Source organism: Bacteroides propionicigenes, assembly GCF_018390535.1.
GTDB classification, from domain to species: domain Bacteria; phylum Bacteroidota; class Bacteroidia; order Bacteroidales; family Bacteroidaceae; genus Bacteroides; species Bacteroides propionicigenes.
Window position 1 is genome coordinate 57,672 of record NZ_JAHBBW010000011.1, and the last position, 57,671, is coordinate 115,342.

The 57,671-nt window shown below is 45.4% G+C and carries 52 protein-coding genes, 2 pseudogenes and 1 CRISPR repeat array (2 of these 55 cut by a window edge); of the genes and pseudogenes, 30 read left to right on the forward strand and 24 right to left on the reverse strand.

The window, feature by feature from the left end:
- Both KG118_RS13285 and KG118_RS13290 read right to left on the reverse strand, forming a co-directional pair.
- On the reverse strand, window positions 1-587 hold the 5' end (the start) of the coding sequence (locus tag KG118_RS13285; RefSeq protein WP_117712430.1) for an ABC transporter permease. The gene continues 658 nt to the left of window position 1, outside the view; the window shows 587 of its 1,245 coding nt (coding positions 1-587); it begins with the start codon at window positions 585-587; the stop codon falls past the left edge of the window.
- A 9-nt stretch (window positions 588-596) separates the two neighbouring features.
- Window positions 597-1,796 carry a pyridoxal phosphate-dependent aminotransferase gene (locus tag KG118_RS13290; protein WP_117712427.1) on the reverse strand — a complete coding sequence of 400 codons (1,200 nt, stop codon included), beginning with the start codon at window positions 1,794-1,796 and terminating at the stop codon, window positions 597-599.
- Between the two features lie 209 nt (window positions 1,797-2,005).
- On the opposite strand from KG118_RS13290, the gene KG118_RS13295 reads away from it, so the two are divergent.
- On the forward strand, window positions 2,006-3,241 hold the full coding sequence (locus KG118_RS13295; protein ID WP_117712425.1) for a fucose isomerase: 1,236 nt from the start codon (window positions 2,006-2,008) through the stop codon (window positions 3,239-3,241).
- Between the two features lie 19 nt (window positions 3,242-3,260).
- Here the strand turns inward: KG118_RS13295 and KG118_RS13300 are convergent, their stop codons facing one another.
- The 12 genes from KG118_RS13300 to KG118_RS13355 all read right to left on the reverse strand — a co-directional run bounded on the left by KG118_RS13300 (window position 3,261) and on the right by KG118_RS13355 (window position 19,608).
- Window positions 3,261-5,864, reverse strand: coding sequence for a sensor histidine kinase (locus tag KG118_RS13300; protein ID WP_117712527.1), 2,604 nt, complete (start codon window positions 5,862-5,864; stop codon window positions 3,261-3,263).
- A gap of 94 nt (window positions 5,865-5,958) precedes the next feature.
- The gene (locus KG118_RS13305; protein ID WP_213388547.1) at window positions 5,959-7,227 is read right to left on the reverse strand and encodes an ABC transporter permease; all 1,269 of its coding nucleotides are present in this window, start codon (window positions 7,225-7,227) and stop codon (window positions 5,959-5,961) included.
- Window positions 7,228-7,235: 8 nt separating this feature from the next.
- Entirely contained in the window at window positions 7,236-8,516 is a 1,281-nt protein-coding gene (locus KG118_RS13310) for an ABC transporter permease (protein ID WP_117712423.1), read from the reverse strand.
- A gap of 15 nt (window positions 8,517-8,531) precedes the next feature.
- Window positions 8,532-9,770: an FtsX-like permease family protein gene (locus KG118_RS13315; protein WP_117712420.1), complete on the reverse strand. Its 1,239-nt coding sequence runs from the start codon at window positions 9,768-9,770 to the stop codon at window positions 8,532-8,534.
- Between the two features lie 33 nt (window positions 9,771-9,803).
- Window positions 9,804-11,096: an ABC transporter permease gene (locus tag KG118_RS13320; RefSeq protein ID WP_117712417.1), complete on the reverse strand. Its 1,293-nt coding sequence runs from the start codon at window positions 11,094-11,096 to the stop codon at window positions 9,804-9,806.
- A 30-nt stretch (window positions 11,097-11,126) separates the two neighbouring features.
- Entirely contained in the window at window positions 11,127-12,404 is a 1,278-nt protein-coding gene (locus KG118_RS13325) for an FtsX-like permease family protein (RefSeq protein WP_117712416.1), read from the reverse strand.
- 13 nt (window positions 12,405-12,417) lie between these two features.
- On the reverse strand, window positions 12,418-13,692 hold the full coding sequence (locus KG118_RS13330) for an ABC transporter permease (protein WP_117712413.1): 1,275 nt from the start codon (window positions 13,690-13,692) through the stop codon (window positions 12,418-12,420).
- Window positions 13,693-13,729: 37 nt separating this feature from the next.
- Complete coding sequence (locus KG118_RS13335) at window positions 13,730-14,395, reverse strand: ABC transporter ATP-binding protein (protein ID WP_117712411.1); 666 nt, start codon at window positions 14,393-14,395, stop codon at window positions 13,730-13,732.
- Window positions 14,396-14,428: 33 nt separating this feature from the next.
- Window positions 14,429-15,772 (reverse strand): ABC transporter permease, encoded by a 1,344-nt coding sequence (locus tag KG118_RS13340; protein ID WP_117712409.1) that lies wholly within the window; start codon window positions 15,770-15,772, stop codon window positions 14,429-14,431.
- A gap of 37 nt (window positions 15,773-15,809) precedes the next feature.
- The gene (locus tag KG118_RS13345; protein ID WP_118323927.1) at window positions 15,810-17,129 is read right to left on the reverse strand and encodes an ABC transporter permease; all 1,320 of its coding nucleotides are present in this window, start codon (window positions 17,127-17,129) and stop codon (window positions 15,810-15,812) included.
- Window positions 17,126-18,373, reverse strand: coding sequence for an efflux RND transporter periplasmic adaptor subunit (locus tag KG118_RS13350; RefSeq protein ID WP_117712405.1), 1,248 nt, complete (start codon window positions 18,371-18,373; stop codon window positions 17,126-17,128). The genes KG118_RS13345 and KG118_RS13350 overlap by 4 nt, the downstream gene beginning before the upstream one ends.
- Before the next feature lie 314 nt (window positions 18,374-18,687).
- A complete protein-coding gene (locus KG118_RS13355; RefSeq protein ID WP_117712404.1) occupies window positions 18,688-19,608 on the reverse strand; it encodes a glucosaminidase domain-containing protein in 921 nt (306 codons plus the stop codon).
- Window positions 19,609-19,707: 99 nt separating this feature from the next.
- On the opposite strand from KG118_RS13355, the gene KG118_RS13360 reads away from it, so the two are divergent.
- The 5 genes from KG118_RS13360 (at window position 19,708) to KG118_RS13380 (ending at window position 25,954) form a co-directional block, all read left to right on the forward strand.
- A complete protein-coding gene (locus KG118_RS13360; RefSeq protein ID WP_117712402.1) occupies window positions 19,708-20,190 on the forward strand; it encodes a cytidine deaminase in 483 nt (160 codons plus the stop codon).
- A 122-nt stretch (window positions 20,191-20,312) separates the two neighbouring features.
- Complete coding sequence (locus tag KG118_RS13365) at window positions 20,313-21,827, forward strand: 4Fe-4S binding protein (protein WP_117712400.1); 1,515 nt, start codon at window positions 20,313-20,315, stop codon at window positions 21,825-21,827.
- Window positions 21,828-22,012: 185 nt separating this feature from the next.
- Complete coding sequence (locus tag KG118_RS13370) at window positions 22,013-23,425, forward strand: aldo/keto reductase (protein ID WP_117712398.1); 1,413 nt, start codon at window positions 22,013-22,015, stop codon at window positions 23,423-23,425.
- Between the two features lie 5 nt (window positions 23,426-23,430).
- The gene (locus tag KG118_RS13375; protein WP_117712396.1) at window positions 23,431-25,323 is read left to right on the forward strand and encodes a TonB-dependent receptor; all 1,893 of its coding nucleotides are present in this window, start codon (window positions 23,431-23,433) and stop codon (window positions 25,321-25,323) included.
- A 118-nt stretch (window positions 25,324-25,441) separates the two neighbouring features.
- A complete protein-coding gene (locus KG118_RS13380) occupies window positions 25,442-25,954 on the forward strand; it encodes an ECF transporter S component (protein WP_117712394.1) in 513 nt (170 codons plus the stop codon).
- A 107-nt stretch (window positions 25,955-26,061) separates the two neighbouring features.
- Here the strand turns inward: KG118_RS13380 and KG118_RS13385 are convergent, their stop codons facing one another.
- The 5 genes from KG118_RS13385 to KG118_RS13405 form a co-directional block, all read right to left on the reverse strand.
- The gene (locus KG118_RS13385) at window positions 26,062-29,247 is read right to left on the reverse strand and encodes a glycosyl hydrolase (protein WP_117712392.1); all 3,186 of its coding nucleotides are present in this window, start codon (window positions 29,245-29,247) and stop codon (window positions 26,062-26,064) included.
- Window positions 29,248-29,353: 106 nt separating this feature from the next.
- The gene (locus tag KG118_RS13390; RefSeq protein ID WP_117712390.1) at window positions 29,354-30,883 is read right to left on the reverse strand and encodes a RagB/SusD family nutrient uptake outer membrane protein; all 1,530 of its coding nucleotides are present in this window, start codon (window positions 30,881-30,883) and stop codon (window positions 29,354-29,356) included.
- An 11-nt stretch (window positions 30,884-30,894) separates the two neighbouring features.
- Window positions 30,895-34,317 carry a SusC/RagA family TonB-linked outer membrane protein gene (locus tag KG118_RS13395; RefSeq protein WP_117712388.1) on the reverse strand — a complete coding sequence of 1,141 codons (3,423 nt, stop codon included), beginning with the start codon at window positions 34,315-34,317 and terminating at the stop codon, window positions 30,895-30,897.
- 167 nt (window positions 34,318-34,484) lie between these two features.
- Window positions 34,485-35,492 (reverse strand): FecR family protein, encoded by a 1,008-nt coding sequence (locus tag KG118_RS13400; RefSeq protein ID WP_117712385.1) that lies wholly within the window; start codon window positions 35,490-35,492, stop codon window positions 34,485-34,487.
- Window positions 35,493-35,558: 66 nt separating this feature from the next.
- A complete protein-coding gene (locus KG118_RS13405; protein ID WP_233514907.1) occupies window positions 35,559-36,155 on the reverse strand; it encodes an RNA polymerase sigma-70 factor in 597 nt (198 codons plus the stop codon).
- A 146-nt stretch (window positions 36,156-36,301) separates the two neighbouring features.
- On the opposite strand from KG118_RS13405, the gene KG118_RS13410 reads away from it, so the two are divergent.
- The 22 genes and pseudogenes from KG118_RS13410 (at window position 36,302) to KG118_RS13505 (ending at window position 53,564) form a co-directional block, all read left to right on the forward strand.
- The gene (locus KG118_RS13410; RefSeq protein WP_249671491.1) at window positions 36,302-36,658 is read left to right on the forward strand and encodes an ECF transporter S component; all 357 of its coding nucleotides are present in this window, start codon (window positions 36,302-36,304) and stop codon (window positions 36,656-36,658) included.
- 225 nt (window positions 36,659-36,883) lie between these two features.
- Window positions 36,884-37,377 (forward strand): annotated as a pseudogene (locus tag KG118_RS17510) (flavin reductase); the annotation flags it as partial.
- A gap of 8 nt (window positions 37,378-37,385) precedes the next feature.
- A complete protein-coding gene (locus KG118_RS13415; protein ID WP_117712521.1) occupies window positions 37,386-38,429 on the forward strand; it encodes a cyclophilin-like fold protein in 1,044 nt (347 codons plus the stop codon).
- 1 nt (window position 38,430) lies between these two features.
- Complete coding sequence (locus tag KG118_RS13420; RefSeq protein ID WP_117712520.1) at window positions 38,431-39,297, forward strand: DUF3737 family protein; 867 nt, start codon at window positions 38,431-38,433, stop codon at window positions 39,295-39,297.
- A 7-nt stretch (window positions 39,298-39,304) separates the two neighbouring features.
- A complete protein-coding gene (locus KG118_RS13425) occupies window positions 39,305-40,462 on the forward strand; it encodes a MalY/PatB family protein (RefSeq protein ID WP_117712381.1) in 1,158 nt (385 codons plus the stop codon).
- Between the two features lie 22 nt (window positions 40,463-40,484).
- On the forward strand, window positions 40,485-40,637 hold the full coding sequence (locus KG118_RS13430) for a hypothetical protein (RefSeq protein WP_158561002.1): 153 nt from the start codon (window positions 40,485-40,487) through the stop codon (window positions 40,635-40,637).
- Window positions 40,612-40,893, forward strand: a pseudogene (locus tag KG118_RS17515) (hypothetical protein); the annotation flags it as partial. The gene KG118_RS13430 and the pseudogene KG118_RS17515, both read left to right, overlap by 26 nt.
- Window positions 40,894-41,089: 196 nt before the next feature.
- Window positions 41,090-41,826: a CRISPR direct-repeat array (repeat unit 47 nt; unit sequence GTTGTGATTTGCTTTCATTTTAGTATCTTTGAACCATTGGAAACAGC).
- Between the two features lie 510 nt (window positions 41,827-42,336).
- Complete coding sequence (locus KG118_RS13435; protein ID WP_005647149.1) at window positions 42,337-43,164, forward strand: DUF4121 family protein; 828 nt, start codon at window positions 42,337-42,339, stop codon at window positions 43,162-43,164.
- A gap of 18 nt (window positions 43,165-43,182) precedes the next feature.
- Window positions 43,183-44,124 carry a hypothetical protein gene (locus KG118_RS13440; RefSeq protein WP_008777842.1) on the forward strand — a complete coding sequence of 314 codons (942 nt, stop codon included), beginning with the start codon at window positions 43,183-43,185 and terminating at the stop codon, window positions 44,122-44,124.
- A gap of 79 nt (window positions 44,125-44,203) precedes the next feature.
- Window positions 44,204-47,206 carry an N-6 DNA methylase gene (locus tag KG118_RS13445; protein WP_117616066.1) on the forward strand — a complete coding sequence of 1,001 codons (3,003 nt, stop codon included), beginning with the start codon at window positions 44,204-44,206 and terminating at the stop codon, window positions 47,204-47,206.
- Window positions 47,207-47,221: 15 nt separating this feature from the next.
- A complete protein-coding gene (locus KG118_RS13450) occupies window positions 47,222-47,422 on the forward strand; it encodes a hypothetical protein (RefSeq protein ID WP_034530148.1) in 201 nt (66 codons plus the stop codon).
- Between the two features lie 11 nt (window positions 47,423-47,433).
- Window positions 47,434-47,931, forward strand: a complete 498-nt coding sequence (locus KG118_RS13455; protein WP_005647144.1) for a hypothetical protein — start codon at window positions 47,434-47,436, stop codon at window positions 47,929-47,931.
- A gap of 20 nt (window positions 47,932-47,951) precedes the next feature.
- Window positions 47,952-48,266, forward strand: a complete 315-nt coding sequence (locus KG118_RS13460) for a hypothetical protein (RefSeq protein ID WP_005647143.1) — start codon at window positions 47,952-47,954, stop codon at window positions 48,264-48,266.
- Between the two features lie 12 nt (window positions 48,267-48,278).
- Window positions 48,279-48,647, forward strand: coding sequence for a hypothetical protein (locus tag KG118_RS13465; RefSeq protein WP_005647142.1), 369 nt, complete (start codon window positions 48,279-48,281; stop codon window positions 48,645-48,647).
- A 20-nt stretch (window positions 48,648-48,667) separates the two neighbouring features.
- Window positions 48,668-48,955, forward strand: coding sequence for a hypothetical protein (locus KG118_RS13470; protein ID WP_005647140.1), 288 nt, complete (start codon window positions 48,668-48,670; stop codon window positions 48,953-48,955).
- A 90-nt stretch (window positions 48,956-49,045) separates the two neighbouring features.
- Window positions 49,046-49,975: a hypothetical protein gene (locus KG118_RS13475; protein ID WP_005647139.1), complete on the forward strand. Its 930-nt coding sequence runs from the start codon at window positions 49,046-49,048 to the stop codon at window positions 49,973-49,975.
- Between the two features lie 37 nt (window positions 49,976-50,012).
- On the forward strand, window positions 50,013-50,600 hold the full coding sequence (locus KG118_RS13480) for a hypothetical protein (protein WP_005647137.1): 588 nt from the start codon (window positions 50,013-50,015) through the stop codon (window positions 50,598-50,600).
- A complete protein-coding gene (locus KG118_RS13485; protein WP_005647136.1) occupies window positions 50,597-51,229 on the forward strand; it encodes a hypothetical protein in 633 nt (210 codons plus the stop codon). The genes KG118_RS13480 and KG118_RS13485 overlap by 4 nt, the downstream gene beginning before the upstream one ends.
- A 1-nt stretch (window position 51,230) precedes the next feature.
- Window positions 51,231-51,440, forward strand: a complete 210-nt coding sequence (locus KG118_RS13490; protein ID WP_005647134.1) for a hypothetical protein — start codon at window positions 51,231-51,233, stop codon at window positions 51,438-51,440.
- A 12-nt stretch (window positions 51,441-51,452) separates the two neighbouring features.
- Entirely contained in the window at window positions 51,453-52,475 is a 1,023-nt protein-coding gene (locus KG118_RS13495; RefSeq protein WP_005647133.1) for an LPD29 domain-containing protein, read from the forward strand.
- A 10-nt stretch (window positions 52,476-52,485) separates the two neighbouring features.
- Window positions 52,486-52,851 (forward strand): hypothetical protein, encoded by a 366-nt coding sequence (locus tag KG118_RS13500; protein WP_005647131.1) that lies wholly within the window; start codon window positions 52,486-52,488, stop codon window positions 52,849-52,851.
- Window positions 52,852-52,853: 2 nt separating this feature from the next.
- Window positions 52,854-53,564, forward strand: coding sequence for a hypothetical protein (locus KG118_RS13505; protein WP_117689223.1), 711 nt, complete (start codon window positions 52,854-52,856; stop codon window positions 53,562-53,564).
- A 60-nt stretch (window positions 53,565-53,624) separates the two neighbouring features.
- Here KG118_RS13505 and KG118_RS13510 read toward each other — a convergent pair whose 3' ends face one another.
- Window positions 53,625-53,969: a hypothetical protein gene (locus KG118_RS13510; RefSeq protein WP_005647127.1), complete on the reverse strand. Its 345-nt coding sequence runs from the start codon at window positions 53,967-53,969 to the stop codon at window positions 53,625-53,627.
- A gap of 322 nt (window positions 53,970-54,291) precedes the next feature.
- Here KG118_RS13510 and KG118_RS13515 point away from each other — a divergent pair, with 322 nt between their 5' ends.
- Together KG118_RS13515 and KG118_RS13520 are read left to right on the forward strand one after the other, a co-directional pair.
- The gene (locus KG118_RS13515; RefSeq protein ID WP_005647125.1) at window positions 54,292-54,582 is read left to right on the forward strand and encodes a DUF4120 family protein; all 291 of its coding nucleotides are present in this window, start codon (window positions 54,292-54,294) and stop codon (window positions 54,580-54,582) included.
- A 44-nt stretch (window positions 54,583-54,626) separates the two neighbouring features.
- Complete coding sequence (locus tag KG118_RS13520; protein WP_008777839.1) at window positions 54,627-55,553, forward strand: hypothetical protein; 927 nt, start codon at window positions 54,627-54,629, stop codon at window positions 55,551-55,553.
- 76 nt (window positions 55,554-55,629) lie between these two features.
- Here the strand turns inward: KG118_RS13520 and KG118_RS13525 are convergent, their stop codons facing one another.
- The 4 genes in view from KG118_RS13525 to KG118_RS13540 are tightly spaced (at most 39 nt apart) and all read right to left on the reverse strand, a layout consistent with a single transcriptional unit that may run on beyond the window.
- A complete protein-coding gene (locus tag KG118_RS13525) occupies window positions 55,630-56,145 on the reverse strand; it encodes a glycoside hydrolase family protein (protein ID WP_008779475.1) in 516 nt (171 codons plus the stop codon).
- A gap of 13 nt (window positions 56,146-56,158) precedes the next feature.
- A complete protein-coding gene (locus tag KG118_RS13530) occupies window positions 56,159-56,665 on the reverse strand; it encodes a DUF3872 domain-containing protein (protein ID WP_005644341.1) in 507 nt (168 codons plus the stop codon).
- A 39-nt stretch (window positions 56,666-56,704) separates the two neighbouring features.
- On the reverse strand, window positions 56,705-57,571 hold the full coding sequence (locus KG118_RS13535; protein WP_117589877.1) for a toprim domain-containing protein: 867 nt from the start codon (window positions 57,569-57,571) through the stop codon (window positions 56,705-56,707).
- A gap of 12 nt (window positions 57,572-57,583) precedes the next feature.
- Window positions 57,584-57,671 carry the 3' portion of a conjugal transfer protein TraO gene (locus tag KG118_RS13540; protein ID WP_005644336.1) on the reverse strand. 485 nt of this gene lie beyond the right edge of the window, so 88 of the gene's 573 nt are visible here — the last part of the coding sequence; the start codon falls outside the window, past its right edge; the stop codon is at window positions 57,584-57,586.

Here is a 57,671-nt window from a genome sequence, read left to right on the forward strand (position 1 = left end):
AAGTTTGTCTGATAGATGCCGACAATCGTCAAACGACGGGCGCGTACATCATCCTGTATATAATAGGTATCTATTTTATCACCAAGTTTCAGCTTCATTTTATCGGCTATCACCTTCGAAATGACTACACGATTGGTGGAAGCCGAGTCGCTGAACTGAGGAAACTCTCCCTCTACCAAATGGCGGCGAAAGAAAGAGATGTCATATTCAGGTCCTATCCCTTTCAACACCATCCCCTGAAAAGCATCGGCTGTCTTTATCATACCCGGCTTTGTGGAATAGCGCTGCACTTGCTTCACCTCAGGATTATCTATGAGGGCAGCAATCATACTGTCCGTCACAGCTATAGGGCGGGTTTCAAAGGAACGCGCCGCATCCGCATTGCTAATCTGGATATGAGAGCCGAACCCTATTATCTTATCGCGCACCTCGCTCTTGAAACCGATTATCACCGACACGGCAATAATCATTACCGCCAACCCGATAGCAACACCGGCAGTTGCTATCAGTACGGCAGGACGGGAAACTTGTTTTCCGATATCACCTTCGCTGTAAATACGATGAGCGAGAAATAAGGATAAAGACATCTTTTTCTATTATTCCGTACGACCCGGATAGGCTTCAAGCGCTTTGGAAAGCACAAATAACGCACGGGTCAAATCTTCTTTCTTCAATACATAGGCTATGCGGACCTCATTACGACCGGAACCCGGTGTTGTATAGAAGCCGGAAGCCGGAGCCATGAAAACTGTCTGCCCTTCGTACTCAAATTCGGAAAGACACCATGCACAGAATTTGTCTGAATCATCTACGGGCAGTTTGGCTACGGTATAAAACGCTCCCATAGGAATAGGTGAATATACGCCGGGGATACGGTTCAGACCGTCAATCAGGCATTTACGACGTTCTACATATTCATCGTAAGTATCACGCAAATAGTCTTCTCCCGCATCCAAAGATGCTTCGGCTGCAATCTGACCTATCAACGGCGGACTTAAACGCGCCTGGCAGAACTTCATAACAGCATCTCGTATCTCCTTGTTTTTCGTTATCAGCGCACCGATACGAATACCGCATTCCGAGTAACGCTTGGATACGGAATCAATCAGCACTACGTTATTCTCAATACCTTCCAGGTGACAGGCTGAAATATAGGAAGAACCCGTATAGATAAACTCACGATACACTTCGTCGGAAAAGAGGAAAAGGTCATACTTCTTCACGAGGTCGCGTATCTGGTTCATTTCGCGACGGGTATACAGATAACCGGTAGGGTTATTGGGATTACAAATCAAAATAGCACGTGTGCGGTCATTTATCAGTTCCTCAAATTTTTCTACTTTAGGCAGTGAGAAGCCCTCTTCTATAGTCGTTGCAATCGTGCGGATTTTAGCGCCTGCAGAAATGGCAAACGCCATATAGTTGGCATAAGCCGGTTCCGGCACAATAATCTCATCACCCGGATTAAGGCATGCCATAAAGGAGAACAATACAGCCTCCGAACCGCCGGAAGTAATGATAATATCATCGGCAGTGAGCTTGATGTTATATTTATCGTAATATCCCACCAATTTCTCACGATAGCTACGATAGCCCGCACTGGGACTGTACTCCAATACCTTACGGTCAATATTGCGAATGGCATCAATTGCGACTTGCGGTGTGGGCAGGTCAGGTTGTCCGATATTGAGATGGAATACATGGACGCCCCTTTGTTTGGCTGCATCTGCCAAAGGAGCCAGCTTTCTGATAGGAGATGCAGGCATCTCCATTCCGCGAATAGAAATTGTTGGCATGAGTATTTTATATCATTTTATCATTTAAGTCGCAAATGTAGTGATTTATTTGATACTAAAGGGAAGCTAAGACATAAAAACTTTAAAAACCTTATCTATATTAAAAACACTATGCTATTTAAAAAGATTCTTGTACCTTTGAAATAGTAAACAAATAGACAACTACAGCTGTTTCATCATAAACCAACATTAAAATAGTAAGTAATACCATGGTCATCAACCTAATAACTTTTGCTTCACTGTTACATAAGCAAGCATCTGTTCGCAGTTCCCATGAAATAATATTGACTGAGTTGGAAAAATACTTCACCGTCAATTTTATAGATTATCAAGATATCAACAAACTGGCTCCCGATGATTTCAGTATCCTGTTCATCGCCACCGGTGGAGTGGAACGGTTGGTTATCCAACATTTCGAAGCCCTTCCCCGCCCCGCCATTATACTGGCAGACGGTATGCAGAACTCACTTGCCGCCGCCCTCGAAATATCATCATGGCTGCGCGGACGAGGAATGAAAAGCGAAATTCTTCATGGCGAATTGTCCGAAATCATTAAACGCATTTTTGTACTGCACAGTAATTTCATGGCACAACGCAGTCTCTTCGGAATGCGTATCGGTGTAATAGGTACTCCGTCAAGCTGGCTCATTGCCAGCAATGTAGATTATCTTCTTGCCAAACGCCGCTGGGGAGTGGAATATACGGATGTATCACTGGACCGCATTTATGAATACTACAATCAAATCACCGATGACGAAGTAGGCGAAGCGTGCGCCCGCCTTGCAGGAAAAGCACTTGCCTGCCGGGAAGCGTCACCCGAAGATATGATAAAAGCCATGCGCCTGTATCGCTCTATACGGAAAGTGGTGGATGAAGACCGTTTGAGCGCACTTACCTTAAGTTGTTTCCGTCTGATAGAGCAGACGGGCACCACCGGTTGCCTGGCACTCTCCATGTTGAATGATGAAGGCATCATTGCCGGATGTGAAGGTGACTTGCAGTCTGTATTCACCATGCTCGCCGCCAAAGTGCTTACCGGGAAATCTACTTTCATGGCCAACCCGTCCATGATTAATGCACGCACCAACGAAATTATACTGGCGCATTGTACAATTGGTGTAGCACAGACAGAACAATTCATTATTCGCAATCACTTTGAAACGGAAAGCGGCATTGGCATACAGGGAATATTGCCCACCGGAGACGTGACAATCGTAAAGTGTGGCGGCGAATGCCTTGATGAATATTACCTCGGTACGGGTACGTTGACCGAAAACACTAACTACATCAATATGTGCCGTACGCAGGTACGCATAAAGATGAATACTTCAGCGGAATATTTTCTAAGAAATCCTTTGGGGAATCATCACATCATGCTACATGGCAATTACGAACAAGTGATTGATGAATTCCTGCAGTCCAACGGATGCAAGAGAATAGAATAAGGCTTTAACCGGAGTGCGATTACATTACATTATCCTTCATTCTGACTTCAAAGCGGGTTCCTTCGCCCGGCTTTGAAGTTACTGTTATAGTACCGTCAAGACGTTCTACAATCGTCTGGCAGATACTCAACCCCAAACCGGCACCTTGCGTAAAGCTATCCGCCTTATAGAAGCGCTCGAAGATATGTTTCTGATCCTCATCGGATATACCCGCTCCGGTGTCTTCCACGAAAACAGTTGTATATCCGGGCTCCTCCACATTATATCCAAAAGTAATGCTGCCTTTTGTAGTAAACTTCTTGGCGTTGTTAATCAGATTATTCACTACTTGCTTCAGACGTACGGAATCAGTAATAATATCTTTGCCTGCTCCTTCGGGAAAATCGGTACGCAATTCCACCCCCTCTGGCATACTTAACCTTTGGGAATCGTAAACCTGCTGCATAATAAATGTAAGGTTGTAAGAAGAGAACTGAAAATCCATAGTACCTGACTCAATACGTGAAAGATCCAGAATATCATTAATCAATGCCAACAACAACGTACAATTGCTATTGATAGTCTCAACAAACTGTTGCACTTCCTCCGGCGAGAAAGCGTCTAAGTCTTTCAATAAATCGGAAAAACCTACTATCGCATTTAACGGCGTACGTATCTCGTGACTCATATTTGCTAAGAATGCCGATTTCAACTTATCAGCCTGCAAAGCACGGTCACGGGCGGCAATCAACTCATCTTCGGTATTCTTATACCGCTGAATACTCTGGCATACCCCCAACACCATATAGGGAATATCTGCCGTCAAACCATCATAAGCGGTACTACGGAACTCCCACCACTCATATCTTCCGTCTGCATTCTGCAAACGGAAACTCATACGGGAATTAGGCTCATGCCCCAACATGATATTATCAAAATGCTTGCGTGTACGAGGCAAGTCTTCCGGATGGACAATCTGATCCAATACTTCCCTTGAAATATAATCCGTATTATCATAACAATTGAAACGTTGTAACAATCCACCGGGAAAATGAAAACATTTCATACGGGTGTTGTACTGCCATGGATAAATGGAACTTTCCTCAATAGCCATATTAAAGAAACGTTTCTGCATCTCTTCATCAGAGATATTACGGCAAACGATTGCCATACCTGTCAGTTTGTCTTTCGCAAAAATAGGTACCACCTCACCTGAAACAGGGAAATAAGTGCCTTTCGCATTCTCTTGCATAAATGCTTTCTCAGGTATAACAACAGGTTTCTTGTCGCGGATAACTTGTTCCAACAACGTTTTTAAAATATTCTCACCATTTATATAAACACGAAAAATCGAACCGGCCATCTGCCCTTCGTACGAACGCTCCATATATATATCGGAAGGTAATCCTAACATCTCTACCAAAGCCCGGTTAACGAAATGAATGTGCATATCCGTATCATACGTTATCAACCCGTCACGAATAGAACAGAATATTTTTTCGAATTCATCCCGCTGCTCCACCAAACGTTGCTGTATCAACAGGCGGGTCTGCGCATGTATACGCTTGCGGGATTCGCGGCGGTTACTCCGATAAAGCCAGATAACCAAAAACGCCAACGCACCCACTATCACCGAATAGAACAGAATAAACCATACCCGATAGCGATCTATTAAAGGGATATTCAAAATACTTCCCCGCAGTTCAACACTCTTTACGTCGACATGGAAAAAGTCAAGTTGTTTGTAATCGAACAACAGCTTACCGCCCAAGTCCCCTACTCCGAATGAACCGGGTGACTGACCTTTCAGTATATTTGCCGCTTGCACACCCGCAGCATAAGTATCTACCGCCGGTTCTACATCATAAACACATAAAACTCCTTTCGCCATTGCCAGGTTTTGGTTGGCAAATACAGGTGCTTTCAGTTTTAAAGACAAAAAGGGAATCCATTTAGGGGCTATGACAATGTACTTATGGGCATTGTAGTCATAGCAAATAGATGTAATAATGGAATTAAGCGACTTTTCCTGAACATTCAGCGTCCTTAACTTGTATTCCGGATGCTTCTCCTTAAAAGGTATCCAGGCTTCTTTTACCGCTCTCACCCCCTTACTACTTAAAAAACTACTATCCGACAAGCAAATAATCTCCCTACGTGCAGGGAACAGGCGTATAGCTTCCTCCAACAAAACATTGAAATCCGTTTTCGATGTAAAACCCGAAACGTTCGGCATCTGCTCAAACAACTTTTCATCAGGATATTTAATACCCGAAACAACTACCGGAATTTGATAGGGTAATGAGTCGCCACAGTGAGTCAAAGTATAGAAAGCCTCATCACTGGACGTTACAATCAGATCTGTTTTACGCTGTCTGGCGCGTTCACATATACGACGCATAATGACGCATTCCGAAGCGAAGGTCCAAAAGTCGGCATTCAAATATTCGGTAACAATATTCGCCTTTACCCCACCCTTTTCCAGCCCTTCCTGCAAACCGGCAATAAGGTTGCTATGCCACGAAGCACTGTTTGTATATGACTGTATAAAAAGCACATTATAGTTTTTTTCCTCAGCCGAGAGTGTCCCCGATGTCAAGCACAAAAAAACTAATGAATATATTAAGAGAAGGTGTTTTCCCATTTCGTTTGTTTGATTTGTCTGTATAAACTTATTTACAGATACGCAAATATACAAGTTATATTGAGAATTTACACCTTTTTCCCTTAAAAAAACTTTATTCATCGTGCAATGCCTCAGCCGGATGTACCTTCATCGCTCTATATGCGGGATACCAGATTCCGGCAACAATCATCAACGCCATAAGCATCCATGTCAAAACGAGAACCGACGAGAATCGTACCACATCGAATGTTATCCGGCTTACATCCACCAATTCGGCAATGCTGACATTGAAAACTATAATTGCCGCTGGTACGGTAGTCAGTGTCAGCAACAGTAGCCCTTCACACACAAGGCGCGAGAAGATTTGTTGGCGACTGCTTCCCATAGCCATACGCAACGCTACTTCCCGACGACGTTGTTGCGTACGGAACCAAAATGTCCCGATTACTCCCAAGAAAATATTCAGCATAAGAAAGCCAAGCACACAAAGCTGCGTTTTCAATTCGTTTGTTTCTTCCAATTCGCAAATTTCACGCAAATCACTGAAAGAAGTTATATCCAGCAAATAAATATTTCCTACTTGATACAAACGGTCGGCATCGTCCATCAAACGGGTAATAAAGTCGTAGTCCTCATCTTTACTGACCCTCAGACTCAAATCAAAAAAACGAGCGTCACCATACTCTTTCATCACGTCCAAACTTAAATTAGTAGCCACATACGAACCTCCATATTGCTTTGACGTATAGAAATGAGACCAGCGTACAGGCGCACCGATTGCACCGATACGATAATGGTCGGAAGCATCCTTACTCCAAAAAGGGACTTCGCGTCCCAATAACGACGAAGCGTCCTTTACGCCTGCCTGCGGATAATCGTCCGCAAGATTCGAAGTAACCACTATTTCATTCCTTCGTAACGCTTCCACCAGTTTATCCGATCCCGTCCCGTCATGGGCAGAATATTTGAACACCCGAAAAAAATCCGGCTCTACCCGAAGGTGATGAGAGTGCACCATCACAGTATCTATACCGATATTAATGCTATTACTTCCCTCATTATATGGGAAACTGTTTTGTGAGAGTGCCACAGCCTCCACACCCGGACGATGGCGCAAGCGATCAATTATCTGCAGTAAATCTTCCAAATCATCATCTATCGTCAAATCCGGATTATAGGCGGCAGACTTCGGAGTGAGTTTGCCTACAGAAATATCATAGCAGTGCTCCACATCGAATCCCATAGGTGCCCTATACACGCGAGCGGTCACTGTAACCCAGTCTACAATATACCATAGTACGACAAAGACCAGTAATAATTCTACTAAGAGAAAAAGATTACTGCGCCATTCGTTTATTATCTGTATGAAAATCTTTTTCATGTTAATGTTTATCTTTGATTTATAGCGTCCGTTATATTCATTCTCGATGCACGCCATGCCGGTATACCCGCCGAAAGGATATTCATCAGTAAGCAAAAGCCGAAGGCCAAGAGAAAAGCCCAAGGTGAAAGCAGCATACCCGGTGTCAGGGATGTTTCACCTACCAAATAAGCATTAGTGGTATTATTGAAAAGAAAACCGTTCAGCAAGAAAGTAGCCGCATAGCTTAATAACAGTCCCAATGAACCGGCAACCAACGTTAGAAGAAGATTCTCAAAAAAGACCTGCCGCACCAGTTCACGACCTGTTGCCCCAAAAGCCTTGCGAACACCAATTTCAGCCATACGCTTACGCATACGCGAAAGCGTCATGCTACTTAAGTTAATGGCGGGTACAAGAAGCAGAATAACAATAATCAGCATATAACGCAGAATTATCGCTTTTGTATCAGGAATTTCGTTCCATTTACGATAGAGACCGGCGAACTGTTCGTCCGGTTGCCCACGATAAAAAACTTCTACATCACGCAACCCCTCGTTGTATTTATGACGCAATAGTTCCGTTTCCTGACGGATAGCCGGAAATTCAGCAGATGAATGCGCCAGAATAACGGCACGCATTGACCCCATTGTACCTTCTTCCCAGTCCAAATTTCTCATATCCGTTGAGTTATAGGGTATCCACACCTGCGCGTAAGCCGAAGTGGCAAGCATGGACACATCCGCCACTACACCGGATATGCGATAATCCACATGATTCAGTTGTAAGATTTGTCCCGCAACATCTGTCCTGCCGAAAAGACGGCGTGCTACTGTAGCACATATAACGGCTCGCGGCAATCCCGCATCACTGTCCTCTTTTGTAAAGGCGCTTCCACTAAGAAAACGAAAACGGAAAACCTGCCAGAAGCTTTCATCAGTTTCCTTCATGTCTGCCGTTGTTTTTGCTCCGGCCGGTACAGCCGCACGTACTTTTTCCGGCAAAGAGACTAATGTGACCACTTCCGCTGTTTTCAGACTTTTGAAGCATTCCTGCCCCGTACGCACAGACATAAAAGAATTAGCGGAATTGCTGTCGGGCGCCCCTTTTGCCTTTACAGACATGGTCGATACATAGAGCGAACGGCTACGGTTTATTTCCGGTTCACAATCTACAAGCCGCACTTGGAAGGTGATGACAACCACCATAATCATGCAGATAGACAAAGCCGTTCCCAATATGGAAACCCACGTTATAATCGGATTTTCACGTAAGTGAAAGAGAGCCTGTTGAAAATAAAGACGGATCATATTCTATTATTCAATTTAATCATCGTGCAGAGCCTCTGCCGGTTGTACCTTCATTGCTTTACGTGCCGGAATACCTATACCAACCACAATCATCAATCCTATCAGGATGAAGCTAACGGATGCGCAGAGCAGCAGACGCCCCCATTCCAAGGTTGTACCGTTGCGCCAAGAATTCAATTCCATACTTGCCAGATTATAGTCAATGATTAATGCTATCGGTGTAACAATGAGCAACAAGAGCAGACCTTCACTTATCAAACGAGTGAAAACACTCATATCCGAAGCTCCATGCGCCTTGTGCAATGCAATTTCCGAACGGCGTTGCTGGGTGCGGAACCAAAAAGTGCCGAGCAGCCCCAAGAAAATATTCAGCAACAGAAATCCCATTCCCATTACATAATTACGTACGTCATTGCTCCACGCTTGTTGGAAATTACGACGAATATCCTTAAAAGAGCGTACCTCGGAAATAAAGATATTGCCAATACGGAACTGTTTCTCACTGTCCGCCTTCAGACGCTGAATAAAATCATGATCTTGATTAGCCCGGACACGCAAACAAAGTTCCAACCCGATATCGTACCAGTCCAATTTATAGAGAAAAGTATAAGAGCTTCGCGCTTGTTGGAAGTCGTTGTAACGCACATCCTTTAAAGCCGCCCCCAATCGATAAGTTTGTGTTGTATCACCAAAAAGCTGGAAACGTTTGCCTACAAGTTCTGTCAGCGGACGGTCATACTTCCGAAAGAGATTATTGGAAGCTATGAACTCTCCCCTTTCCAATATCTCGGCAAGCTGCTCGGAGGTTTCACCACGTGCACCTTGATAACGGAATACACGCACAAAATCGGGAGTTACCATGCGGCGGATAGTCCAACTATCAGAAACCAGTGTATCATACCGAACCATATCAGTAGAATTGCTGCCATTGTATGGATAGGAATTTTGCGAGAGACTTACCGCCTCAATTTCCGGACGGCGGCGTAAACGGTCTACAAGTTCAAGAATATCGGCATCTTCCTGTTCATCGGTTTGGTTCGGAATATAATCAGGACTCTTGTCCGTGAGTTTTCCCATTTCAATAAGGTAACAATGGCTGATGTCAAAGCCTCTCGGTTCCAAGTAGGTAGCTGCACGTGTATAGAGATAATCTACCACAAACCACATCACAACGCTCACAACCAATAGTTCCAAAGCCAACCACAGGTTATTGCGCCATTCATTCTTTATCTGTATCAAAAGTTTCTTAGTCATTTCTTTCTGCGATTAATAGTTAGCGAAAAGCAATTAGTGTAATCGTCCTCCCAAAGCATTCACTATCCCGATACGGGAAGCACGCCATGCCGGGAAGCCGCTACTCATCAAGTTCAGTACAAAACAGAAGAGCAATGCCCAAGCAAAAGTAGAGGCATGAAGCAAAATAGAGGCATCCACTTCCGGCGGATTTAAGGTCTGGCTGAACTCCTGCGCAAAAAACAATGTATTACCCAAGTATGCAAAGGCCACACTCAACAATAACCCGACAATACCTGCCAACAAAGTCACTACCAGATTTTCCGCTATAATCTGTCCCATTAATTCCAAACGCGTACTACCAAAAGCGCGGCGCACTCCAATCTCCGCTACCCGCTGTCGCAAACGGCTCTGCGTCATGCTCGAAAGATTTATGGCAGGCACTATCAGCAAAATAACGAAGATAACAATCCGCTGGCGACGAGCCGCATCCACATCCGGTTCAATATTGGCGCCAAAAGCTATTGCATTCTTCTCCTGATCGTACGGACGGTTGCGATAAATCAGTTTCCATCCATTCTTTCCGATAAGCGTATTATACTCAAGTTTACGGCGTTCCGCCTCCTGTCGGATAGCGGGAAAATCATCCCGGCTGTGCGCCAGCATTGTACAACTCATCATTCCCATATGCCGGTCATTCCACGTATTATTATCCATACCTGTTGAGGTGTATGGGACCCATACCTGCCCATAAGCACAGTCGGCCAGTGTAGACACATCCTTCACAACACCTGCTACACGGTAAGGTGCATGGCTGAGAAGAAATTGACGTCCCGCAACATCTGTTGTACCAAACAGGCTACGTGCTACACTCTCCGTAAGTACCGCCACCGGTTGTCCGGCATCAAATGCAGCCTTATCATAGGGCTTCCCCAGAATAAAAGAAAAGTCAAACACCCGCCAAAAAATATCATCCGTTTGTCGTAAATCCACACTAACCGCCGGCTTACCCGGTAAAGATACCGGAGTAGAGACCGGAAAAATAGTATAAATAGTAACAGCTTCCGGTGTTTTCAATGACTGAAAACATTCTCGGGCGGTCTGTACGCTCATCGGTCCGTTACTTGTACCGTCTCCCCAATTTGAGTTGGAGATGCTCATAGACTTGACGTGCAGAAAACGGTCACGATTGCTTTCGGGCGCAAAAGGAGCAACCTTTACTTGTTGCATCATCACCACCAACATTATCAGGAAGATGGCAAGTGCCGTACCGGCTATACTGACCGTGCTAATCAACGGTTGTTGGCGAAGTTGCGCCCATGCTTGTGTAAAATATTGCTTTATCATCTCATCTATCCATTTTCTATTATTTCTACTTTATTCTTCATGTAATGCCTCCGCCGGCTGTATATTAATGGCCTGTTGTGCCGGAAACCATATACCCACTATCACCATTAATGCCATCAACAACCATGCGCCCACTGCACCCAGCAGGAAACGGAGAAAACTCCATTCCACCGGCCATGTAGTAATCAATTCCGTACGTCCCATTGTCAGTTCGGCAATACCTACGTTGTAGCAGACAATCATAGCAGGCAGTGTAACAAGAGTCAGCAGTAGCAATCCCTCTCCCATGAGCAAACTGAAAACCTGTTTTTTGGTACTGCCCATTGCCAGCCTCAAAGCTATTTCATTACGGCGTCTCCGGGTACGAAACCAGAAAGTACCTATCAGTCCCAGAAATACATTCACCAAAAGAAATGCCACTACCACCGTTTGCGTATTCACTTTATCCACATCACCTTGCATCACCTCAAACTGTTTCTGCTGTTCCGTGTAAGGAGCAACATCGGCTATAAACATATCATCCGTATCCAGATGCGGAGCTATCTCTTTCAGGAACTTGTTCCTATAATCAGGAGAATCCATTTTTTCTTTCACGCGGAAAACAATCTGTGCCCTATAATCCTGTAACTCCGTCCGTATTACATTCTCGTCTATTCTTCGAAAAATCCACTTTGCATCGGCGCCATAACGATAAGAACGGAAACCGCCTATCATGCCGCACTGAGTAACAACATTCGCAGAATCTCCATACCAGCTCAAGGGAGTGTCTAACGAAAAGTCGGGTACCCTCTTCCTAAAAAAAAGAACCGCACTCTCACTTAACATTACATAATTGCCGGAGCTGACATCGCTCCCTACAGGCATCGCCGCAAACGGACGCTTGGCATCTTCCTGCATACGGAATACCCGGGTATATCCTCCGGTGGCATTTATTAGACGCATTTCACACCCGATGGTATCCTGTGCAGCCAGCGAGTTATAAGAATTGTTGCCGCTCATCGGCAAACTCCAATATGACAGGGCAGCAACTTCAACACTGGGCTCCCTCTCAAGTTTCTGCAAAATACTAATGTATTTGTCCGCCTTTGTCATGCCGGTATCTTGGCTTTCGCCGCCCGTAATCATCGACAGTTGGTAGACATTATCTATATTATAGCCCAGCGGACGATAATATGTATACTTCAAGCATCCCAGCGAGTCGCAGAGAAACCACATCACGATAAATACCAGAAACAGTTCGGCCAACACCCAGCCGTTACTACGGAGACGTGCCTGAATCATATGTAAGTTATGTACTATGAATTTCATAATCAATTTCGCTTTATTTATCGTTCAAAGAATCTACAATTGTATGCCGTGCGGCAAGCCATGTAGGCAGACCCGCGCTAAGCAGATTGATAACCAAACAAAAGAGAAAAGCCAGACAGAACACCGTAGGACTGAACAGTACCGACATACTTAAATCAAAATCACCGGAAGTACCGACATTCAGATTATTGGTGAACAGCCACGTACGCATAGCATACACAGCCAGATAGCTGAACAGCAATCCCACCACTCCTCCAATCAGAGTCAGCACAAGGTTTTCATTCAATATCTGCCTCATCAGCACTCCGCGTGTCGCCCCGAATGCTTTGCGCACACCCAGCTCACTCATACGCTGTTGCATACGGCTGTTACTTAATCCGCAAAGGTTGAGCGACGGAACTAAAAGAATGATGAGCAGTGCCAGAAAGTACTGTATATACAGCATCCGCAAATCCGGACCTCTGTTTGCCCACACATGGTTGACGTGTGCTACAATTTCGTCGGGTTGTTCCATAATATCTATCAGCCTTTCATCTTGTATGGCATTGATGTCTTTCAATCGCTTCTCTATTCCCTGTCTGATAGCCGGGAAATCATCGGTCGAATGTGCTAAGGCTACAACCGTATGCGAACCTGAATAGCTATACACTGAAGTCACATCCTGCAAATTGGCGGGATAAAGACGCCACACTTGTGCATAAGCATCCTTAGCCGTTACGGAAACATCCTTTACCACTCCGCAGACACGTGTCTCGTTGCGGTTCAGCAATACCGTTTTTCCGACGGCATCCGTAGTGCCAAACAGTTGGCGGGCTACAGAAGCCGCTATGACAATCGCAGGCACATCACCGCCCCAATCGGAATCATTGAACCCTCGCCCGGCAACAAACTGCACCCGGAACACCTTCCAGAACCCCGGATCTGTTTCCATGGCATCCACCTTCATACGATTAGTACCGTCGGGCATGGATACCAAGGCTACTCCCGCCGGAACGAATGCCGTACAAGCCTCCACTTCCGGCAATGGTTGTATGCACTCTTTCATGAAAGCCGGTGAACAGGAATTATAATTATTCCACCCCTTATTTTCCTTTCCCTGCAAATGTACGCTACTAATATAAAGACAGCGGCTACGGTTTACTTCCGGCTCAATATCCGCATACTTCATCTGCCAGGTTATTACAATTGCCATAATCATCGTTATGGCAAATGCCGTACCCAGTATGGATATGGTGCTCAGCAACGGATTCTGCCGCAGAAGTATAAAGGCTTGACGAATAGTCTGCATCTTAATTCTGAATTAGAAATTATGAAATTGCGGGGAATTATTCTACCTGACGACCATCAAAGAAGCGGACAGTACGGCTGGTTTGTTTGGCTTGTTCCTCATTATGGGTCACCATTACGATGGTGCGTCCGTCTTCCTTATTCAACTGATGCAACAGCTCCATAACCTCCGCACCCATTTTGGAATCCAGGTTACCGGTAGGCTCATCGGCGAGTATTATCTCCGGGTTGCCGATAATGGCGCGCGCAATGGCAACACGCTGGCACTGACCGCCGGACAGCTGTGTAGGCATATGGCGCATACGATGGCTCAAACCTACCTTCTGCAATACTTCTTCTGCCAGACAGCGGCGCTCCTTGGCCGATACTTTCCTGTACAGCAAAGGCAGCTCCACATTGTCCAATACATTCAGCGAATTAATCAAGTGGAAAGACTGGAACACAAAGCCCAGCTTCCGGTTACGAAAAGCCGCCAGTTCCTTGTCCTTCATGCCGTCCACCTTAGTACCGGCTATTTCAATCGTCCCGCTGGTAGGTGCATCCAGCAAGCCCATAATATTCAGCAAAGTAGATTTACCGCAACCGGAAGGTCCCATAATACTCAGAAATTCTCCTTTGTTCACTTCGAGGTTTACATTCTCCAATGCCACGGTTTCAATCTCGTTAGTACGATAAATCTTGTTGATGCCAGTTAACTTAATCATAATGGTAAGTATTAATTGTTATTTAATAGATTGCTATTCATCACGCAAAGCCTCGGTAGGCGGTATGCGACTGATATTGCGGGCAGGAATAAAAATGCCTACAAGCACCACCGCCAAGAGTATCAGCAGAATGATGAGCGACACGATGCAGAAATGTTGTGCAAAGTTACTCACCCAATACGTTTCCAGCGGTTCCACTCCTTTCTGGTTGAAGTTGGAAGCCCATGCGGTCACAGCGGAGTTTCCCCAACCAAGTCCGTTGTAGAGTCCTTCTTTCAGGGCATATTGTAAGTAGAGCACAAAGCCCGCCAACGAAGCAAGCAACGTGAGCACTGCCCCCTCACCCAACAACAAACGAACGATACGCCCCGGCGTAGCGCCAAAAGCCAACATCACCCCTACTTCCTCGCGACGGGTACGCGTCTGTAACCAGAATGTGCCAATGACTCCCAGGCAAAGATTGACGAGAAAGAAAAGCGCCATGGCCAAGTTGCGACGATAGACGGGAGTTGAACTGCCCGCTTCCCGTTCGGTGATAAGGTCATCGTACGAACGGGCACTGCGGGCAAAGAGGTTGCCCTGCCGCAACTCCTTCAGCATCCACGGGCGGAAGTCATGCAAGAAGCGTTTCATGCTGACCCCCTCTTTTATGCGTATCAAAATTTGTGCATATTGCGGAATATCGTTCGCGTCAACGTTGAGCGTGGGAAAAAACGCTACTGCCATAGGCCGCCAATCACTGTAAGACTTGAAAGTTTCCACGATACCAATGACAGGCTGGTAGACCGTATCTCCCCGACTGGTACTCTCACAACGCTCTCCCTGCACGTCTCTTCGTCCGAAGATGTCATAAGCTGCATTTTCCGTCAATACAAGGTCATTCTTGGCATAATCATAATCGGACAGTTGTTCGGGCGTGCGTCCCATTCCCGAACGGAAACCATAAGTTTCAAAAAACTGCGTATGCGGCAGAAACTGCATCCACATCACCTGATGAGACACCGTATCACCCTCGGCGGTAAGATAAGCACTTCCGCTTCCACTCGAATTAGGATAGCAGAACCCCAGCAACGGCGTAGCCAATTCTACCCCTTCAAAGTTCTTTGCAAGGCGCACCAGCTGATAGTATCCGTCCACCAAACGGGCCGAATCCTGCGCTCCGGCGTCATATCCCGGAGCATTAGGCTGCAAAGCACCCAGCGAAACGATGCAAAGGCGGTCGGAATCATAACCTATGGGTATACTACGGTCGTGCATCAGTACAATAACAGGGTCCAGTATCACCCAACTGATGACACTCACCAGTACCAGTTCCGCCAACAGCCAACCATTGCGTCGGCGACGCGCCCATAGGTTTCTCAATATCAGTTTCAACATATTTTTTTGCTTTTCAAGGTCTACTTATGTTCTTTTCTCACCGTTTTTCGTTCAATGCGTTTATGATAGGCTTGCGCAACGAATGCCAGGCAGGTACAAGGGCGGACAGAGTATTGAGTACAATACAGAGTAACAACACAGCCACGAATACCAACGGAGCAAACAACATCTCGCCCGAAACCGTAATGTCCACTCCCTGCGGCACACTGTCCGGCCACTTGTCGAATACGTTAAACACCCATTCACGCATTGTATACATTATTACCCATGCCAGCACCAGTCCTAAAATGCCGCCCGCCAACGTCAGCAGCAGGTTTTCCCACATCACCTGCGAGAGCAATGCCCTGCGCCCCGCACCGAACGACTTGCGCACTCCCATTTCCGCCAAGCGGTTCTCCATGCGGCTCGCTATCATTCCACTCAGGTTGAGGGCAGGAACCAGAAGTAAGACAAGCAACACCAGTAGGAAGTAGCGCACCGTGGCCCACACATCAAATTCCTTGCCTACGAAAGAATGGAAGATGCTGACGAGATGCGACACCGGCTGTTCCCAAAACTCCACCTTCCACTCATCGGGGTGCATCAAGTTCTCCTTGCGGACAATATCTTTGACTTCCGCTTTCAAGGCATCCGCTTGTTCATTGTCTTTCACCAGAAAAGTCACAGAGTACGCTCCCAGATAATCCATGCCATATTTCGGTTCCCGATAATCCGCCTCCACACTATAAGGCAAGTAGACTTGCGCATATGAGCGTTGCATCAAGTAGCTGGCAGCATCCACCACGCCACAGATACGATAATCGGTATAGTTTAACCGGAACGAACGTCCTACCACCCCTTTTGAGACACCGAACAGGCGACGAGAAAGTTCGTCGGTGATAACCGCCGTACAAATACCGCCCGCCAAGTCGGATGCCGTAAACGGTTTTCCTTCGAGAAAGCGGAACGGATAAATACGGAAAAATGCGGGGTCAGTGAGCTTTGTCTTTACGGAGAAATCGCCACTGCGATCGGCAGGCTGTATATAGCTGTCGCTGAACGTTCCGCTATTCAGTTGCGCCGATACACAGAGTGCGTTGCGGGTAGGATAAAACCAGTCTTGCAAAGCCTTGTAGGACACCGCCCACTGATAGACTGACTTGTTACCTTCCGGTCCTTGTTCTATTCGGCAATTCGTCAGGTAAAGCGTGTTCAAGCGGTTCACCTCCGGGTAAACGGGAGCTATCTTGACGTAATAGGCTATCGCCATAACCATTGTCATGGCAATGGCAAGCCCTGTGCCGGCGATGTAGAGCGTACTGAACAATTTGTTCTGTTTCAGCAATGCCCATGCCTGTTTCAGATAGAGATGTATCATTTCAGTTTCAGTTTGTTCTTATTCTTATACTGGCTCATGTCGCTCACCACCACTTCATCGCCCGGTTGCAAGCCGCCAACTACTTCCACAAACTCAAAGTTGGAATCGCCCAACTGTACTTTGCGTTTCACAATCTCCTTGTCGGAATTGCGGACAAACAATTCATACTCCCCGCGTCCCACATAGTAAGAAGCGTTGGCTATGCGCATCACATCCTCTTTCACGGCGTTCATTACATATACATCCGTCTTCAAACCTGAGCGGAGACGGCGGTTGTTATCCTCATTCAACTGTACGGTAAAGGAGATAACGCCGTTCTTGGACAACGGAGTGACGCTGCTTACCGACCCTTCCAACTTTTCATTACCAACCTTCACAACAGCCTTGCCGCCGGCAGATACGCGGTCGCCGTATGTATCGGCTATCTCTCCCTCTACCTTGAAGTGGCTCAAATCGGAGATAACGGCAATCTGCGAGCCCTCCGCCACCTGTGCGCCAATCTGATTATTGATGTAAGTAAGGATTGCCTTGCGGGGCGAACGTACTTGCGCATCGTCCAGCGTACGCTTGGTTTCGGCAAGCGTCTTGCGGAAGATGCTGAACTCCAGTTCCTGCACTTGGTATTCGGCATTCAGTACCTCTTTTTCGTTGGCATATTGCTGTTTCAGCTGTTCGTATTCCAACTCGGCTACATTGTAGCTCAACTCTGCCTGACGCACTTTGTCCGTAGTGCCGGAACCGAGGCTGTCGAGATATTGCTCATTGCGCAACTCCACCTTTTTGCGGTTCAGCTGCATGGCAGAGACTTTTACTTTCATCTGCAAGTCATTCAGTTTGGTCATATTCTCCAGCTTGAGCTGTTTCAGCTTATAGCTGCGCATCTGTTCCTCGTCCAACTTCTGTTTATAATCGGTTTCGGCGCTCTGCAAGTCCAGCTTCAAGATAGGCGTGCCTATATCCACGCTGTCGCCACCTTTCTTATATACTTCCAGAATACGGGTATTGATAGGCGAATTGATAATCTCTTCAAAGGCGGGAACCACCTTGCCGGAAGCGCTTACACTGACCTCAATCGTGCCCCGGCTTACCTGAGAAAACACAAGGTCTTTTTCTCTCACTCCGGTACGCATCAACGAGATGAGTACACTGATAACGATGATGCCCGCAGCACCCATACCGCCATAACGAATGATTTTCTTGTTACGTTCTTTGTTACGAACTTCTTTCGGAATCTCTCTATCCATATTTTTCTGTCTTTATTTACTGTTTTATGTTGCCGCCGTCCTGTTGCATAAACGGACAGCCCGTTATTCTTCGTCCTTACACTTGCGAAATCCGTGCCAAAGATGTAAATCATTGAAAACAAGCGTTAAGGCAAAAAAGAAGAGTGTCCGTTTTCGGACACTCTGTACATTTTCGGATAGCGGAACGGTACAAAAAACACTATCAACGTTTGGTACAAGGAATACCAACGCTTGGTACAAGGAATACCAATGTTGGGTACAAGGAATACCAATGCTTGGTACGGCGTGTACCAAACGTTGGTACGCGACGTACCCTACCGCAAACGCAGCCTGTCTCCCACTTCCGGCACGTATTCCGCATCCTTGCGATTCATCTTATACAGATTCTTCAAGCGAATGCCGTACTTCTGTGAAATGGAGTGCATGGAATCTCCGTCCTTTACAATATAAACGGTATAAGGCTTGGCGGCTTTCTTTCGCTTGCCTTTCAGATAGATAATATCACCTGCTTCTAAAGTATAGTCTTTATGCAGGTCGTTATACTTCACCAGTTTCCGCCAGCTAATGTCGAACTCCTTGCCCAAGAATTGGAAGGTATCACCGTCACGAGCCACGACATAAGCAATGTCATTGGCTATATATACCTGATGCGGATTGGCAAGCCAGGGTTTCTTCTTCAATTCTTTCTCCCAATTGCGGGCTTCACGCTTGCTCATACCGCGGCTGTCATACTTATACAGGTCGTAATCCTCGATAATGGTTATCAAGCGGTTGGCGTAAGAGGGGTCTGTGGCATAGCCCGCTTTTTTCAGGCCGCGTGCCCAGCCTTTGTAATCGGTAATCTTCAACTTAAACAGGAAAGCATAGCGGGCGCCGCGTTTCAAGAAGAGCGAGTGGTCTTCGTAAGAATCCTTCGGATTGCGATAGGCACGGAAACATTCGTTACGGGCATCATCATCATGCCTCACACTGCGCCCGCGCCAATTACTTCCGCACTTTATGCCGAAGTGATTATTACTTTTACGCGCCAGTGTGCTTTGCCCTGCGCCACTCTCCAGCAATCCCTGTGCCAGCGTAATACTGGCAGGTATCTTGTGCTCCTGCATCTGCTCTACGGCAAGAGGGGCATATTGTTTGATATATTCATTGTAGCGGGAATTTCTGCGCTGCGCCTGCACAGCTACAGAAAGGAGGAGAAGTGCTATAATAGCAGCCAGTCTGAAAATAGGTTTCATGCTTCAAATGTTGAATTTGACACAAAAGTCTGCAAAAGAATTGAAAAAACCAATCTCTTTCCTATCTTTGTAACATTAATTACAATAAACTATTACTCTATGAAGGACCTGAACATACAAATCGCTATCAAGATATACGACTACGAAGAATTGAACGCCGCAGACCGCGAGCTGATGGATGCCGCCCGTCAGGCAACTTATCGCAGCTATGCCCCCTACTCGCACTTCTCGGTAGGCGCAGCCGCCCGACTGGCAAACCACACAATTGTTACAGGCACCAATCAGGAGAATGCAGCCTATCCGTCGGGGCTTTGTGCGGAACGCACCACCTTGTTCTATGCCAACTCCCAATATCCCGACCAAGCGGTAGAAACGCTTGCCATAGCCGCCCGCAACGAACACGGGGAGTTTTTGGAAGAACCGATTCCGCCGTGCGGCGCCTGCCGGCAGGTGATGCTCGAAACGGAAAAACGCTTCAAATGCCCCATGCGCATCTTGCTGTTCGGCGAAAAAGGCATTTATGAACTGAAGAATGTAGGCGCATTGCTGCCGCTTTCATTCGACGCGTCTTCCATGCAGTAAGATGTCAGGAAAGCTAAAATCGCCCGTATCTGTAGAATATATATAAAAAACTGTAATCCGTATACAAAACTTAAACATGAACTTCGTATTTTTGCAGCAATAAAACACTAACTACGAATTTTATGTTACGTACTATCAGACTGACACTTGCAATTGTTTTCTTTGCATTCATCACTCTCCTGTTCCTCGATTTTAGCGGGACACTGCACAGCTGGATGGGCTGGATGGCAAAAATACAATTCCTCCCCGCACTGCTCGCACTGAATGTGGGCGTGGTAGTGCTGCTTGTTGCATTGACCCTATTGTTCGGACGCGTCTATTGCTCCGTTATCTGTCCGCTCGGTGTGTTTCAGGATGTCATTTCCCGATTTGCAGGCAAACGGAAGAAAAACCGTTTCCGTTACTCTCCTGCGCTGAAATGGCTGCGTTATGGAATGTTGGCATTGTTTGCCGTTGCGCTTGTTGCAGGCATACGCTTCCATGCAGTAGCCTCATTGCTCGAACCGTACAGCTCGTATGGCCGTATCGCTTCCAATCTTTTTGCCCCCGTCTATCAGTGGGGCAATAATCTTCTGGCATATTGGGCGGAACGGGCAGACAGTTACGCTTTCTATGAAACAGAAGTATGGATGAAAAGCCTGTCCACCTTCATCATAGCGGTCATTACTTTGGTTGTGCTCGCAGTATTGGCATGGCGAAGCGGACGTACCTATTGCAACACGATTTGTCCGGTGGGCACTGTGCTGGGATTCCTGTCCAAGTATTCCCTTTTCAAACCTGTTATAGACACTACAAAATGTAACGGTTGCGGACTTTGCGCACGCAACTGCAAAGCATCGTGCATCAACTCCAAAGCCCACGAAATTGATTACAGCCGGTGCGTGGCGTGTATGGATTGCCTTGATAAATGCAAGCAGGGGGCTATCACTTATACCCGCCGGCATAAATCAAATGCAGCAAAGGCATCCGCCCAAACTCAGGAGAAGACAAGTACTCCAGATTCAATTGATGATACCCGGCGTGCCTTTCTCTCTGCAACGGCAGTGTTGGCTACAACAGCCGCTTTAAAGGCACAAGAGAAGAATGTGGACGGTGGACTGGCAGTTATCGAGGAGAAGAAAATTCCTGCACGTGCCACTGCCATTATCCCGCCGGGGGCGTTGAGCGCACGCAATTTTGCACAACACTGTACGGCTTGCCAGCTTTGCGTATCGGTATGTCCAAACCAAGTGCTGCGCCCCTCTTCCGACTTCATGAAACTGATGCAGCCGGAAATGTCCTACGAGCGCGGTTACTGCCGTCCCGAATGCACCAAATGCTCGGAAGTATGTCCGGCAGGAGCTATCCGTCCTATTACCAAAGCTGATAAATCTGCCATCCAGATAGGCCACGCCGTATGGATAAAGGAAAATTGCATCTGCATCACCGATGATGTGGAATGCGGCAACTGTGCCCGTCATTGCCCGGTCAGCGCCATACAAATGGTAGCATCGGACCCGGAAAGTCAGGAATCCATAAAAATACCCGTTGTCAACACCGAACGGTGCATCGGTTGCGGCGCATGCGAGAACCTTTGCCCGTCACGTCCGTTCAGCGCAATTTATGTGGAAGGACATATGATGCACAGGACAGTGTAAGGATAAGATAACAAAAGAGAATGACTACGAATTATATAAATAAACGACTGAATTAATTAATATCATTGGGTATCTGTCATTCAGAGCGTAGCGAAGAATCTACTCTCTGTGTATACATCAAGAGAGTAGATTCTTCGCTACGCTCTGAATGACAGATGGTACCGAGAAACTAAATACGGGGACTTATGGATAAGAATAATAACAAGAATAGCAAGAAGATAAACCGCCGGGATTTCTTCAAACTAGCCGGCGCAGGAACATTTGCATCGGCAGCCACATTATACGGCTGTTCCGGTAAGAACAACAGCTCGGACAGCGAATCAGCTGCATTGGGCGAAATTCCCACCGATAAAATGGTCTACCGCACCAACCCCACTACGGGCGACCGTGTATCATTGCTGGGTTATGGCTGTATGCGCTGGCCTACCCGAAAACGGGCTGACGGAAAAGGCGATGAAATAGACCAGGAAACCGTCAATGAGCTGATTGACTATGCCATTGCGCATGGAGTGAACTATTTCGATACATCCCCGGCATACGTACAAGGTATGTCCGAACGTGCTACGGGCATCGCCCTGAAACGTCACCCGCGTGAAAAGTTCTTCCTCGCAACCAAGCTGTCCAATTTCAGTTCCAACACCCACAGCCGCGAAGAATCACTTGCCATGTACCACCGGTCTTTCCGAGAATTGCAAGTGGACTATATAGACTACCTGTTGCTGCATGGCATCGGCATGGGTGGCATGGAAGCCCTGCACAGCCGTTATTTGGATAACGGTATACTCGATTTCCTTCTGGAAGAACGCAAAGCGGGACGCATCCGCAATCTCGGTTTCTCTTATCATGGAGACATAGAAGTTTTCGACTATCTACTCTCACGGCACGACGAACTGAAATGGGATTTTGTACAAATCCAACTGAACTACGTTGACTGGAAACATGCCAAAGAAGTAAATACCCGCAATACGGATGCTGAGTATTTGTATGGAGAACTCGTGAAGCGAGGCATACCTGCCGTCATCATGGAACCCCTATTGGGAGGACGCCTTTCCAAACTGAACGACCACTTAATGGCACGCCTGAAACAACGCCGTCCGCAAGACAGCGTGGCTTCCTGGGCTTTCCGCTTTGCCGGAACTTTCCCCGATGTATTGACGGTACTGAGCGGCATGACGTATATGGAACATCTGCAAGACAATCTCCGCACTTTCTCCCCCCTCGACCCCTGTACGGAAGAAGAAATGGCTCTGCTGGAAGATACGGCACAGATGATGCTGACCTATCCCACCGTGCCATGCAACGACTGCAAATACTGTATGCCTTGTCCCTACGGACTGGATATACCCGCCATTCTACTGCATTACAACCGATGCATCAACGAAGGCAATGTACCTAAAAGCAGTCAGGATGAAAACTATCGCGAAGCGCGCCGCGCCTTCCTCATCGGTTACGACCGCAGTGTGCCGAAACTCCGTCAGGCAAGTCACTGTACCGGATGCAATCAATGTAACCCGCACTGTCCGCAAGGTATTGACATACCCAAAAAGTTACAGGAAATAGACCAATTTGTAGAAAAACTGAAACAGGAGACGTTATAATACAGATGAAGAAAAAGACGATAGTACTTTTTTCGATAGCCGGCATTTGGGCGGCGACCGGGTTTGCACAAACAGTCAAAGACAGTGCACGCATTGCCAAGAACCTGACTATAGATGAAGTAGTAGTGACCGGAACAAGAAATGAAACGGATGTACGGCATCTGCCGATGACTATCTCCGTAGTCAACCGCAAAGTGTTGGAACAAAGTTTCCAGCCTTCCGTTCTGCCTGTACTGACGGAACAAGTGCCCGGACTGTTCACCACAAGCCGCGGCATCATGGGCTACGGCGTATCTACGGGAGCGGCAGGCGGAATGAGTCTGCGCGGTATCGGCGGCAGTCCTACGGCAGGCTTGTTGGTACTGATTGACGGGCATCCCCAATATATGGGATTGATGGGACACCCCATTGCCGACGCTTACCAAACGATGCTTACCGACCGGGTGGAAGTACTTCGCGGTCCGGCTTCGGTGCTATACGGTTCCAACGCAATGGGAGGAGTTATCAATATAGTGACCCGCAAGATGCAAGAGGACGGAATAAAGACAAACGCACAAATCGGCTACGGCTCCTACAACACGCTACAGACGGAAATTTCCAACCGCATCAAGAAAGGACGTTTCAGCAGCATCATTACCGGCTCTTACAACCGTACCGACGGACATCGTGACGATATGGAATTTGAACAATACGGCGGTTATGCCAAGTTGGGATATGACTTCAACGATATCTGGAAGCTATGGGGTGATGTAAATATCACCCAATTCAAGGCCTCCAATCCGGGCGAAGTCGGCAATCCGTACATAGACAACGATTCACGCATCACACGCGGTATGACTTCGTTCGCCCTTGAAAACCGTTACGAAAAGAGTTCCGGTGCTCTAAGTTTCTTTTACAACTGGGGACGCCATAAAATAGATGACGGCTACCATCCCGGAGGAACACCGCAAGAGTCCCACTTCAACTCCAAAGACCGGATGCTGGGTATATCATGGTATCAAAGCGCCACGTTTTTCAGCGGCAACCGCCTGACTATAGGTTTCGACTATCAGCACTTCGGCGGCGAATCATGGAACAGAGTGGTAGCTTCCGGCGAACGCATTCCGGGTGTAGACAAACAAATGGACGAATTTGCCGGATATGTTGATTTCCGTCAGGACCTCGGCGAATGGCTGTCTTTGGATGCCGGTATCCGCGTAGACCACCACTCGCACGTAGGTACGGAATGGATACCGCAAGGCGGACTGTCATTCCATCTACCCGAACAGGTGGAAGTGAAGGCTATGGTCAGCAAAGGATTCCGCAATCCTACCATTCGTGAAATGTATATGTTCCCGCCACAGAATCCGGAGTTAATGGCGGAAAGTTTGATGAGCTATGAGTTGTCTTTCTCGCAACGGACTTTGGACGGCGCTTTGTTTTACGGTGTAAATCTCTATTATATCGACGGTGATAATATGATTATGACTGTTCCCACCGACGGCAAACCCAAGAATGTTAATACCGGTGAGATTAAGAACCGGGGTGTTGAAACCAATATCAGTTACCGCATTACTCCTCACTGGCAGGTGAATGCCAATTATAGCTGGCTGCACATGAAAAATCCGGTAGTTGCCGCTCCCGAGCATAAGCTCTTTGCAGGAGCAGATTTTACATACGGACGCTGGGGAGTATCAACCGGACTGCAATATATAAAGAGTCTCTATACCAACGTAAACAAAGGCAAAGAGAAAAAGGAAAGTTTTGTTCTTTGGAATCTACGCGCCAATTATCATTTATGCCGCTATGCCGATGTTTTTGTAAGAGGTGAGAATCTGCTGGCGCAACGTTACGAAATCAATGACGGTTTCCCTATGCCTAAAGCTACTTTTATGGGTGGCGTGAATATCAACTTCTAAAAAAAACGAATATTGCCGTTGCAAGACTGTATACGTTTGAAATAATAGTTCTAACTTTGTAAAAACAAAAAATGATTATCCGATAAACAAAAAATAATTCTATTAACGATAAAAAAACATGGAAACAAAAACTGTAAAACTCTACTCGCTGGATTACAGCAATGCAAAAACTTACTTGATTGCCGCATTATTCATTGCAGGCAATATGGCACTGCCACAGTTGTTCCACCTTATACCGCAAGGTGGCATTACATGGTTACCCATTTATTTCTTTACCCTAATCGGTGCATACAAATTCGGTTGGAAAGTGGGACTGCTGACTGCCGTTCTCTCCCCGATAGTTAATTCATTGTTGTTCGGAATGCCGCTTCCCGCAGTACTTCCTGCCATTTTATTAAAGTCCGTATTGCTGGCAGTAGCTGCAGGTTGGGCTGCACACCGCTTCAACCGTATTTCCCTGCCTATCTTATTGGCTGTTGTTCTGTTCTATCAAGTAATAGGCACTTTAGGCGAGTGGGTGATGGCAGGCAACTTCTTTCAAGCCGTACAAGACTTCCGTATCGGTCTGCCGGGAATGGCAATGCAGGTTGCGGGCGGATATGCGCTGATAAAATACAGCGCGTCACTGTAAAGCCTCAACCCAAAAAGAAAACCTTAGAATCAATAATCAGAAAAAGAAATGATGAACTCTTTCTGTTCATTGAATTCTAAGGTTTCAACCAATATAATCTACGAGAATCAAAAAATCAACATTATATCACCTTGTAGACCAGCATCCTGTAACAAAGAATTTTCTGATACAAATAACTCCGGTTTCCATATTATTTTATCTTGTTTCAATCTTAAATCCCCCACAGCTCTATTATTCCATGAGTTCGTAACTTCCAGCCTTAATTCATTGTTCCCTTTTTTCAAGTAAGGCGAAACATCCAAGTTCCAAGGAGAACACCAAATAATTCCAGTCTTTTGCTCATTTATGTATACTTCCGTTACACAATTATTAGAGGGTAATTGAAGAAAAACAGTTTTGGCATCTTTCCATTCAAAAGATGTTTTATAAACTGCTGTCCCTGAATAATATCGAATCTTTGAATATTCTGATTTATTCCAATATTCAAGCTTTCTACATTCCATCTGCCCTACCCCTTGATAACGGCAATTAAAATCAATTGTCCATTTACTATCAATAATATATCGTTTCTTTAGTAAAGGCTTATCATCCAATTGTTCGTTATTATTAGAAAACACCACAAAACAAGATTCCCTAGGAGATAAATGTAAAGTAACCAATCCTTTATCTGCCGATAAACGATAGCGTTTTCCCGAAACCGCATCCCATAATTGTGCATATTGATATTTTGTTTTAAATGTATATAATCCTGAAACGATACTGTCAGTATGATTATTCAAAAAATAAATATCGCAATCATTCGTCTCTCTATGTGCAAAATAAAGTTTTTCTCCATATACATCCGGTAATATACAAGCCTTTTGTAAAGCCTCATCTAGAGTCATTCCAGAAAAAACTTTCCCTTTACCATAACCCTCCGAGTTCCATAAAGCACTTACCCAATCTTCATACTCTTTATCCTTACCCATATCCTCTTTACATGGTGATCCTGTCGGTCTGTTACCATATACATAAACACCTTGCTTTACCAATGAAGCTATTTTACGTAAAGCACCTAACGAGATTTCACCCGAACGTGGAAGTATCATCATAGAATAACTCTGTCCTGTAGGTAAAACAATCTTTCCCTCACTAGGTTCCATTCGGGATAACAACGCATCTTCTGAAAAGGCATCAAAATCATATCCGGCAGGTATCTTTGGTAGCCGATGAGTTAAGATTCTTACAGGAGCATTATTACCTAAATAAACACATAAATCAACAACCGGTCTTCCTTGCCGCATAACATAACTGACACGTGACTGATAATCTCCAAAATTACGACTTTTCTCCCACCAACTGTTATTACGCGAATAGGTTGCATAAAATCGGCCTCCCGGATATCCGGCATATTTAGTATACGGTTGGTGTACAGAAGCACATACGACAAACTCATTAATACCAAGTGAATACGCACCATCCGCAATATTCTTCAAATCACCCGGCATTGTAGTCAAATCTCCATCCGTGAAAGCTTCAGCTGAAGCTATTTGTTTACCATATAAATGAGCAGATGAGGACGATTCTTTTATATCATAATTGCCATTCGGTTGCATAAGCCAAAACTCCCCCTGGGGCTTCTGCACCTTACTTTTAGCAACAATCGGTATTGCAACTATACATTGGGCATTCCCTGTAGCCTGTGCCGTAAAAACAATATTACGATTACGACACAACCTATCAAACGTACCATAATAGCGTTCTGAAATCAAATCAGCAATTGTAAGACGTACATCATACAACACACTCTCTGAGGTTCTGACATCACCAATTACATATCCGGCCATTACCGGCAAATAAGGAGATAGATCATATCCCCGAAGTCGTTTGAACTCCAACAAAAAATCATCAGTCCAGTTTTGTGCACCTGCTTCGTGGCTATCCATTGCCATACCTTTCAAATTATTAATACCATAATAATCCAATGAATCTAACACCTGTTTAAAATAGGCATTAAATTGCAAGGTCGAAGCTCGGGATGACATCTTATCGCATTCCAATCCCATCATATCCGGACGCCCATGCTTTACCCTTCCACCTGTCGGTACCATACATAGTCTCAATATCCGCCAGTGACCTTTTGGTGCATCCCATCTCAAAATACCATCTGTTCCTACATATCGGGTAATATCCAATACTTTATCAGACGGTACAGCTTCTCCCTCAGAATAAGCCGGAGTTGTCATTGTTTTCTCAATGTATTCTGATATATAACCAGCCTTATATTCATATTCATTAATCATAGGATCCGAACTTAATGCGATTCCTCCCAGACGCAAAGGTTTCCCCTCCGCCGAACCATTCCATCCTTGTAATTTAATTCTATAAAACCTTGCCTCTACTGGTAAAAAAGATATAGTTTTCTTTTTATAACTCTCGTGGGCACGATATAAAGGTTTCAAATCGCAAACTTTATGATATACCTCTCCATCTTCACTATATTGCAATTCTCCCACTGGAGGTAATGTCTTATATCCAGTCCCAACAAATGTTTCTTGAGGTTCTCCCGGAACATTCGTTGCACTAGTGGTTGCTTTACCTGATGGACCTATTATATAGGATATGCTCCTCAAAGACGTAGCCTTTGTATAATCTATATTAATGCATACCGGAACATCTTCCATAGCAGGAATATTATAAAGTACCTGTCCTCCAAAAAGAAGTTCTGGTGTGACTTGAGATATATTAGCAGAAAGCTTTATACAAATCTCCGGAACGTCTTTTGTCGGAATGGCTATAACTCTTATATCCCGATAAAAATTATATTTATTATTGGGAGCTTGCAGTTTTAGCGCCAATGGTATTCCACCTGCTACAACAGTTTCAATACTTTCCAGACGTTTCATGGCATCGCATGGTTTAATCCACGGACCACCCGCCACAAATCCATTCGATACATGAAATTCAAAATCAAGCCCTAAACGTTTCGTCTCTTTAGCTATATAATAAATATTATCCCACCATTCTTTACTCATCGACAGCTCCGTATTCGGTAACTGGTCACCATGAACCTGGTCGTAGTAAACAATTCCTCCGATTCCTACACGTTTGAATGACTCCAAGTCTTTAGTCATTCCTTCCCGAGTAGAAGGAAATTTTCCATGAAACCACCACATCTTAGTCCGTGTAGAATCCTGCGGGTTCAAGAAACCATACAATGTATTATGCAGTGACCCACCAGGTAATAAACGGGAACCAGCATAACTCATTGGACCTATCAATAGAAGAACAAAAAACAATCTTACTATCTTCATGAAAGCTATTTATATAAAGTTGCAACAATAAAGAAAACAAGTTGCCTCAAGCATATTACTTAAATACTCAATAAAATGTTGAGACAACTTGTTTCAAATATACAATTTAATACCCCGGGTTATTAGTCCATGAAGTATGAATGTTCATTACCGTTAATGGTATAGGCAATAACAAATCTTTTTCAGACGGATTATTTGCTCCCATTTTAGACACGTGCTCATAATGATCTGAAAACTTTTTCATGGTCGAAATAAAAGTATCTTTTCCCATTCTTACTAAATCAAAATACCGTTTGCCCTCACCAATGAACTCACATCTTCTTTCATACATAATGTCATCCATTGTCGGGGTATGCCCCAAAGAAGCTAAACCTGCCCTTACACGAATAGCGTCAATCCACTCCGTAGCTAATTCCGCCTTACCATTATTAATCAAAGCTTCGGCATAAAGCAAATAGGCATCAGCAGGTCTCAATATCGGGAAATTCAACGGATAATCGTTCCATGCCTTTATTGTTTTATTGGTATTATCTTTAACCAAAAATTTTATCATCATACAACGTTCTTTATAATGGGCGGCATAATCTTCAGGAGTAAATCCATGCTCTGTTGTATCCCAATATCCCTCTGCTACAGATGTTTCCAAACGCTTATCGTTCTGTGCTTTCATGTCATTTACCAACAATTCATCTACCCTAAAATCCTGTCCTTGCAAATGATAACCGCTATAGAACCATTCCGGTATCATCACACCTCCGGAACCCTCCGTAACATATCCGGCTAAAGAAGAACCGAGACCTTGATTCCCGGATGCAAATTGTACAGAAAACAAATCGTACATATTTTCTTTATTCACATCAAAAATATAAGAATAATCAGGAGCAAATCTCTTCTTGACTTCATCCATAATAGGTCCTAAGATTGTTTCCGCCTTCTGATAAGCATTCTTATCATTCATCGGATACCCTGCCATTGTTACATAAACTTCAGCCAATAAGCATTTCGCAGCAACAGAACCAACTCTTCCCGCTTCTTCTCCCGTATAAAATGTCTCCAAATTATTTCCGGCATATTCCAAATCAGAAATAATCAGCTTATATACCTCTTCAGCAGGCTGTCGAGACAATGTTCTGGCCTCTTCATTCAAAACAGGATAATCTATCACAGGCTGAGGTCCATACGCCCTAACAAGTTCAAAATATGCCAATGCTCTGAGAAAAGAAGCCTCAGCACGATAACGTGTATATTCATCAGGAACTTTTTGCAATAGCATGTTAGCATCTCCAATTATTTGATATAAACGTGCATATATATCTTCATTAGTACCTGTTACATCGGTAACGGCATAATTCCTAAAATCAACCTGATCTCTCTGAGCATTTGCTAAAGCTGCATAATATAAATTATCGGAACGCCCTTCAGACGCCATAAAATAATAAATTGTTGGAAAATCTAAATTTCCGCCATTGCGCCCCAAACGAGCATAAACTCCCATAGTAGCCTGATTAATTTCAAACTCCGAGGTATAAAATGTATCTGCAAAATTATTCTCAACCGGATAAATATCAATAAGGTCATTACAGGAACATAACCCACATGCAGCTATCAATGCTACTATATATTCTTTTGTTTTCATAAGCCTTTAATTTAGAAAGTAATGTTAACACCCAATGAAAAAGTTCTTGATAACGGATAAGCTCCCCAATCAGAAGATGCATTATCTTGTGTAGCTGCCTCAGGAGAGAATCCTGCATCATAATGATCCCACATATAAACATTATCACAAGACACATATACCCGAGCCTTATTTAAAATTGAATTGGGTTTAAATGGTATATTATATCCCAAAGTAATATTCTTGATACGAATATATCCTGCATCGTACAACCAATTCGTATCATATTGTCCACCTGTAACGGTAGCATAGAAAGCCGGCGTCTTTCCATCTCCGGGTTCACTTTCCGACCAATATGAGTTATATAACCATCTACTCAAATAATTATACTTCGGGTCATTTGTAGCACGATTATAACTTCTTGAACCAATAGATAAAAGTTCTCCACCCACACGTCCCTGCAACAGAATAGACGCATCAAAATTTCTATATTTAAACGTATTTGTAAAACCCCATTCAAATTTCGGTTGATAACTTCCTGCCACTGTATAATCATCGGATGTTATTTTTCCATCCTTATTATTATCTTTCCATTTTGAATCACCCGGCTTTTGCCCTGTATATATAGCAATACCTTTTTTAGGAGTAATACCATCGACCTCAAAATCATCAGCATTCAACGTTCTTTCCACTTCTAACAACATATAAGAATTTACAGGATGCCCAACCCTTTGTATAATCGTACTTCCCTGTCCTGAACGAATGTCCGAATCATCATCTCCCAAACTTGTAATCTTATTTCGATTCAGTGAAAAATTCAATGAAGAATTCCATTTAAAAGATGAAGTAGATATATTGGCTGTATTCAATTCAAACTCTAACCCCCAATTATCTACATTTCCGACATTGGCCATCATTGTACTAAAACCTGTAATCAAAGATACCGGAGATTTCAACAGTAAATCTTTTGTTACTTTTTTATAATAATCCGCAGAAAAATAAATCCGATTATTTAACACTCCAAAGTCAATACCAATATTATAAGAAGTTGTTGTTTCCCAACCTAATAAAGGATTTGCCAGATTACCTGGAACATAACCGCTAGCCATATTCTGAGAGTTACCTATCGCATAATTCAGAGCAACCATATTCGATAAGAACTGGGCTTCTCCAATACGGTCATTACCCGCTTGTCCCCAACTCAAACGTAACTTGGCTGAACCTAACCAATCAATGTCTTTCATAAAAGATTCTTCATTTAGTTTCCAAGCAGCTGAAACAGAAGGAAACCATCCCCATCTGTTTTCGGAACCAAATTTAGAAGAACCGTCTCTTCTTAAAGAAGCAGAAAATAAATAACGATCCATCAATGCATATTGTACACGACCAAAGTATGAAAGAAGTGCATTCTCTGTATAGTCAATTTCATTACTTTTCACCGTACCACCCTTATTTTTATCAAAAACCCAACTTTTATCATCCGGAAAGTCAGAAACGCTCTGTAAAGATGTATTGACATTATTTGATTCATAAGAAGCCCCCAACATAGCATCAAAACAGTGAATGCCCCAGCTTTTATTATAAGTCAACAAACCTTGTATCAATAAAGAATTCGATATGTTGGTCGAATAACTGGAACTCGACAATTCACCAGGGTGGGCCGCAGTATTCCACTTTGCATTAGACCAAGTCGGAGTGTATGTTCTTTCATTTTTATTTCTATAATTCCACGCAACCATACCTTGAGCTTTTAGCCCATCAATAATATCAATTGTGGTATTCAAAGCTGTATTGATTCTTATATCGGCATTCTTTCTGTCAGGAGCAGTAGCCTGAATATATGGACTAATCACATTCGGTCCCGGTCCCCATCCATCATAAAATTTATATGGATCAGCCCCGGCATTCCGCCCTGTCCCGGCAAGCGCCCAACCCGGTAATCCCAATGTTTTTGATACTGCATTTTCTTTTCCATCCACTTTAGCTCCTTTTTGTACTCCATACGAAGGAGCCACCATTAAACCAACTCTAATACGGTCTGTCATCTGCGCCTCTACATTAGCGCGAAGATTATATCGACTGTAGGAAGAACCATACACAATACCATCCTGTTTATAAATACCCCCAGACAGCGAGTAATTAATTTTCTCCGTAGCCCCAGAAGCAGCTAATTGAATATCATATGCCGGAGCTGTATGAAACAACTCATCCTGCCAATTAATAGCTTCTATTTCTGAACTTCCCCACCAAGGATCATAGATACCATAAGTATTCCGTACACCATTCTCTTTCAACGCATCACGTGTAGTCAATTTCTTACCTAATTTTGATTCTGCATAAGCAATTCTGTCTGTTTGATTAGTAGAAGCTGACATACCTGAAGCTTTCGTCCACTGATAATCATACCATTTTTTATTAAAAGCAATCCATTCATTAGAATCCATCACATCAACCTTCTTTTCCAAAGTAGAGATGGCGGTATAAGCATTCAAAGTAATGACGGGCGCACCAGTCTTTCCCTTTTTAGTAGTAACCAGTACAACACCATTAGAACCACGAGAACCATAAATTGCTGCAGAAGCAGCATCCTTCAACACATCAATAGACTCAATATCATTGGGATTTATACCGGACAAATTATCAATAGGTACTCCATCAACTACATATAAAGGAGTACTTTCCCCATTTATAGATGCCGCTCCACGCACATTAATAGTAATATCACTCCCCGGAGCACCTGATGTACTTCTTACAGATACCCCTGCCATCTGCCCTTGTAAAGCCTGTTCGGCTCTACCTACCGGACGATCTTGTATCACATCTGAATTGATTTTGGCAATAGAACCTACAACATTAGCTTTTTTTACCGTCCCATATCCAACAACGACTACTTCATCCAGCATTTCCGTATCTTCTTGTAAAGTTATAGCCAAATTTTTGCCTTTTTGTACTTTAATTTTCTGATTTTGATAACCTATATAAGATATTTCCAAACTAGCATTATCAGCTGTTTCAAAAGAGAAATTACCATCAATATCAGAAATAGCACCATTTGAAGTCCCTTGTTCCTTAATTGTCGCTCCAATAATGGGTTCTCCATTAGTATCTACTACTTTACCCGTAACTTTAATTTTTTGTATTGGATCAACAGGTTGTGTTTTCTTTATAATAATTTTCTTTCCTTTAATTTCATAACTCAAATCATTCTGCCCATGTAGAATTTGTTTGATAACATTATTTATATCCTCTTCATTGGCAACAATCGAGACACGTTTGTTCGTATCTATATCAGCGGATGAAAATATAAACGCATAACCGGTCTTTTCTTTCAATTGTTCGATTGCATCTTTCACCGTTATACCACTGACATTCAACGATATATTCTGTGAAAAAGCAGAAATATGAAGACAAAGAGCTACTGAGGCTATTAAAACAGCCTTACTAAAGTTTCCCATAAACTTTTTGAATTTTTAATTAATGAATAGAAATAAGGTTTGGTAAGAAATTACCAAATAAAGCTGGCTCCCAAATCATTATCCGGGAAGCGAAACGCCAACGTCAGCCGGAAAAAGTAAATCCCATGGAGTTCATGTTTCTCATATTTTATTTTTTAAGTTCAACATTAATATAGTATATATACACCGTTTTCGTATTTATAATTCATCTGCTGGGTCGAAGCCATCACATCCAAAATCTTATCAATCGTATTGGCCGAGATTCCAAAACTTCCATAGAAACGTTTGTTGCGTAAAGAATCAGCAACTTCCACCTTTACATTATAGCTACGCATCAGTTTCTTAGCTATATCTTCCAGCAGTTCCTCATCAAAGAAAAGCTCATCGTTAATCCAAACATTAGCTTTGGCCGCCCTTGTGCTGTTTTTTACCATTTGACCGGTCACCTTGTTAAGAACCATTTTTTCGTTCGGCGTCAGATAAAGTTCAGGCATTTCCCTGATGCTGTTCCTAAGAACGACTTTTCCTTCCATCAGATTTACCGTCACTTCTTCATCATCCGGATAGTTTCTGAAATTAAATTTCGTTCCCAGCACTCTCAGATTCAGTTCTTTCGTATTTATTTCAAAAGGTACTTCTTCGTTCTTCATAACCTCAAAATACCCCTCACCTTCCAAACGCAACCGGCGGTCATCTACTCCAAAGCCCTGTGAATATATTATTTTCGATCCTGCGTTCAACCATACCAATGTACCATCCGGCAAATAGAGTTTAGTATGCGCTCCCATAGGCGCCTCTACAACCATATCCACAAAGTTTTGCTTCACAGCCTGCTTTCCCTGCCAATAAGTAACAAATGGAATCATCAGAATCAACACAACGGCAGCTACCCTCATAAAGGTTTTCCATGAGAAACGGAGCATCAGTTTTTGTTTCTTCTCCGTCTCGACAACCCGTTGTTTGAATAGAGAGAATGCCTTGTCTTTATCAAACCGTACAGCAGTATCGGCAACCCCCGAGGAAAACCATATCTCTAATTTATTCCGCACATATTTCCGATTAGACTCAGACTCCAAACTCCAACGTCTCAGTTCAGCAAAGGATTCTTTATCCAATTTTCCCGAAAGATATCGAATTATCAATAAATCTATATCAGTATGTTCTTCCAGTTGCATAATTCTGTTGCTTTATATATAAGACAAAAAAATCAAGAATGAGGGTAGTTGAAAATATATATTTTTTCAAAAATCCATAAAAATATAAATAATCAATAAATGCAAATAGTTATCCAAACGCTTTTGAAGAAGAGCTAAAGCATTCTTCATATGATACTTAACCGTATTAATGGAAATTCCTAATTCTAAAGCAATCTCTTCGTACTTTTTTTGTTCAAAACGACTTTTTTTAAATACAGTGCGACATTCTACAGGTAATTCTTCTATACTACGAGTCAGTTCATCTTCCAATTCTCGTTCGAGCAATACACCCAAGGGCTGATTTTCTTCCACAAAAACAGAATCAAGAAATTCTATATTTTCCGGTAGCATAAAAGATGAAAAATGCAGTTCCTTGCGATGACTCGAAGATTGCAATTCATTCAGACAACGGTTACGTACAGCACGCATCAGGTAAGTACGGATAGAATATGTGATTTCTATCTCCTGGCGATGCTCCCATAAATAAAATATAGCATCGTCCACCACCTCTTCTGAAAGAGCCGTATCATTCAATATTTGATTGGCGAAGCGACAAAGCAGGACATAGTGGCACTCATAGATGCATTTAAATGCCGCCTCATCTCCTCTGCGTAAATGTTCAATGATTATAGTATCTTTCATAGCCGCCTCCATTTATGGAAGAGCAAAAGTAGTCAAACTTAGGTTACGACACAATTATTAAGAAGATTTTTCAGAAAAAACTCTACTCGCTGGATTACAGCAATGCAAAAACTTACTTGATTGCCGCATTATTCATTGCAGGCAATATGGCACTGCCACAGTTGTTCCACCTTATACCGCAAGGTGGCATTACATGGTTACCCATTTATTTCTTTACCCTAATCAGCGCATATAAATTCGGTTGGAAAGTGGGATTGCTGACTGCCGTTCTCTCCGTATTGCTGGCAGTAGCTGCAGGTTGGGCTGTACACCGCTTCAACCGTATTTCCCTGCCTATCTTATTGGCTGTTGTTCTGTTCTATCAAGTAATAGGCACTTTAGGTGAGTGGGTGATGGCAGGCAGCTTCTTTCAAGCCGTACAAGACTTCCGTATCGGTCTGCCGGGAATGGCAATGCAGGTTGCGGGCGGATATGCGCTGATAAAATACAGCGCGTCACTGTAACATACCACAAATACGTTTGAGAGGTTAAACGTATCCATAAAATAGATTCTGCATATATAGGCGATGAGAATATCGGCTGTATATGCAGTTTTTTTATGCCGCAAAGAATATGCTTTAAAAGAGTAAATCCTTTATTCGGGTATAAATATCCGTAAATCATATACAAACCGGTTTATTGAATCGTAGTAGATTTGCAATCAGAAGATTAATAATAAAAAAATAATTATGAATCACAGAAACTTTTTGGAATATAGTAAAACTTTTTTAGGTGTTCTGTCACTACTTGTCATACTATCATGCAGTACAGCCGTACAAGAGAATACCGCTCAGTCTGATATAATGGAAACGAACAAGAAAAATCTTGGAAATTTGTTGGCGCTACAGGTATTATCAGCCATGACAAAATACTTATCAGCATGAGTAAAAACCATTACACCAATCAAGGTATAAGGAAATCTAAAAAGCTTTCCGTCAACCTCGTGAGCCGTGAAATGTTACCAAAAGCCGACTATGTAGGAAGTGTCAGCGGTACAACAGTGGATAAATCAGGAGTGTTTGCCTATCACGTCAGAGAGAAATGCCACTCAATCCCGCCAACAAAATCAATAACTTCATGCAATAAATTAAACGACTACTCACAAAACTCTTTTAATTTCAGCATTCAGTATCTTAACACTCAATGTTATACCACAGAAAAGATAATCATAAATCAAAATAAGAAATGAACATGAAAAAATTATTATTGATTCCATTTATGCTATTGACGGTTTTGTCAATGGCAGCTTGCACCGGAGGTGAGAACAAGTCATTTTTTCCCGAACAACCGGAAACACCCGAACAACCGGACGAAGGAGACGATAATAATCCCGATACGCCGACTCCCGGCGGTAACAGACGTTATCTGGTACTTTATGCTTCACGTACAAGCAACACAGAACGAGTGGCACAGCAAATTCAGGTAACGCTTGATTGTGACTTATTGGAAGTCGAACCGCAAACTCCTTACGACAATGATTACAATGCCATGCTTGAGCGTTCGCAGGAAGAACTGGCAGCTATCAGACAAGGCAATTATCCACCCGTCAAAACCACAATGGATAACTTCGACAAGTATGACATTATTTTTGTCGGCTACCCTATTTGGTACGGCAGCATGGCGACTCCGATGCAGACATTCTTGCATGAACATACTTCCAAACTTGCCGGAAAACAGATTGCCTTGTTCGCCACAAGCGGCAGCAGCGGAATTTCCTCCTCTGCCAGTGAAGCCCGCAACCTCTGTCCCGATGCAAACTTCGTCAATCAGACTTTATTATTAACTTCTTCAACCCTCCCGCAAATGGAAACCCGCGTTACAGAATGGCTCGATAAAATCGGAATAGAAAAGAAAGAGCCCGAAACTCCCGAGGTATCTTCATTGGATGTTAACATCATAGTCGGCAATCGCACAATTACTGCCACAATGGAAGATAATGCCGCCGCACGGGATTTTCTGTCCCGTCTTCCATTGGAAGTAACTTTGAACGACTACAACAACATAACGGAGAAAATATTCTATCCCAACCCCACTTTAACTACAGAGGGGGTCACTCGTGGCTGTACTCCTGCACCCGGTGATATAACCATCTATGCACCGTGGGGAAACGTAGCTATTTTCTGCAAAAACTGGTCACATAGTAATGATTTGATTAAAATCGGACGTATTGACGGAAACGGAATCGAAGCATTGAACATTGCCGGAGACATACCTGCAAAATTTGAAAGGAAATAACATGAAAGTAATATCGAATAAAGAATTCGGAGGAGAACGCCCTCTGTTTGAATCACATGACCTCCGTCTGGAAAACGTAATCATTCGTGCCGGAGAGTCGGCTATTAAGGAATGTAGCAACATTGAAGCTACCAACTGTACTTTTGAAGGGAATTATCCGTTCTGGCATGTTCATGGTTTCGTTATAGACCACTGCTTTTTCGATGTTGGCGGACGTTCGGCATTATGGTATTCCGACCATCTGAAGATGACTAACACACGTATTGATGCTCCCAAAATGTTCCGCGAGATGCACGACATCGAAATGGAGAATGTGGAGATAAATGATGCCGATGAAGTGTTCTGGCGTTGCAAGAATCTGAATATCAAAAACCTGAAGCTACATGGAGGTACTTATCCGTTTATGTTTAGTAATAACATCTGCATAGACGGACTGGAAAGTGACAGTAAATATGTCTTCCAATATGTGAAGAATGTGGAATTACATCATGCCAAAATTACCACAAAAGACGCCTTCTGGGAGGTAGAAAACGTAACAATCTACGATTCCGAACTCAACGGAGAATATCTTGGCTGGCATTCACGCAACCTGCGTTTGGTGAACTGTAAAATTTCCGGCACACAACCTCTATGTTATGCAGAAAACCTTGTGCTGGAGAATTGTACATTTGCTGAAGATTGCGACTTGGCTTTTGAGTACAGTTCCGTACAAGCTACAATCAACAGCCCCGTACGTAGTATCAAGAATCCTCGTAGCGGCAGTATTACAGCTGACTGTTACGGAGAAATCATTCTCGACCAAAATATCAAAGCTCCTGCCGATTGCAAATTGAAACTTTGGGACGAGAAAACATGTTTCACTGATTGATAATCTAATGGAATACGATTTTGACACAATCGTCCCGCGTCGCGGGACAAGCTCCTACAAGTGGGATACCTCCGAAGAAGAAAACACATTGCCTATGTGGGTAGCGGATATGGATTTCCGCACGACTCCGGATATTATCGAGGCTTTGCAGGAACGGGTAATGCACGGTGTTTTCGGTTATACCAAAGTACCCGATACTTATTACGATGCGGTAGTCCGATGGTTTGGAAACCGGCATCGCTGGCAGGTGGATTCTCGGTGGATTGTCTATACAAGCGGTGTCGTACCAGCTCTGTCGGCAATCATCAAGGCACTGACCGAACCGGGCGACAAGGTCATTGTCCAGACTCCTGCCTATAATTGTTTCTATTCGTCCATCCGTAACAATGGATGCGAGTTGTCTGCCAATAAATTGATCTATCGGGATGGCAGATACACGATAGACTTTGATGATCTCGAAGCGAAAACCGCCAATCCGAAAGCGAAAATTCTACTGCTGTGTAATCCTCATAACCCGGTCGGACGGGTCTGGACTCCCGAAGAGTTGCAGCGTATAGGCGACATCTGTTTGCGAAACAAAGTATTCGTTGTAGCGGATGAGATTCATTGCGAACTGACCTATAACGGCCATAATTATACACCTTTTGCTTCCTTGTCCGAGCATTTCCAACAAAATTCCGTAACCTGCATTTCACCGAGCAAGGCGTTCAACCTTGCAGGTTTGCAAATAGCCAATATCATTGCAGCCGATGAGGAACTGCGTCGGCGTATCGACCATGCCATCAATATCAACGAAGTGTGCGATGTCAATCCGTTTGGTGTCATTGCGACAATAGCAGCGTATAATAAAGGTGGCAGATGGCTTGATGCCCTGCGGAAATACCTGTGGAAGAACTACGAATTCCTTTGTCACTTCTTTACCGAACGGTTACCGCAATATCACGTGTTACCGCTCGAAGGGACCTATTTAGTTTGGGTTGACTGCCGTGTATCCGGTATCGGTTCGGATGATATGACCCGGCAGCTACAAGAGCAACAGCATTTGATGGTAAACTCCGGTACGATGTACGGTCCCGGCGGAGAAGGCTTTATCCGACTGAATATTGCCTGTCCCCGGACGTTACTTGCCGACGGACTGGAACGAATAGCTCGTGTACTGAAATAAGAAATTGAAAAACAAGAATACTATGAAAGAAGATAACAAAGAAAGAATCAATCGATGTAGATTTCTTAAGACGGCAACTTTAGCCAGAATAGCATCAACTATGCCTGCCGGATTGGATAAGGCTTTTGCAGCGAAAGCAAAACAGATAGCCGGAGGCCATCCGCCGCTACGGTAAAGAGTCGCTCCATCGCTTGCAACTCGATTCGCTGCCAATGTTCTACCAGCACCGAGACAATCCGTAAAGCTTACGCTATTTGTCCCCTAACTGGAAGCGATACGTATAAACATCCGCATCGTGAATATATTGCAAACATTCGGTCGTACACGAGATAACCTCCGGAGAATGAAAAGAATCGGAGAACGCTGTAGCTGCCATTCCCGTTATCGGAGACCGGCACAATGCCGAACAGCAACGTCAAGTAGGTCGCTAAAGAATAGACAAATAAGGTAGTAGATCCGTAACTTGCTACTAACAGAACGGAGAAGCTACCTTACTTTTATATTATCAAAAGAAAACTCCCCATATTTTTTATAAAAAACCTCCCATATTGAATGTAATCCAATTAAAATTAGAAAGTGCGGAAGAATGGAAACAGCGCAAACCGCAAAGTTTTAGGTCGTACAATGTTATTAATTTGTTTATATTTTAGTATCTTTGAACCATTGGAAACAGCGAATACAGGACGCTGACGGAGATATATCGGGTTGTGATTTGCTTTCATTTTAGTATCTTTGAACCATTGGAAACAGCTTCATTTGCCACGATGTGAACTTATAGACGGTTGTGATTTGCTTTCATTTTAGTATCTTTGAACCATTGGAAACAGCTTCATTTGCCACGATGTGAACTTATAGACGGTTGTGATTTGCTTTCATTTTAGTATCTTTGAACCATTGGAAACAGCCTTCCAGGTCTTCAGTTCCTTCGGCAGGGAGTTGTGATTTGCTTTCATTTTAGTATCTTTGAACCATTGGAAACAGCGAGTTGCTCAGATTGTCTTCGCTCCTTATGGTTGTGATTTGCTTTCATTTTAGTATCTTTGAACCATTGGAAACAGCATCATAAATGTCAAGAGTATTGGAAGTTAGTTGTGATTTGCTTTCATTTTAGTATCTTTGAACCATTGGAAACAGCTCACCAGTCTCAACATCTACCAAGTCGTGAGTTGTGATTTGCTTTCATTTTAGTATCTTTGAACCATTGGAAACAGCGTTTTCAAAGCGCAAACCTGTTCGATATAGTTGTGATTTGCTTTCATTTTAGTATCTTTGAACCATTGGAAACAGCAGTATATTTTACAGTACGTATTGCAGATGGTTGTGATTTGCTTTCATTTTAGTATCTTTGAACCATTGGAAACAGCCCGTATTCACTTCTTTCTCTGCACGAATGCGTTGTGATTTGCTTTCATTTTAGTATATTTGTTGTAATCTGAAGTATCTTATTTGATTATCAACGCTTTGTAGAAAACTCGCATGAGAACGGGCAACGGATAAGAAAATTCCAAGCTGTTTAGAATCACTATATTCCTCATGCTTTCAAATAACTCTTTTTTCTTGATGCAAAGGTAGCATTTTTTCGTGATTGCCGGTAATTTTCGGGCATAAAATATCACGGTCATTTCAAGAAACATATACAGCGGACATGACAGCCATACCGTAGCCGAATCCCCGTAACTCACAGGCAAAGGTAACCCGTGTCCTGCTCGTACAAGCAAGGTCAAGCCCTCCGGGTGTCGTGGAAAAATCATCCTCGCCCGGAGGGCTTGCGGTATTTTTCCCGCCAACCTTGCATGTACGGGACACGACCTTTTATGGCCTGTAGTTACGGGAACTCCGGCCCCGAAAAGCCGGATCACTAAAAATAAATTGTTATGTCACAGCAGGTAACAAAAGAAAAGTACAGTATCGAAACACTCAGAGAGCGGAATGTTTCATACGACCACCAGCATTGGCTGACACAGAAAGATGTGGATATGGCCAACAATTATGTTGAACTCATTGAGCGGACACGCTCCGAAATTACACCTCAAATCGGCGACAGGCTGGTATATGTAACCGAACACGGGGATTATTACGGAAACGCCCTTATTGACAGCAGGAGTGCAAAAGAAGGATATCTTTCCGTATGCGAACAGCCGTATGTGCCTTTCGTGTGGGAAGAGGACGGCAATATCCGTCTGAGTGTCAGCGGAGGCGCATTCCATTCCGTGAATCCGGAGGAACTGAAATTCCTGAAATGGACGGAAGGGGTGTTCAAGGACTGGGGGCATTGCGGTGCTTGCGCCAACGGTTCGGTGTCATTTCTGGCTAAGGTACCGTTATGGTTTTATGCCGAACCCAATCCCAGGTATGGAGATTTCACGACCGAGACCTACCGGAAGTTCTACCTACACAAAAGGGAGGAATCGGAAAACGGCAATCTCTATCAAGGCTTTGACATCGCTTTTCGGGACGAAGCCGAGTTCCGGCAGTTCCTGAAGGACTACGAAGGAACGGTGTTCAAGGGAAATTGGGATAATCAAATCGTGTTATGGTGTTTCCGTCGGGAATATGTGTTCTTACCTTCCGCCGAATGGGAAACGTTTAATGCCCCGATCGAAACGAGGAGGCTCAACTTCCATCCCGAGCAGGTCAAGATAGTCAAGGACATGGAAAAGCACATCACTTATTTCTACCGGATTAAACCGGATAATTTTTAACATTTAACCCTAACAGATATGCAAACGACAACAGCACCCAAGGCCGGCAACGCTCCCGACCTGCTTCAAGGCATTCTGAGCGTACAAGTGAGAAACGAGGACAAGATTACGGAACAGGACCGTGTCTATTGCCAGACGCAGCAAAACCTGCTTTACAAGACACTCGACCAGATTGACCGCTGGTACGCCGTCTTCAAGGAAGAAGCCGAACAATACCAAGCCGAACGTAAGTTCCATTACGAAGAAAACGGCAAGGTTTCCATGCGTGATTTCTACACTTACCATAACGACAGGGAAGACTATTCACACAACGAGTTCAAACCGTTTGATCTGATTAACGATCTGGTGGATAAGAACCGAAACGCCAACGCGAATTTTGCGAACCGCATCATTTCTTATTTCAACAGGACTTACAAAGTGTCGGTTCCTGAGTATAAAATAGACGAAAAAAAACTTCCGATGGGCTTCCGTCCTGTTTATGACACATATGTAGATGTAGTCATCGAACACTTGGGCGGCAAGAGTTTCCGGGAAACGGCCGTGGAAGAACTGCTCGCACGCCTGAGCAAAGTTGTCAGACCGGCATACTGGAGCAAAGTCAAGACGGAGTTGAAGAAGGACAAGATAATCTTTCCCGAAATCATCCGTTTCGACGATTTTTCCATGCAATACAACCAAAGGAACAGAATCTCCTACAACTACGGCGGAGAACTGGAAACCCTGTGTGCCGGCATTGCCTACGGTGCGGATGACATACTGAATGGAAATTCAAAGATGATTATCCGTTTTGATGACAACGACATTTCTGTCACAGACTGGTACGACCTTACGACCACCAATGCCGAGCAAATCCGATTCTACAAGAACGGACGTATCGATGTCCGGTTCAAGGACAGTGCGGCAGCCGAAAGTTGTTTCAAGCGTCTGCATCTGGATGAAATCACCCTAAGAGAAAACTGACCATGATAAGATTTACACAGCACCCCGTAAGGCAATCCTTGCGGGGTGTTTTCATTTTTAACGATAAACAGATAAAGTCATGTATGCCATCATCCCCCAACAGATACCGCAAGGTATGCGTGCCGAAGTCAACGAGAAGATACTTTTCGCCATAGACTCCGGCAAGGACCTCATTCCGGCGGAGAGCATCTACAACTGCTATACCGGTATCGGAGGGCTGCACAACCTCAAACAGTCCGACTTTGCCAGCTACCACGAGTATGCCGAAGCGAAGAAGGAGTTCGAGATGGGACAGTTCTTCACCCCGCATGAAATATGCCGGGACATGGTGGATATGCTGTGTCCTGTCTCATCCGAAATGGTTCTTGACATGTGTTGCGGTATGGGCAATTTCTTCAACCATCTGCCCAACCCGCATAATGCCTACGGCTTCGACATAGACGGCAAGGCCGTGTCTGTCGCACGATACCTCTACCCGGAAGCCCATATCGAGAAATGCGACATCCGGCAATACTATCCGGAACAACGTTTCGATGTTATCATCGGCAATCCTCCTTTTAACTTGAAGTTCGACTACAAACTGTCGCAGGAATACTATATGGACAAGGCTTACGATGTGCTCAATCCGGCAGGAATCCTGATGGTCATCGTGCCCTGTTCCTTCATGCAGAGCGGGTTCTGGGAGAAGACACGGATAGCCGGTATAAACGGCAGATTCTCATTTGTCGGTCAGACGAAGTTGGGCCCGTCAGCCTTTGCCGCAGTCGGAGTCCATGACTTCAATACGAAAATCATGGTATTTCTCCGTAAATCGGGCCACATCAAGATGCAGGCTTACAACGCGGAAGAATTCATAACGGCGGACGAGCTGAAAAAGCGCATCGGCGAGGCCAGGGCGATGAAACACCGGTTGCGTTTCGACCTGATGCGCGAAACCAACCGGATCGACAAGGAAGAACTTGAGCTGTTCGAGTACAAACTTGCCAAGTACATGTACGAGCTGAAGGCGCACGCCAAGTTGAACAAACATATAGACAAGGCGGAAGCGTTGGTCACGAAGTTCCGTAACCAGAAACCGCCTGAGAACGCCACGCGGGAGCAGGTGGAGCAATGGGAGAAGAACAAACTGACCCCGAAGAAAGTGCTTGCCGTCATCCGCAGGTACATCACCTCGCAAAATACCGTACCTCGCAAGGAAGTGGCATTGGTGAAGACCTCATACGGCTTCAAACTGAAACAATATGCTCCGCGACTCCTTGACAAAGTTCCGCACAAGGCGGCAAGTATCAACGACCTCGTGCTGGAACGTACTGAACTGCCCATACCGGAAGTGCCGACAGAAAAGAACATGCGTCAAATCCGTGCGGCGGAGAAACTGATCCGACGCAAGCGGAGAGAGTACGAAATGCAGAACCGGCTGTTCCCGGAAATGGAAGAAGATGACAGGCTGAAAGAATACCTGGACCGGTGTGCATTCATCAACAAGGACGGCGAGACCTGCGAGTTTACCACGCTCCAGAAACACGACCTGAACCTTGTCTTGCAGAAACGCCACGCGCTGCTGAACTGGCAGCAAGGCTCTGGCAAGACTGCCGCCGTGTACCATCGTGCCAAATACCTGCTCAAATTCCGCAAAGTACGGAATGTCATCATACTGGCTCCTGCCATCGCCACCAATATGACATGGATACCCTTCCTCTCGATAAACAGGGAACAGTTCCGGGTGGCAAGGAACAATGCCGACCTGGAAACTGTGCCGGAAGACGTGTTCATCGTCCTATCCACCTCCATGCTCGGCAAGCTGAAACGGGGCATGGCAAGGTTCGTCAAACGCAGTTCAAGAAAACTGTGCCTTGTTTTCGACGAGTCGGACGAGATAACCAACCCGTCGTCACAACGTACAAGGCATATCCTCGGTCTCTTCCGCCGCCTCAAATACAAGATACTCGACACCGGTACGACCACACGCAACAACATCGCCGAACTGTACAGCCAGTTTGAGCTGTTGTATAACAATTCCATAAACATGGTCTGTTGGAGCAGTCGGGTGTACCACGAGAACAGGGACAAGGAGATAGAGGAAGATAACAATCCGCACTATGGTGAGCCGTTCCCCGCTTTCAGGGGGCATGTGCTTTTCCGTGCCTGCCACTGTCCGGGGAAATCCACCGTGTTCGGCATTGAGAAGCAGAACCAGGATGTCTATAACAAGGAGGAGCTGGCCGGCCTTATCGGGAAGACCGTCATTACACGCAAGTTCAGGGACTTTGCAGGAGAAAAATACAAGATACGGACACATACCGTCAGCCCGTCCGACAGCGAGCGTGAGGTTTACCGTGTCATCATCGAGGAGTTCTGCCGCATCTGCGAACTGTATTACAACAGCACGGGGGATGCAAAGAAGGATGCCGGACTCCGGCTTATGCGCCAGATCAAGCTGCTCATCAAGGCCTGCTCCGTCCCACACCTGATAGAGGGCTATTCCGGAGACGGGATTCCGAACAAGACAAGGTACATCGAAAGGCTGGTACGGAAGATACCCGGCAAAGTGGCTGTCGGCTGCACGTCCATAGCCGCATTCGACCTTTACGAGAGCCGTCTCCGCGAATGTTTTCCTGACCGTCCCGTATTTGTGGTCAAGGGCGACGTGGCGTTCAAGAAACGGCAAAGCATCGTGACGGAGTTCGATTCCACCATCAACGGCATACTGGTATGCACGCAGCAGAGCCTGAGCAGTTCGGTGAACATACCCACCTGCAACGACGTGATACTTGAATCCCTGCAATGGAACATCCCGAAGATGGAGCAGTTCTACTTCCGTTTCATCCGTCTCGACTCCAAAGAGCTGAAGGACGTGCATTATGTCACCTACAAGGACTCCGTGGAGCAGAACCTGATGGCGCTGGTGCTTACCAAAGAGCGGCTGAACGAGTTCATCAAGACGGGCGAAGTAAAGGAACAGTCGGAAATCTTCGAGGAGTTCGACGTCACCATGTCCGTCATCGAGAGCCTGCTGGTCAGGGAGCGTGACAGCGAAGGGAAAATACATATCAGCTGGGGAAGCCAGCGCATCATGAACTGAAAAATGGAAAAACAAATGAGAAACCGCAGATTCCATTCCACAGGCAAAGGTAGCCCGCCCCCTTACCGGCAGGGCAAGGTCATGCCGCAAGCGGTTTTCGGGAAAATCATCCTCGCCGGAGGCTCCGGTATTTTCCCGAAAAACCCTGCACTGCCGGGGTGCGGACCTTTTGGAGCCTGTGGAATGAAATCCCCGGTTCCGAATCATAAACTATAATGAAGAATATCATGGACTTGAATCAGGCAGAAGTGGCAGTGACCACGCAGCATCTCATAGACATGGGGCAGGAAAAAGACAACCTGCTGCAAATGTCCGACTTCGGCGACATGGGGGAATTCCTGTGCACCTGCTCCGAACTGTTCCCCGAAGAGGAAACTCCGGAATACAGGTACACGAAATGGGAGGAAATCCCGGACCTGCTCATCAACCGGGAATGGCTGTGTCCCAACTTCTTCGAGATAAGGGAGGCGATGGAACAGCTGGAGGAACCCGACAAGGATTGCTTCTTCGACTGGTGTGACCGTTACGGGCATGACATCAGTACGGAAGACCCGCACCTGCTGGTGGCGCACTATATCGAACTTTATGGAAATGCGGCCTATATCGACGATGAGCCTTGCCCGGACAGCGGGGATGACAGCCTGCTGTACTGTCCGGGCATATCAAGCAACTATTTCGACACGGGTATTCCCCGTTTCGAGGTATTCGATGACAATTACGATTAAAGCATATAAACATATACAAGATGGAAATCAACTTCAAAGGACCGGTAATGCCGGTTGACCCCTATTCGCAAATGGCGTTTGTGGAGATACTGAACATTCTCCTGACGGCAGGGCACATCGTGGATGTGAACAGGTTCCTGATAAACAGGAATGCCAATCCGCTATTCGGCTCGTTGTCAGGATATTTCAGATGGTCATTCTCCGACAACCACTTTACCCTGTGGCAACGGGTGGAATACAACTCGCCGCTCTGCTTCAGCCGGCGCATATTCAGCATCCATTTCGGGATGCTGGCAAGCCGTGACAGGAAAAGAGACAATACGGTAATGAACTAAAAACATATCAATATGAGTCACCAGGTAATTACAAGAATGGCATACAATGCCAAAACCAAGCAGATAGAAACTTGGCAGCATTCCAACAACGTGTGGCCGACAACAGACCATTTTTATGCATTGGATGTGAAAACAGACGAACAGATGTTTGAATTCATAACATTGATAGCAAACGGATTGTGGCAAGGGCGCAAATGGCGTAAAGCATTCAAGACACTTTTTGAAGAATATCCGGAATTGGTCAGGTCCTCATACGAGCACGAGCTTAGAGGCCAACCTTGGAAGGCATACTGTGCCATTTGCAAAAAATATGAGGAACTTGCCCAAAGCAAATGCAATGAAATAGTTGCGCGATTCAGGCAACTTACCGGGATTGTCTGACCCAAACAGATGCAAAATATATGGAAGAGATAAAGATTTCAAACAGACAAATCGCGCTGATGGCTTTCGACCGGTTGCGCAAGGAAGACAAGACAGATTCCGCATTGAAACTCGCACGGTGTATGCTGCATGGCACAAGCATATCTCTTGGCATAGGTGATATCGACTGGGAGATAGACAGGGCAATACAGCAGTGCGGAGGAGTGCCAAGAACAGGATACAGATACACGGCTTATTTCCACTTCAACCGGAATACGGAAATGGCAAAGGAAATATATGACAAGATCGTGAAGGAACTGTATGGTTAGGAAACAACACGGAGGCGGCTTGAAGGCCGCTTCCGTCATTTATAACGGTATGTACGGGAAAAGGAATCCTGCCGTACACAGGTAACAGAAATGGATGAACAGAAAACATTGACATTGGATTTCATCAAATCCCTGATGGAACCGGCCTATACACTAATATGGACGGACTACAATGACAACCTTGACAATCATTGCGGACTGATTCAAAAATGCCTTGACAGCAAGAGCCGCGAACATTTGTGGGAAAAGGCAGACGAGTGGTACAGCGATGCCGAATGGGAAGCTGTCCGTGAGATTATTGCGAAACTGAAAGAGGAATGTGCCGTATTCCATGACTTTGACGGGGAAGCGGTCGATGACTTCTTCGATGAATACGAAGATGAAATCCGTGACGAGATTTACAGCCGCAACGATTCGGACGTGGTGAAGGAATTGGTAAGGCATACGGATGACATCCCCATCCGTGTGGAAATGCTTTCCAACTATGACTGCATCAATTCCAACCGGTTTGAATCGCAAGGCGGTTACAGGTACGAGGAATCCTACTTCGGGGACATGGTGGACAGCCTTAACCTCAATCCGGCGAGGGTAAAGAAAATTCTGACAGAACACGGCTACAGGGCTTACGGGCGTTTCCCGAACCGTAAGAACCGGAACGGCAAGGAGCAGGTTTCCTACGAACAATTCTACGAGGAACTTATCAATTCCTGCTGCGGGGCGAACCTGCTGACTTACATCGGCAGGGTAAGCCTGAAAGAGCTGTATGAAGCCGACTTTTCATTGAAAGAGGTCATTATCCCCAAAGGCAACTGTTGCGGACTTTTCAGTTCGACGTATGGTGGTGGAAGCCTGCTTGAAATGGAACTGAAACGGGACGTAAAGCTGAAATTGGAAGTCAAGGACTATCATGGTTTCCGCTTCCGGCTGGATGACGAACGTTCCAAATATGACTGTTCGGTCCGGCATGTATATGGGGTGGACGACTCCTTTTTCGGGGATGCGGTTCGCATTGTATCCTGATAAAATCAACTGATCAACAATCAAATCATAGAAGATTATGGGAAAATATGATGTAAAAGTAAGGTACATCTTCGAGGGTACTTACACAGTGGTGGCGGAAGACCGTGAAGAAGCGGAAAGCATGGTGGCGGAAGACTGCGGTCTGGTATTGGGCGGCAACATCCACACAACGCGGGATGACGATGAAGTGACGGACTGGAAGTTCGGTTGTCATCCGGACTTGCAGGTTCTCTCCGTAAGGCAGCGAGGCGGGAAATCCCCCATGTCGGTGTTCGGAGACAGGATCGAAGAACTGCGAAAAGACATCATCGAAGCGATACGGCAGTTGCTCCATGACCATGCCATGAACGCGATACGGTTTCCGGAAGAGGATTATGACCCGGTCTGGGTGATATGGTTTGGCAAGAACGGAGACCCCTACGAATGCAGGGTGACAGGACTCCGGGTAACGGACAGCAGCCTGACCGTCCTTGCCGAAGAGAAAGAAAGCGGTGATGAAGTGGAATGTTACAGCCCGTTCGAACTCGGAGCCAGCAACATCGACTGGCTTTCCGGAATGTATGAGGCTGTATGGCAGCAACTGGAAGAGAGCAAAAAAGTAGAACCACAAGCTGAAGAACAATGAAATATCAAGCGGAAAATGCTGTCTCCAGCTTCTTCTACTATATGTGGAACGCCTGGAGCAAGGAAGAATGCAAGGTCGTATTTGGAGATATGTACCGGCACTTCTGGGATAAATGGTCCGCATTGGCGGACAAGTCCATATTCGGCGCGGCGGAACGGTTCTTTGCCGAGTTATCGGAAAACAACCAGAAACTACTCGTGGAACGTGCCGTTACACTCTATGACGGCAGGGCTTTCAGAAAAGAGCCGGACGATTCCGACATCCTTGTCTGTAAAGAATGCGGTTCACGGCAGTTGGAAATCCAAGCATGGATAAACGCCAATACGGATGAACGTATCAGCTATGTGCATGATGACAATAACGGGCTGTGGTGCGATGGGAAATGGTGCGAAGAATGTGGCGTTCAGGTCTTTTTCTGTACTAAGGCGGAGTTCACACAAAAGATGCAGGGCTGGTGGGAGTCGTGCGGTTTTGAAACAAAGGAACAAATCACAGGGTTGAAAGTCTGTGACTCTCCGCCTTCCGAAAACACGCAGACATTCATTGATGCGGCAGACCAATGGTGGAACAGCCGGGACTACGAACATAAACGGGAAATTTACAACAGGTATAATTCTAAAAACGAATAATATGCAGATTAACATCATTGAACAGATTAGCAACTCATGCAGTTGCAGCCATATGGAAGCGCAGGAATACTTGGATTCTGAAATCCGGTACCTGCGCGAGTTGCAGGAGGCGGACGACCTGAGGGAAGATGACATCGAAATGGCGTGCAGCAACCTCGGACTTGACCTTGACAACCAGGAATATTTTATCAACCGCCTCGCAGGGGCATAAATACCTATAGCTATGGCTTATTTTCATAACATACATTCATTGGCGGACCTGAAGAAGGAATACCGCCGTCTGGCATTGCAGCACCACCCGGACAAGGGTGGTGACACTGCCATCATGCAACAGGTGAACACCGAGTTTGAAAGGCTCTTTGAAGTCTGGAAAGACAAACCGGATGTCTCTGCCGCATCAACCGGGTATGAACATGACTATCCGGGTGCCACGGCAAAGGAATATACCGAGTACGTGTATAATGAATACCGTTGGAAAGGTCGCAACTACAAAGGGCAACATGCCCCTGAAATCGTAGAACTTGTGAGAATCTGGCTAAAGGAAACCTATCCGAGATATAAGTTCTCCGTCAGACGGGAGAACTACAATTCCATTTACATCAAACTGATGAGTGCGGACTTTGAGGCGTTCACCAGGGAATCCGGCAAAGTACAGGATCATATCAACCACTACAACATAGAGCGGAACCCCGATCTTACAGACCGTGCCAAGGAGGTGATGCTGAATGTCTGTGACTTTGTCATGTCATACAACTTCGATGACAGCGATGCGATGACGGATTATTTCCATACCAATTTCTACCTGACATTGGCTATAGGGAGTTACCGGAAGCCTTACAAGGTGGAACTGCCGAAACTTGACTGCAAGGGGAAGGACAAGCCGGAAGTGTTCAAGCATCCCGAAGGTCCGGCACATAAGGCCATCAGGCAGGCGTTGGGCACAGCCCGCTTTGATTTCATCGAACACAGGAGGCATTCCGGCGAAATGATACTCGGAGAAGACCATTACGGCTCACACGGAGAGCATTATTTCTGGCCGAAGGATTATTCAAGCGCGAAACTGGCTCAGAAACGGATCGACAAATTGGAGAAAGCCGGTATTCGGTGCAAGCTTACCGGATATAACGGCGGTTACATTCGTTTTATCGGCTACACTCCCGAAGCAGAAGCGTTACTGGAGAAGGAACGCCAGGAATACATCACCGCCCATCGGCAATGGCAAACCAAACAGACAGTAATCAATTAAACTTATCAATATGGAACCGAACAATTTGAACGAATGGTGGGGCGGACAGCCCGACGGACTGAAACAGGCATTCTCTCTTTTTCCCGATGGACGGTGGAAAGAGGCGGACCTGTATTTGCGAATCAATATCCGTAACTACTGCCTCCTGAAAAAAGGAGGGCTGCTTCCCGAAGACAAGGACCGCTCGATGCTCAGCGAGATTGTCTGTGAGCTGGCCGATACGGAGCTGTGCCGTGCAAATGGAAAGACACTCGAAGACATGTGCGATACGGACGGGGCTTTTCTGGAAGAGTACCAGGAACTGTTCAACCGGATATACGATGAACTGGAAATGAGAATTACGGATTATATGAACGGACAATCAAAAAAAATGTAACAATGAAAGCAAAAGTGTTCAAGTACAAGTCTGACGGGAATACCGTCGTGGCTTCTTATATGGAACTGGAGCCGTATGCGAAGAATGTATATCTCTCCCTGTCAAGAAAGAACGAAGACGGGAATGAAGACGATGACTGTTTCCATGTGGTCTGCCGGATTGAAAACGTTTATTTTTCCAGCGGGCAGTATTCACGCCGGTTTCTCAAGGGAGAAGGTTGCAGAGAGGAAGCCGCCACCTATTGCAGGAACTGGATTGCGGATACGCTTCAAAGTGCGGAAAGAGGAGCCTTCGTCAATTTGATCTCCGTCCGCGTGTTCGAGGCTCTCGGACTTGACACCACTTCCCTGGTGCAAGCCCGTGAGGAGTATAAAAGAATACAGGAGCAGAAACGCAGGGAGCAGAAGGAGAAAGAGGCGGAAGAGCGCAGAGTGCAGGAAGAGCAACATCAGTGGCTACTCAATGAACAGAAACGGAAATTCCTGGACGGGGAACGGATTACGGGAGAAATGTTCCTTGAAATCACCGGAAGGGACGGTTTTGACATCCATATCAGAACCAAAGGGACATTCAACAGGCATGTGAGGGGCATTGACAGGAACGGCACCGTCAGTTCCCGGAAAATCAAGGGCTGCCGGACTCCGGACTTTACCGGATGCCATAAGGCCGTGTCCGCCTATCTGGCGTTCATTACAGAAAAAGAGGGCAAATAATTAAATCCGGGGCGGTAAAGGTCTGCTCCATGCAGCTGTTACCGCTACCGGCTTCCGGCCTCACAATTCACGGTTCAGCGCCATTGCCAGCGGAAACATCAACCGGTTATAGGCTTTAAGCTTTTGCAAATTCAGCACATATCCGGCATAGGGATTGGTCAGATCGGTATAGAAGAATACATCGGTAAATCCTGCGTGTTCCTCCACGACTTCACCCTCCAACGGAATCTCCTCCACATTGAACCGCTCCAGAGGCAGTTCTTCCAGACGGGTCTGTTCCGCATTTCCCAACACATTGAGGTTACGGTTAAACAGCACGAATCCTTTCTTCCTGTAATCCACACGCATACCGTACGGACGCTCCACAAGGAAAGCATCCGCCGCTTTCTTTATATAGTTTTCCATAAAACTGAAATTAGAATTGCAAAAATACATCTTTTGTCCGGCAATGGCGAACAAATCAGGAAGAGAATCGCCACAGACCATGCAAAGCACACTACCGTGTATTTTATTTCCCACCCTGCAAAGGTAGTCCCGTGTCCGGTGTACCCTGTCAAGGTCAGGCCCCTTGCGGGGTTGGCTGAAAGAAAATCATCCTCGCCTGACGGCTGCGGTATTTTCTTTCGCCAAACCTTGCGGGTACTGCCACGGGACAGTCAGGCAGGTGAGAAATAAAAATACCGGCTCCCGGAGCCGGACGTGTTTAACAGATAAAATACAATGAATCATGAAAATCCTGAATGAAGAACATTTCGAGAATGTTAAGCGTTATGCCGAATCCATCGGTGACACCTCACTCCGGAAATGCCTGGAACGGTTGAAGAGCTGGGAGGAAAATCCTGACTGTCCCAGCGAAATTTCACTCTACTATGACCATGCCCCATACTCGTTCGGCTTCACCCAACACTATCCCGACGGAAGGACAGGCATCGTGGGCGGTCTGCTCTATCACGGAATACCGGACCGTTCTTTCGCCGTGACACTACAGCCGTTCCATGGATGGCAGATACACACCTGATGAGAGGCAAACGACAGTATTAACTTTATAAAATTCAATTCAATATGGAAACGACATTGACAGTAATGGAAAGACAACAGCAGTTTGACTTCCAGAAAAACGGAATTGAAGTGATGAACTTCGAGACACTTCAACGCACCTATAAAGAAAATGACATCTACAACAATCCGGTGCAGGGCATCTACCATTACCAGGTCATCCGGCGCATGATGGACATCTGCGAGAAATACAATCTCGATTATGAGGTGGAAGAAATCTTCGCTGCCCAGAACAGAAACAAGACACAGCCGGGAGTGAGCATCCTCCCGCAGGTGGAACAGACACATGGCGAAAAAGCCGTGGAAGCCCATATCCTGCGCCGTATTTTCGCTACTATCCGGATCAGGGATTGGGAGACGGACGAGCTGACAACCACACTGGTCGTCGCCTACCACCAGGACGGCATACAGGCAGCCATAGGCCCCTGCGTGAAGATATGCCATAACCAGTGCATCCTCTCACCGCAGCGGAGCATCAGCAATTACGGGAAAAAGAAGGTGACAACCGATGAGCTCTTCGAAACCGTGGACGGCTGGCTGGCCAATTTCGAGGTGAACATGAACGAGGACATTGCAAGGATTCAGCGGTTGAAACGCCGGATTATCCCGATGGAGGAAATCTACCTGTACATCGGCTTGCTGACAGCCTTGCGCGTTTCCCATGACAGTTCGGACAGAAACCTGTCATCCACTGTAGAAACCTACCCGTTGAACCAGAGCCAGATTTCCATCTTCACGGAAGAGGTGCTGAAACTGGCCATGAGCAAGGGACAGATTACCGCATGGGATTTGTACAACGTGGCCACTGAAATATATAAGCCTGGAAAGACAGACTTCCCGGCCCTTATTCCACAGAACGGAGCCATGGCGGAACTCCTGCTTTCCCGTCTCTCTGAAGAGGTGGAAGTACAGGATGCCGTTCCGATAAACTGACATGCAAGCTTCTCAAGCCAAAGAAATAAGGGAGAACCTGACAGTGATAACAACTGAAAGATTCTCCCTTTTTCATTTACTCTTCAAAAAGCAGCATGAATTCCACCTTCCTTCTCCGTTCGATGCTCGGAACCACTTTTCCTTTATAGCACCTGAAAGAGACATATTCCTTGTAAATATTGCGGTCTCCCGACTCCAGCTTCTTTAACAGACGGCTTTTCGGTCTTTTTCCATATCCTTTTAATCTGTAGGGTCCCACATTATATGAAAGGACTGCTGCCAATAAAGAATCACGCCCCAGATAACTGAACATGCGGCACAGCTTACGGAGGTCTTCCCTCAGAATGGAGTCTCCCTGCGCTTTGGAGATGCTGTTGGTAAACCTCTCCCCGGGAAGAACCTTGTGACCCCACCCGACATAAGGCCAATGCTTTTTCTCTCCATGCCAGCCCTCGAATCGCTTGACACACTCGACCGCAAGACTGAACCTGTCCGGACTTGCCTTTACCGGATTCTCCGCCCTTGAAGGCATACCCGGAAAAAAGACCGTGGCGGAAAGTACCGCAAACCATATTGCTTTTAACTTCATCATAGGCAGGACCGGCTTAGTGTCCGACAATTGTGACCGGCAATTCCTTACTATCCGCAGTCACGACGGAATCCTCGTCCTCCGTCTCGTTGTTGAAGTCAAAAGTCAATTGGTAAAGCTGTGCCGGTTCGCTGTTGTCCTCAAAATAGATGTCAATTGTCTGCTGATCTTCGCATTCAGAAGTGTAGTATAACCTGAACACCTCCCTGTCAAGGGGATAGCGGTCATTGGGCAGCAGCACCATCCCGTCATCCATGCGGAGCGTACCCTTGCCGTCCGGCTGGAAATAGCGGATGGTGTAGCGGGCATCGGAAAAATGTCCTTCACGTTTGAGTTCACAGCGTATTTCCACCGTCTCGCCTTTTATTATACGTGTGGGAACAGGCATGTTCTCCACCTTGAACGGATAAGACTGCTGTACTTCCATTTCATCAGAACAGGCGGACAACAGCAAAACCGCCAGACCCAGGAACAGGACTGCCACCATTCCGGCCAATCCTCTTTTTTTATTCATTGCATTCATATTCTATCAGATTTTAATACGTTATACTTTATTCGACACTTACAGGAACTTATGTTGCAGGTATTCATTCAGGTCCTTGTAGCCTTTATACAAAGAGGAACAATCCACCAGTTTATCCGCATAGCGTTTGCGGAGTGCCTCCAGCGTGCGCCGTCCGGCTTCATCCCGATCCAGATAACAGTTGACCCTCTCGTACCTGTCAAGAATAGGGAACGAGCGTTCCAGCGATGACACCGAGTTCAACACAAGATAGTCGTCTCCATATCCCAGACCGAGTTCCAGCCACGAAAGGCAGTCGATAAACCCCTCGAAGAGGTTGCATGTGTCCGAACCGTTATCCATCAGTGAAATGTCCTTAGGTGACAGGCTGGCCTTGAAAAACCGGTTGCGCAACTCGTATCCATCGCTGACATTCCTGAATCCGATGGCGAAATACCGTTTCCCGTGCAAGGTATATCTGACTTCCCGACAGTTCGGTACAGCCACATCGCTGCTAATGCCGCGTTCCGCCAGATATCGGAGCAGGACTCTGTTGTATAGAGGCCCGAAGCGTACATCCGTGAAACTCTCCTTCTTGAGGAGATCCTCCCTGTTATTCCCATCAGTGCGGGAAACGGTCTTGTGCTCGGGGGCGAGGCCGCCCCATGTCTCTGTGATGAACCTGGCCTGCGCCTTGAAATCCCCGCTGCCGATAAACTCCCCGGCAAGATTGAATATGTCACCTCCCTGCCCGGTGCCGAAGTCATGCCAGATTTCCTTTCGTACATTCACCTGGAACGAGGCGGTGCGTTCCTCCCGGTACGGGGCCAGATACCAGTATTCGTCACCCCGTCTTCTTGCCGGTTCATATCCCATCCTTGCCAGAAAAGCGGCGATAGGGATAGCTTTTATCTCTTCTATAGTCATAGATGTACAGTTTTAATGGATAATGAATTTGATTCCCAATCCGAATTGGGTTGTAAACAGATCCAGGGAACTTCCCCACAAGGCACGTTCCCGGATATTG

Coding starts and splice junctions, on each gene's coding strand:
- KG118_RS13300 (WP_117712527.1), bottom strand. CDS start 5,864: ATGGGAAAACACCTTCTCTTAATATATTCATTAGTTTTTTTGTGCTTG.
- KG118_RS13375 (WP_117712396.1), top strand. CDS start 23,431: ATGAAGAAAAAGACGATAGTACTTTTTTCGATAGCCGGCATTTGGGCG.
- KG118_RS13425 (WP_117712381.1), top strand. CDS start 39,305: ATGGAATACGATTTTGACACAATCGTCCCGCGTCGCGGGACAAGCTCC.
- KG118_RS13470 (WP_005647140.1), top strand. CDS start 48,668: ATGGAAGAGATAAAGATTTCAAACAGACAAATCGCGCTGATGGCTTTC.
- KG118_RS13475 (WP_005647139.1), top strand. CDS start 49,046: ATGGATGAACAGAAAACATTGACATTGGATTTCATCAAATCCCTGATG.
- KG118_RS13405 (WP_233514907.1), bottom strand. CDS start 36,155: ATGAAAGATACTATAATCATTGAACATTTACGCAGAGGAGATGAGGCG.
- KG118_RS13340 (WP_117712409.1), bottom strand. CDS start 15,772: ATGTTGAAACTGATATTGAGAAACCTATGGGCGCGTCGCCGACGCAAT.
- KG118_RS13325 (WP_117712416.1), bottom strand. CDS start 12,404: ATGAAATTCATAGTACATAACTTACATATGATTCAGGCACGTCTCCGT.
- KG118_RS13480 (WP_005647137.1), top strand. CDS start 50,013: ATGGGAAAATATGATGTAAAAGTAAGGTACATCTTCGAGGGTACTTAC.
- KG118_RS13530 (WP_005644341.1), bottom strand. CDS start 56,665: ATGAATGCAATGAATAAAAAAAGAGGATTGGCCGGAATGGTGGCAGTC.
- KG118_RS13385 (WP_117712392.1), bottom strand. CDS start 29,247: ATGAAGATAGTAAGATTGTTTTTTGTTCTTCTATTGATAGGTCCAATG.
- KG118_RS13315 (WP_117712420.1), bottom strand. CDS start 9,770: ATGACTAAGAAACTTTTGATACAGATAAAGAATGAATGGCGCAATAAC.
- KG118_RS13510 (WP_005647127.1), bottom strand. CDS start 53,969: ATGGAAAACTATATAAAGAAAGCGGCGGATGCTTTCCTTGTGGAGCGT.
- KG118_RS13290 (WP_117712427.1), bottom strand. CDS start 1,796: ATGCCAACAATTTCTATTCGCGGAATGGAGATGCCTGCATCTCCTATC.
- KG118_RS13445 (WP_117616066.1), top strand. CDS start 44,204: ATGTATGCCATCATCCCCCAACAGATACCGCAAGGTATGCGTGCCGAA.
- KG118_RS13370 (WP_117712398.1), top strand. CDS start 22,013: ATGGATAAGAATAATAACAAGAATAGCAAGAAGATAAACCGCCGGGAT.
- KG118_RS13360 (WP_117712402.1), top strand. CDS start 19,708: ATGAAGGACCTGAACATACAAATCGCTATCAAGATATACGACTACGAA.
- KG118_RS13335 (WP_117712411.1), bottom strand. CDS start 14,395: ATGATTAAGTTAACTGGCATCAACAAGATTTATCGTACTAACGAGATT.
- KG118_RS13345 (WP_118323927.1), bottom strand. CDS start 17,129: ATGATACATCTCTATCTGAAACAGGCATGGGCATTGCTGAAACAGAAC.
- KG118_RS13535 (WP_117589877.1), bottom strand. CDS start 57,571: ATGACTATAGAAGAGATAAAAGCTATCCCTATCGCCGCTTTTCTGGCA.
- KG118_RS13520 (WP_008777839.1), top strand. CDS start 54,627: ATGGAAACGACATTGACAGTAATGGAAAGACAACAGCAGTTTGACTTC.
- KG118_RS13525 (WP_008779475.1), bottom strand. CDS start 56,145: ATGATGAAGTTAAAAGCAATATGGTTTGCGGTACTTTCCGCCACGGTC.
- KG118_RS13450 (WP_034530148.1), top strand. CDS start 47,222: ATGAGAAACCGCAGATTCCATTCCACAGGCAAAGGTAGCCCGCCCCCT.
- KG118_RS13295 (WP_117712425.1), top strand. CDS start 2,006: ATGGTCATCAACCTAATAACTTTTGCTTCACTGTTACATAAGCAAGCA.
- KG118_RS13430 (WP_158561002.1), top strand. CDS start 40,485: ATGAAAGAAGATAACAAAGAAAGAATCAATCGATGTAGATTTCTTAAG.
- KG118_RS13390 (WP_117712390.1), bottom strand. CDS start 30,883: ATGAAAACAAAAGAATATATAGTAGCATTGATAGCTGCATGTGGGTTA.
- KG118_RS13380 (WP_117712394.1), top strand. CDS start 25,442: ATGGAAACAAAAACTGTAAAACTCTACTCGCTGGATTACAGCAATGCA.
- KG118_RS13415 (WP_117712521.1), top strand. CDS start 37,386: ATGAAAAAATTATTATTGATTCCATTTATGCTATTGACGGTTTTGTCA.
- KG118_RS13490 (WP_005647134.1), top strand. CDS start 51,231: ATGCAGATTAACATCATTGAACAGATTAGCAACTCATGCAGTTGCAGC.
- KG118_RS13330 (WP_117712413.1), bottom strand. CDS start 13,692: ATGCAGACTATTCGTCAAGCCTTTATACTTCTGCGGCAGAATCCGTTG.
- KG118_RS13305 (WP_213388547.1), bottom strand. CDS start 7,227: ATGAAAAAGATTTTCATACAGATAATAAACGAATGGCGCAGTAATCTT.
- KG118_RS13320 (WP_117712417.1), bottom strand. CDS start 11,096: ATGATAAAGCAATATTTTACACAAGCATGGGCGCAACTTCGCCAACAA.
- KG118_RS13440 (WP_008777842.1), top strand. CDS start 43,183: ATGCAAACGACAACAGCACCCAAGGCCGGCAACGCTCCCGACCTGCTT.
- KG118_RS13350 (WP_117712405.1), bottom strand. CDS start 18,373: ATGGATAGAGAGATTCCGAAAGAAGTTCGTAACAAAGAACGTAACAAG.
- KG118_RS13495 (WP_005647133.1), top strand. CDS start 51,453: ATGGCTTATTTTCATAACATACATTCATTGGCGGACCTGAAGAAGGAA.
- KG118_RS13310 (WP_117712423.1), bottom strand. CDS start 8,516: ATGATCCGTCTTTATTTTCAACAGGCTCTCTTTCACTTACGTGAAAAT.
- KG118_RS13455 (WP_005647144.1), top strand. CDS start 47,434: ATGGACTTGAATCAGGCAGAAGTGGCAGTGACCACGCAGCATCTCATA.
- KG118_RS13515 (WP_005647125.1), top strand. CDS start 54,292: ATGAAAATCCTGAATGAAGAACATTTCGAGAATGTTAAGCGTTATGCC.
- KG118_RS13410 (WP_249671491.1), top strand. CDS start 36,302: ATGGCACTGCCACAGTTGTTCCACCTTATACCGCAAGGTGGCATTACA.
- KG118_RS13485 (WP_005647136.1), top strand. CDS start 50,597: ATGAAATATCAAGCGGAAAATGCTGTCTCCAGCTTCTTCTACTATATG.
- KG118_RS13395 (WP_117712388.1), bottom strand. CDS start 34,317: ATGGGAAACTTTAGTAAGGCTGTTTTAATAGCCTCAGTAGCTCTTTGT.
- KG118_RS13460 (WP_005647143.1), top strand. CDS start 47,952: ATGGAAATCAACTTCAAAGGACCGGTAATGCCGGTTGACCCCTATTCG.
- KG118_RS13355 (WP_117712404.1), bottom strand. CDS start 19,608: ATGAAACCTATTTTCAGACTGGCTGCTATTATAGCACTTCTCCTCCTT.
- KG118_RS13465 (WP_005647142.1), top strand. CDS start 48,279: ATGAGTCACCAGGTAATTACAAGAATGGCATACAATGCCAAAACCAAG.
- KG118_RS13400 (WP_117712385.1), bottom strand. CDS start 35,492: ATGCAACTGGAAGAACATACTGATATAGATTTATTGATAATTCGATAT.
- KG118_RS13420 (WP_117712520.1), top strand. CDS start 38,431: ATGAAAGTAATATCGAATAAAGAATTCGGAGGAGAACGCCCTCTGTTT.
- KG118_RS13435 (WP_005647149.1), top strand. CDS start 42,337: ATGTCACAGCAGGTAACAAAAGAAAAGTACAGTATCGAAACACTCAGA.
- KG118_RS13365 (WP_117712400.1), top strand. CDS start 20,313: ATGTTACGTACTATCAGACTGACACTTGCAATTGTTTTCTTTGCATTC.
- KG118_RS13505 (WP_117689223.1), top strand. CDS start 52,854: ATGAAAGCAAAAGTGTTCAAGTACAAGTCTGACGGGAATACCGTCGTG.
- KG118_RS13500 (WP_005647131.1), top strand. CDS start 52,486: ATGGAACCGAACAATTTGAACGAATGGTGGGGCGGACAGCCCGACGGA.